This is a genomic window from Pseudomonas sp. NBRC 111139 (assembly GCF_001753955.1).
Classification (GTDB): domain Bacteria; phylum Pseudomonadota; class Gammaproteobacteria; order Pseudomonadales; family Pseudomonadaceae; genus Aquipseudomonas; species Aquipseudomonas alloputida.
Genome location: NZ_BCBP01000020.1, coordinates 1 through 56,114 on the forward strand (window position 1 = coordinate 1; position 56,114 = coordinate 56,114).

General features: G+C 57.0%; 55 protein-coding genes and 2 pseudogenes (1 of these 57 running past the window's edge). 26 read left to right on the forward strand and 31 right to left on the reverse strand.

Annotated elements, in window-relative coordinates; genetic code table 11:
* From BJQ17_RS05235 to BJQ17_RS05250, 4 genes are all read left to right on the forward strand, one after another.
* On the forward strand, positions 1–603 hold a 603-nt coding region (locus BJQ17_RS05235; RefSeq protein WP_139139752.1), incomplete at its 5' end, for a cytochrome c.
* A gap of 13 nt (positions 604–616) precedes the next feature.
* Positions 617–1,825: an XdhC family protein gene (locus BJQ17_RS05240; RefSeq protein ID WP_031689751.1), complete on the forward strand. Its 1,209-nt coding sequence runs from the start codon at positions 617–619 to the stop codon at positions 1,823–1,825.
* Between the two features lie 28 nt (positions 1,826–1,853).
* A complete protein-coding gene (locus tag BJQ17_RS05245; RefSeq protein WP_004574290.1) occupies positions 1,854–2,192 on the forward strand; it encodes a putative quinol monooxygenase in 339 nt (112 codons plus the stop codon).
* Positions 2,189–3,157, forward strand: a complete 969-nt coding sequence (locus BJQ17_RS05250) for a GTP 3',8-cyclase MoaA (protein WP_070095675.1) — start codon at positions 2,189–2,191, stop codon at positions 3,155–3,157. Before BJQ17_RS05245 ends, BJQ17_RS05250 begins: the two co-directional genes overlap by 4 nt.
* Here the strand turns inward: BJQ17_RS05250 and BJQ17_RS05255 are convergent.
* From BJQ17_RS05255 to BJQ17_RS05295, 10 genes are all read right to left on the reverse strand, one after another.
* The gene (locus BJQ17_RS05255; protein WP_070095676.1) at positions 3,135–3,734 is read right to left on the reverse strand and encodes an NTP transferase domain-containing protein; all 600 of its coding nucleotides are present in this window, start codon (positions 3,732–3,734) and stop codon (positions 3,135–3,137) included. The two genes, BJQ17_RS05250 and BJQ17_RS05255, sit on opposite strands and share 23 nt — an antisense overlap.
* 172 nt (positions 3,735–3,906) lie before the next feature.
* Positions 3,907–4,887 (reverse strand): IS5 family transposase, encoded by a 981-nt coding sequence (locus BJQ17_RS05260; RefSeq protein ID WP_070095677.1) that lies wholly within the window; start codon positions 4,885–4,887, stop codon positions 3,907–3,909.
* A gap of 326 nt (positions 4,888–5,213) precedes the next feature.
* Complete coding sequence (locus tag BJQ17_RS05265; RefSeq protein WP_010953420.1) at positions 5,214–5,519, reverse strand: helix-turn-helix transcriptional regulator; 306 nt, start codon at positions 5,517–5,519, stop codon at positions 5,214–5,216.
* A gap of 138 nt (positions 5,520–5,657) precedes the next feature.
* On the reverse strand, positions 5,658–6,641 hold the full coding sequence (locus BJQ17_RS05270) for an LLM class oxidoreductase (RefSeq protein ID WP_070095678.1): 984 nt from the start codon (positions 6,639–6,641) through the stop codon (positions 5,658–5,660).
* A gap of 66 nt (positions 6,642–6,707) precedes the next feature.
* On the reverse strand, positions 6,708–7,832 hold the full coding sequence (locus BJQ17_RS05275) for an alkene reductase (RefSeq protein ID WP_070095679.1): 1,125 nt from the start codon (positions 7,830–7,832) through the stop codon (positions 6,708–6,710).
* A 63-nt stretch (positions 7,833–7,895) separates the two neighbouring features.
* Complete coding sequence (locus BJQ17_RS05280; protein ID WP_070095680.1) at positions 7,896–9,395, reverse strand: aldehyde dehydrogenase family protein; 1,500 nt, start codon at positions 9,393–9,395, stop codon at positions 7,896–7,898.
* Between the two features lie 259 nt (positions 9,396–9,654).
* Positions 9,655–11,046 carry an NAD-dependent succinate-semialdehyde dehydrogenase gene (locus BJQ17_RS05285; protein ID WP_070095681.1) on the reverse strand — a complete coding sequence of 464 codons (1,392 nt, stop codon included), beginning with the start codon at positions 11,044–11,046 and terminating at the stop codon, positions 9,655–9,657.
* Positions 11,047–11,138: 92 nt separating this feature from the next.
* Entirely contained in the window at positions 11,139–11,432 is a 294-nt protein-coding gene (locus tag BJQ17_RS29690) for a DUF1330 domain-containing protein (RefSeq protein WP_083285012.1), read from the reverse strand.
* Entirely contained in the window at positions 11,404–12,120 is a 717-nt protein-coding gene (locus BJQ17_RS05290; protein WP_070095682.1) for a type 1 glutamine amidotransferase domain-containing protein, read from the reverse strand. The genes BJQ17_RS29690 and BJQ17_RS05290 overlap by 29 nt, the downstream gene beginning before the upstream one ends.
* 81 nt (positions 12,121–12,201) lie before the next feature.
* Complete coding sequence (locus tag BJQ17_RS05295) at positions 12,202–13,359, reverse strand: iron-containing alcohol dehydrogenase (protein ID WP_070095683.1); 1,158 nt, start codon at positions 13,357–13,359, stop codon at positions 12,202–12,204.
* A 326-nt stretch (positions 13,360–13,685) separates the two neighbouring features.
* On the opposite strand from BJQ17_RS05295, the gene BJQ17_RS31580 reads away from it, so the two are divergent.
* Positions 13,686–13,979: a hypothetical protein gene (locus tag BJQ17_RS31580; RefSeq protein WP_175442710.1), complete on the forward strand. Its 294-nt coding sequence runs from the start codon at positions 13,686–13,688 to the stop codon at positions 13,977–13,979.
* 154 nt (positions 13,980–14,133) lie between these two features.
* Here BJQ17_RS31580 and BJQ17_RS05300 read toward each other — a convergent pair.
* From BJQ17_RS05300 to BJQ17_RS32020, 5 genes and pseudogenes are all read right to left on the reverse strand, one after another.
* Positions 14,134–14,979 (reverse strand): annotated as a pseudogene (locus BJQ17_RS05300) (ABC transporter permease); the annotation flags it as partial.
* Positions 14,979–16,181, reverse strand: a complete 1,203-nt coding sequence (locus tag BJQ17_RS05305) for an ABC transporter permease (RefSeq protein WP_070095748.1) — start codon at positions 16,179–16,181, stop codon at positions 14,979–14,981. The gene BJQ17_RS05305 and the pseudogene BJQ17_RS05300, both read right to left, overlap by 1 nt.
* Positions 16,181–16,867 (reverse strand): ABC transporter ATP-binding protein, encoded by a 687-nt coding sequence (locus BJQ17_RS05310; protein WP_070095684.1) that lies wholly within the window; start codon positions 16,865–16,867, stop codon positions 16,181–16,183. The genes BJQ17_RS05305 and BJQ17_RS05310 overlap by 1 nt, the downstream gene beginning before the upstream one ends.
* Positions 16,864–17,493, reverse strand: a complete 630-nt coding sequence (locus tag BJQ17_RS32015; protein ID WP_307571157.1) for an efflux RND transporter periplasmic adaptor subunit — start codon at positions 17,491–17,493, stop codon at positions 16,864–16,866. The genes BJQ17_RS05310 and BJQ17_RS32015 overlap by 4 nt, the downstream gene beginning before the upstream one ends.
* Before the next feature lie 6 nt (positions 17,494–17,499).
* Positions 17,500–17,808 carry a biotin/lipoyl-binding protein gene (locus tag BJQ17_RS32020; RefSeq protein WP_230064405.1) on the reverse strand — a complete coding sequence of 103 codons (309 nt, stop codon included), beginning with the start codon at positions 17,806–17,808 and terminating at the stop codon, positions 17,500–17,502.
* Positions 17,809–18,554: 746 nt separating this feature from the next.
* On the opposite strand from BJQ17_RS32020, the gene BJQ17_RS05320 reads away from it, so the two are divergent.
* The 5 genes from BJQ17_RS05320 (at position 18,555) to BJQ17_RS05340 (ending at position 29,017) form a co-directional block, all read left to right on the forward strand.
* A complete protein-coding gene (locus BJQ17_RS05320) occupies positions 18,555–20,135 on the forward strand; it encodes a sensor domain-containing diguanylate cyclase (protein WP_070095685.1) in 1,581 nt (526 codons plus the stop codon).
* 131 nt (positions 20,136–20,266) lie between these two features.
* Positions 20,267–21,397, forward strand: a complete 1,131-nt coding sequence (locus BJQ17_RS05325) for a response regulator (RefSeq protein ID WP_139139753.1) — start codon at positions 20,267–20,269, stop codon at positions 21,395–21,397.
* A gap of 62 nt (positions 21,398–21,459) precedes the next feature.
* Entirely contained in the window at positions 21,460–23,157 is a 1,698-nt protein-coding gene (locus BJQ17_RS05330) for a bifunctional diguanylate cyclase/phosphodiesterase (RefSeq protein WP_070095686.1), read from the forward strand.
* Between the two features lie 39 nt (positions 23,158–23,196).
* The gene (locus BJQ17_RS05335; protein ID WP_175442711.1) at positions 23,197–28,086 is read left to right on the forward strand and encodes a PAS domain S-box protein; all 4,890 of its coding nucleotides are present in this window, start codon (positions 23,197–23,199) and stop codon (positions 28,084–28,086) included.
* Positions 28,076–29,017 (forward strand): diguanylate cyclase domain-containing protein, encoded by a 942-nt coding sequence (locus BJQ17_RS05340; RefSeq protein ID WP_070095688.1) that lies wholly within the window; start codon positions 28,076–28,078, stop codon positions 29,015–29,017. The genes BJQ17_RS05335 and BJQ17_RS05340 overlap by 11 nt, the downstream gene beginning before the upstream one ends.
* 104 nt (positions 29,018–29,121) lie before the next feature.
* Here the strand turns inward: BJQ17_RS05340 and BJQ17_RS05345 are convergent, their stop codons facing one another.
* Positions 29,122–29,514, reverse strand: coding sequence for a hypothetical protein (locus tag BJQ17_RS05345; RefSeq protein ID WP_230064403.1), 393 nt, complete (start codon positions 29,512–29,514; stop codon positions 29,122–29,124).
* 108 nt (positions 29,515–29,622) lie between these two features.
* Here BJQ17_RS05345 and BJQ17_RS05350 point away from each other — a divergent pair, with 108 nt between their 5' ends.
* Both BJQ17_RS05350 and BJQ17_RS05355 read left to right on the forward strand, forming a co-directional pair.
* Positions 29,623–29,964, forward strand: coding sequence for a hypothetical protein (locus tag BJQ17_RS05350; RefSeq protein ID WP_236197553.1), 342 nt, complete (start codon positions 29,623–29,625; stop codon positions 29,962–29,964).
* Positions 29,965–30,108: 144 nt separating this feature from the next.
* Positions 30,109–30,543 (forward strand): annotated as a pseudogene (locus BJQ17_RS05355) (restriction endonuclease); the annotation flags it as partial.
* A 47-nt stretch (positions 30,544–30,590) separates the two neighbouring features.
* Here BJQ17_RS05355 and BJQ17_RS05360 read toward each other — a convergent pair.
* Positions 30,591–30,893, reverse strand: coding sequence for a hypothetical protein (locus tag BJQ17_RS05360; RefSeq protein WP_070095750.1), 303 nt, complete (start codon positions 30,891–30,893; stop codon positions 30,591–30,593).
* 494 nt (positions 30,894–31,387) lie between these two features.
* Between BJQ17_RS05360 and BJQ17_RS29700 the strand changes: the two genes are divergently transcribed.
* The gene (locus BJQ17_RS29700; protein WP_230064401.1) at positions 31,388–32,704 is read left to right on the forward strand and encodes a hypothetical protein; all 1,317 of its coding nucleotides are present in this window, start codon (positions 31,388–31,390) and stop codon (positions 32,702–32,704) included.
* Positions 32,705–32,817: 113 nt separating this feature from the next.
* On the opposite strand, the gene radC is transcribed toward BJQ17_RS29700, so the two are convergent.
* From radC to BJQ17_RS05395, 5 genes are all read right to left on the reverse strand, one after another.
* Positions 32,818–33,315 carry a DNA repair protein RadC gene (radC, locus tag BJQ17_RS05375; RefSeq protein WP_070095693.1) on the reverse strand — a complete coding sequence of 166 codons (498 nt, stop codon included), beginning with the start codon at positions 33,313–33,315 and terminating at the stop codon, positions 32,818–32,820.
* Between the two features lie 49 nt (positions 33,316–33,364).
* Positions 33,365–34,279, reverse strand: coding sequence for a hydrolase or metal-binding protein (locus BJQ17_RS05380; protein ID WP_070095694.1), 915 nt, complete (start codon positions 34,277–34,279; stop codon positions 33,365–33,367).
* Between the two features lie 77 nt (positions 34,280–34,356).
* The gene (locus BJQ17_RS05385) at positions 34,357–35,361 is read right to left on the reverse strand and encodes a YqaJ viral recombinase family protein (RefSeq protein ID WP_070095695.1); all 1,005 of its coding nucleotides are present in this window, start codon (positions 35,359–35,361) and stop codon (positions 34,357–34,359) included.
* 76 nt (positions 35,362–35,437) lie between these two features.
* On the reverse strand, positions 35,438–36,406 hold the full coding sequence (locus BJQ17_RS05390; RefSeq protein WP_070095696.1) for a DUF932 domain-containing protein: 969 nt from the start codon (positions 36,404–36,406) through the stop codon (positions 35,438–35,440).
* Between the two features lie 71 nt (positions 36,407–36,477).
* Complete coding sequence (locus BJQ17_RS05395; protein ID WP_070095697.1) at positions 36,478–36,807, reverse strand: hypothetical protein; 330 nt, start codon at positions 36,805–36,807, stop codon at positions 36,478–36,480.
* Positions 36,808–37,505: 698 nt separating this feature from the next.
* Between BJQ17_RS05395 and BJQ17_RS05400 the strand changes: the two genes are divergently transcribed.
* The 4 genes from BJQ17_RS05400 to BJQ17_RS05405 all read left to right on the forward strand — a co-directional run bounded on the left by BJQ17_RS05400 (position 37,506) and on the right by BJQ17_RS05405 (position 40,779).
* The gene (locus tag BJQ17_RS05400) at positions 37,506–38,198 is read left to right on the forward strand and encodes an inovirus-type Gp2 protein (RefSeq protein WP_070095698.1); all 693 of its coding nucleotides are present in this window, start codon (positions 37,506–37,508) and stop codon (positions 38,196–38,198) included.
* Positions 38,199–38,517: 319 nt separating this feature from the next.
* Complete coding sequence (locus BJQ17_RS29705) at positions 38,518–38,727, forward strand: DNA-binding transcriptional regulator (RefSeq protein WP_083285015.1); 210 nt, start codon at positions 38,518–38,520, stop codon at positions 38,725–38,727.
* Positions 38,728–39,040: 313 nt separating this feature from the next.
* On the forward strand, positions 39,041–39,280 hold the full coding sequence (locus BJQ17_RS29710) for an AlpA family transcriptional regulator (protein WP_083285019.1): 240 nt from the start codon (positions 39,041–39,043) through the stop codon (positions 39,278–39,280).
* A gap of 20 nt (positions 39,281–39,300) precedes the next feature.
* Entirely contained in the window at positions 39,301–40,779 is a 1,479-nt protein-coding gene (locus BJQ17_RS05405; protein ID WP_070095699.1) for a YfjI family protein, read from the forward strand.
* A gap of 193 nt (positions 40,780–40,972) precedes the next feature.
* On the opposite strand, the gene BJQ17_RS05410 is transcribed toward BJQ17_RS05405, so the two are convergent.
* The 3 genes from BJQ17_RS05410 to BJQ17_RS05420 form a co-directional block, all read right to left on the reverse strand.
* Positions 40,973–41,932 (reverse strand): hypothetical protein, encoded by a 960-nt coding sequence (locus tag BJQ17_RS05410; protein WP_070095700.1) that lies wholly within the window; start codon positions 41,930–41,932, stop codon positions 40,973–40,975.
* Between the two features lie 162 nt (positions 41,933–42,094).
* Positions 42,095–43,459, reverse strand: coding sequence for a site-specific integrase (locus tag BJQ17_RS05415; protein ID WP_070095701.1), 1,365 nt, complete (start codon positions 43,457–43,459; stop codon positions 42,095–42,097).
* Positions 43,460–44,082: 623 nt separating this feature from the next.
* The gene (locus BJQ17_RS05420; protein WP_003250683.1) at positions 44,083–45,120 is read right to left on the reverse strand and encodes a sensor domain-containing diguanylate cyclase; all 1,038 of its coding nucleotides are present in this window, start codon (positions 45,118–45,120) and stop codon (positions 44,083–44,085) included.
* Positions 45,121–45,487: 367 nt separating this feature from the next.
* On the opposite strand from BJQ17_RS05420, the gene BJQ17_RS05430 reads away from it, so the two are divergent.
* The 4 genes from BJQ17_RS05430 to BJQ17_RS29715 all read left to right on the forward strand — a co-directional run bounded on the left by BJQ17_RS05430 (position 45,488) and on the right by BJQ17_RS29715 (position 48,563).
* Positions 45,488–45,973, forward strand: coding sequence for a DUF2165 domain-containing protein (locus BJQ17_RS05430; protein WP_003250687.1), 486 nt, complete (start codon positions 45,488–45,490; stop codon positions 45,971–45,973).
* 45 nt (positions 45,974–46,018) lie between these two features.
* Positions 46,019–46,735, forward strand: a complete 717-nt coding sequence (locus BJQ17_RS05435; RefSeq protein WP_070095703.1) for an SDR family oxidoreductase — start codon at positions 46,019–46,021, stop codon at positions 46,733–46,735.
* Between the two features lie 399 nt (positions 46,736–47,134).
* Entirely contained in the window at positions 47,135–47,941 is an 807-nt protein-coding gene (locus BJQ17_RS05440; protein WP_012052874.1) for an HNH endonuclease, read from the forward strand.
* Positions 47,942–48,008: 67 nt separating this feature from the next.
* Complete coding sequence (locus tag BJQ17_RS29715) at positions 48,009–48,563, forward strand: GNAT family N-acetyltransferase (RefSeq protein WP_003250692.1); 555 nt, start codon at positions 48,009–48,011, stop codon at positions 48,561–48,563.
* A gap of 60 nt (positions 48,564–48,623) precedes the next feature.
* Here the strand turns inward: BJQ17_RS29715 and BJQ17_RS05445 are convergent, their stop codons facing one another.
* From BJQ17_RS05445 to BJQ17_RS05455, 3 genes are all read right to left on the reverse strand, one after another.
* Positions 48,624–48,887: a DUF3077 domain-containing protein gene (locus BJQ17_RS05445; RefSeq protein ID WP_003250694.1), complete on the reverse strand. Its 264-nt coding sequence runs from the start codon at positions 48,885–48,887 to the stop codon at positions 48,624–48,626.
* Between the two features lie 151 nt (positions 48,888–49,038).
* Positions 49,039–49,281, reverse strand: a complete 243-nt coding sequence (locus tag BJQ17_RS32025) for a hypothetical protein (RefSeq protein ID WP_041167026.1) — start codon at positions 49,279–49,281, stop codon at positions 49,039–49,041.
* A 475-nt stretch (positions 49,282–49,756) separates the two neighbouring features.
* On the reverse strand, positions 49,757–49,975 hold the full coding sequence (locus tag BJQ17_RS05455; protein ID WP_070095704.1) for a hypothetical protein: 219 nt from the start codon (positions 49,973–49,975) through the stop codon (positions 49,757–49,759).
* 176 nt (positions 49,976–50,151) lie between these two features.
* On the opposite strand from BJQ17_RS05455, the gene BJQ17_RS05460 reads away from it, so the two are divergent.
* From BJQ17_RS05460 to BJQ17_RS05470, 4 genes are all read left to right on the forward strand, one after another.
* Positions 50,152–50,868, forward strand: a complete 717-nt coding sequence (locus tag BJQ17_RS05460; RefSeq protein WP_070095705.1) for a hypothetical protein — start codon at positions 50,152–50,154, stop codon at positions 50,866–50,868.
* A gap of 150 nt (positions 50,869–51,018) precedes the next feature.
* On the forward strand, positions 51,019–51,432 hold the full coding sequence (locus tag BJQ17_RS29720) for a thiol-disulfide oxidoreductase DCC family protein (protein ID WP_081273128.1): 414 nt from the start codon (positions 51,019–51,021) through the stop codon (positions 51,430–51,432).
* A complete protein-coding gene (folE, locus tag BJQ17_RS05465; protein ID WP_070095706.1) occupies positions 51,417–51,977 on the forward strand; it encodes a GTP cyclohydrolase I FolE in 561 nt (186 codons plus the stop codon). The genes BJQ17_RS29720 and folE overlap by 16 nt, the downstream gene beginning before the upstream one ends.
* 35 nt (positions 51,978–52,012) lie before the next feature.
* Positions 52,013–52,471, forward strand: a complete 459-nt coding sequence (locus BJQ17_RS05470) for a DUF3429 domain-containing protein (RefSeq protein WP_070095707.1) — start codon at positions 52,013–52,015, stop codon at positions 52,469–52,471.
* A 23-nt stretch (positions 52,472–52,494) separates the two neighbouring features.
* Here the strand turns inward: BJQ17_RS05470 and BJQ17_RS05475 are convergent, their stop codons facing one another.
* From BJQ17_RS05475 to galB, 3 genes are read right to left on the reverse strand one after another with little or no spacing between them, the layout of a single operon-like run.
* The gene (locus BJQ17_RS05475; RefSeq protein WP_070095708.1) at positions 52,495–53,580 is read right to left on the reverse strand and encodes a 4-oxalomesaconate tautomerase; all 1,086 of its coding nucleotides are present in this window, start codon (positions 53,578–53,580) and stop codon (positions 52,495–52,497) included.
* A gap of 2 nt (positions 53,581–53,582) precedes the next feature.
* Positions 53,583–54,299 (reverse strand): 4-carboxy-4-hydroxy-2-oxoadipate aldolase/oxaloacetate decarboxylase, encoded by a 717-nt coding sequence (locus tag BJQ17_RS05480; RefSeq protein ID WP_070095709.1) that lies wholly within the window; start codon positions 54,297–54,299, stop codon positions 53,583–53,585.
* The gene (gene galB / locus BJQ17_RS05485) at positions 54,296–55,072 is read right to left on the reverse strand and encodes a 4-oxalmesaconate hydratase (RefSeq protein WP_110159605.1); all 777 of its coding nucleotides are present in this window, start codon (positions 55,070–55,072) and stop codon (positions 54,296–54,298) included. Before galB ends, BJQ17_RS05480 begins: the two co-directional genes overlap by 4 nt.
* A gap of 117 nt (positions 55,073–55,189) precedes the next feature.
* Between galB and BJQ17_RS05490 the strand changes: the two genes are divergently transcribed.
* Positions 55,190–56,114: the 5' portion of a LysR family transcriptional regulator gene (locus tag BJQ17_RS05490; protein ID WP_070095710.1), read on the forward strand. It continues 269 nt past the right edge of the window; only the first 925 of its 1,194 coding nucleotides appear in the window; the start codon lies at positions 55,190–55,192; its stop codon lies off the right edge, out of view.

The following is a 56,114-nucleotide window of genomic DNA, read 5'->3' on the forward strand; positions in this document are numbered from 1 at the left end:
AATCTGATCCAGGGTTGGAACGCCTACAACATCAGTGCCGACCCCGTGCACGGCATTGGTGCCTGGCCCACGGACGTGCTAGCTGGCTATTTGAAGGATGGCGCAGCGCCAGGCCTGGGTTTGTCTTCAGGGCCCATGGCGGAGGTGGTGGAAAACAGCTTGCGCCACCTGACTGACGCTGACCGTCAGGCGATTGCAGTGTTCCTCAAGGACTCGCCACCGCGCAGTGAAGGCGTGCCTCGCCCGCAGCAGGTCACGCTTGCAGAACCGGGCAGCGGCAGTGCACTCGGCAACAAGCTGTTCGCCGAAGCCTGCGCCAGTTGCCACCGCTGGGACGGCACGGGCAACCAGAGCCAGACGGCCATGCTGCTGGGCTTGAAGACGGTCAACGATCCGGCCGCCAGCAACTTGCTCGGCATTCTGTTGAGTGGCCACGGCGCCGCCGACGCCCCAGTGAATCGGCGAATGCCATCGTTCGGCAACATTTATACCGATCAAGAGTTGGCCGCGTTGAGCAGCTTTATGTTGCAGCGTTTCGGCGAGAGTGGTGCGCAGGTTTCGGTGCCGGCTGTGGCTAAGCGCCGGACCGAGTCCCTGCATTGAGCGGAGGTTCTGCATGTCGGGCCTGAACACATTGCTGGATGCGCTCCTGGCCGAGCGCGAGGCTGGCCGCGAAGCGGTGCTTGCGACTGTAGTCAAGGTCGAAGGTTCGGCGTATCGGCGGCCCGGTGCGCGCATGCTGGTGTCGCGCTTCGGCCGGCCCGAGGGCACCATCAGTGGCGGCTGCCTGGAGGCGGAAGTGGCGAAAAAGGCTTGGTGGCTGACCGAAGCCGGGCCGGCGCTGCGCAGCTACAGCACCGCAGAGGCGGATGACGCCAGCGAGGAAGCGCTGAGCTTCGGCCTGGGCTGTAACGGCAAGGTTCACGTGCTGTTCGAGCGCCTGCCGGCCGGCCCTTGCGCCTTGGTCGATGCTTTGCTCAGCGTGCGCGACCGCCAGCAGCCTGCGGCCATCGCCACGGTAATCGCCAGCTCGGGCGCGGCTGCGCCACGCTTAGGCGAGCGTTTGTGCTTGATGCCTGGGCAGGAGGCCGCGGGCGAGTTGCTGCGCTCGGTGCTGGTTGAGCAAATCAGCGCCGACCTGCAGCAGACCTTGCTGCGCGGCAAGTCATCCCGTGGTCTCTACCCGAATGGTCTCGGCGAAGTGGAAGTGCTTCTGGAGTACCTGCCGCCGGTCCGGCGTCTGGTGATCTTCGGCGCGGGCCATGATGCCCAGCCGCTGGTGCGCATGGCCAAGCTGTTGGGTTGGCATGTGACGGTGATCGACGGCCGGGCGCACTTTGCCCGGGCCGAGCGTTTTGCCGAGGCTGACCAGGTGCTGGTCGGCGATGTTGAGCAGCCTTTCGATTACCACGAGCTGGTGCGCGGGGCTGCGGTGGCGGTGATGACCCACAGCCTGGTGCAAGACGCGCATTGGCTACAGGGTGTGTTGCACAGTGAACCCTGCTATGTCGGTCAGTTGGGGCCGCGTGAGCGCACCGAGCGCTTGTTGGCCGGCATCCACGAACAATTGGCTAAACCGCAGGACGAGCTGCCGGGGCTGGAATGTTTGCATTATCCGATCGGCCTGGACCTTGGTGGCGACACCCCGGAAAGCGTGGCCATGGCGGTGCTGGCGGAAATTCAGGCAGTGCTCAACGGCCGCAATGGCGGCAGCCTGCGCTTCAGATCTGCGAGCATCCATGACAGCGACCCTGTGCTGATGGCTGGCCGGGATCAAACGGATGTTGCGGCAGAAGGTTGTCGGCTGGTGGCCGTGCAGCGTTAACAATTTATCAACCGAGGAACCCATCAGTATGAGTCAAGCCATACGCGTTGTAGCGATACTGACAGCCAAGGCAGGCAAAGAGTCGCAGGTCGAGCAGATTCTGCGCGCCTGTGTGCAGCCATCGCGCGCCGAAGACGGCTGCCTGTCTTACGTCCTGAATCGCTGTATTGAACAGGCCGGGCGTTTTGTCTTCGTCGAGCGCTGGGCCAGCCATGAGGCGATAGCGCGCCATCGGCAGATGCCACATTACACGGCCATGGCCAATGCCTTGGGCGAGCTGCTAAGCGATCGTCAGGTTTATGTGCTTGAAGCGCTGGCGGAGGACATCGAACCCGCCATTGATCCACGTACGGGCGTTGTCGGGTGATAGTTGATCGACATGGTCGGCGTTTTCGCAAACTTCGTCTGAGCCTGACTGCCGCATGCAATTACGCCTGCACCTACTGTGTGGCCGATGGCCGTCGCTTGGTGGCCGCACGCGATGAGCTGACGGCCGCGTCGCTGCTGCGTGCCGTCGAGTTGCTCAGGGATGTTGCAGGGGTTGAGGAACTGCGCATTACCGGCGGCGAGCCGCTGCTGAGTGACCGGCTGGAGCCCTTTCTGCAGGGCATAGGTAAGCTGGCGTTGCAGGACATTAGCCTGACCACCAATGGCCAGTTGCTGGCCGGCAAACTGCCGTTATTGCGCAGCGCCGGCATCCAGCGGCTCAATGTGTCCCTCGATACGCTCGACCCGAGTGCCTTCCGCACGATCGCCAAGGGCGGCGACCTGCAGACGGTGCTCAACGGCATTGAGCAGGCGCGCCGAGCCGGCATGAGCATCAAGATCAACATGGTGCCGATGCGTGGTAGCAACCTCGATCAAGTTTTGCCCATGTTGGCGTTCTGCCTTCAGCAGGGCTACGAATTGCGTTTTATCGAACTTATGCGCATGGGCCATCTGGCCCAGCATGCAGAGGCTTTTCGTACCCAGTTCGTCGGCCAGCGCGAGCTGCTGGAGCTTATCGGCGAGCGTTATGCCTTCACCCAGGCTGAGGCGCCGGTAGACTCCACCGCGCTGCGTTATAGCGTTGGCGAGCGCGGGGCGTTCGGCATCATTGCCAACGAAAGCGCGCCCTTTTGCCGGAGCTGCAGCCGTCTGCGCCTGTCGTCTACCGGCAGGTTATACGGATGCCTGTCATCCAATCGCGGGCACTTTATGGGCACGCTGTTGGATCTGCCGACTGAGCAGGCACAGCCGCAGCTGACCGCGTTGCTCGGCCGTGCGCTGGCGGACAAGCAGGACGCTACGTTTACCGGCAGCGCGCTGATTATGAAATCGGTGGGTGGCTGAGGTCGTCCGGCCTGTCGACGTCCCGCAGAATGCCGTGGTCATCGAGCGTCACGGCAATCACCTGTTGCGCATGGCTGGCGATCAAGCCCTTGGCCCCATTCTCGCCTTGCAGTTGCATCAGCTCCGGCCAGAAGCGCCGGCCGAACAACACCGGGTGGCCGCGCTGGCCCTCGCAGTAAGCCACGACGATATGTTCAGCGTCTGCCTGCGCTCGCAGTTGCCGCAGGGTGGCGGCAGAAATCCACGGCATATCTCCAAGCAGCACCGCCACCGCAGTGGCCTGCGAGTGTGCCAGGCTCTGGATGCCGGCAGCCAGGCTTGAGCCAATGCCCTGTTTGGCGTGGGCCGCACGTACCAGCTGAACGCCAGGCGGAATAGCCAGGGCCTGGGCATCGTCCTCGGCTTTTAGCACGACTCGAACATCGCTGAAGGCTTCTTGCGTGCGCAGCACTGTTGCGCGTAGCAGGCTGTTGCCGTCGGCCAGCTTGGCGCAGCGTTTGTCGCTGCCGAAGCGCTGCCCGGTGCCGGCGGCGAGTACCAGGCCGATACACTCAGGGTTGTGGCGCGGTTCTGTCATGTTGAAATTCTATGCTGCCCCCTAAGGATGGTCTGAAGTAGCCCTGCATTTCCGGTCGACTTCAGCCTCCGCCGATTTTGAAGCGCGGCAAACTGATCAAAAACGATCAGATCACCCGCTTATTCCTGTGTTTTTAGCCGCCGCGGGCACCGCGTTGCGGCCATTTCCCACATTACAGGTGCACCTCTCCTGCATTCGTCAGCAAATGCCGGCGCGCCATCCACAGGTTCGACAGCGCAAACAATGTCACCAGCTGCGCCGTGTTCTTCGCCAGGCCACGGAAGCGTGTCTTCACATAACCGAACTGGCGCTTGATCACCCGGAACGGGTGCTCAACCTTGGCGCGCACCTGGGCCTTGGCCTTCTCGATCTTGCGCTTGGCTTTGTACAGCGCGCTGCGCTTACTCAGCTTCTTGTACGTACTGCGGCGGGCCGCGATCTGCCAGATCACCTCCCGGCCTTCATGTTCCGGGCGCTTCTCGACGCCGGTGTAACCCGCGTCGGCACCCACCATGTTTTCCTCTCCGTGCAGCAGTTTGTCGACCAGGGTAACGTCTGCAACGTTGGCTGCCGTCCCCACCACGCTGTGCACCAGGCCGGACTCGGCATCGGCGCCGATGTGCGCCTTCATGCCGAAGTAATACTGGTTTCCCTTCTTCGTCTGGTGCATTTCCGGGTCGCGCTTGCCGTCCTGATTCTTGGTCGAACTCGGCGCATGGATCAGCGTGGCATCGACGATGGTGCCCTGGCGCAGCGACAGCCCCCGGTCGCCCAGGTAACCATTGATCACCGCCAAAATCCCAGCCGCCAACTCTTGCTTCTCCAGCAGGCGACGGAAATTGAGGATGGTGGTTTCATCGGGAATGCGCTCCAGGCTCAGCTCGGCAAACTGGCGCAGGATGGTGGTCTCGTAGAGCGCTTCTTCCATCGCCGGATCGCTGTAGCCGAACCAGTTCTGCATCAGATGTACGCGCAGCATCGCCATCAGCGGATACGCCGGACGGCCACCTTCACCCTTGGGGTAGTGCGGCTCGATCAGGGCAATCAAACCCTTCCACGGCACCACCTGATCCATCTCGATCAGGAACAACTCCTTGCGGGTCTGCTTGCGCTTGCCGGCGTACTCGGCGTCGGCGAAGGTCATTTGCTTCATCGGGAAACTCGGGCAACGGGATCGGCGTATTTCACCAGATTCAGGAAGTCTTTTTCAGACCATCCCTAAAGAAGGTTGGCCGTAGAAGAGCACTTGAAGGGCTTCGCGTCCCTCTCTGGAGTGTGCTCTCTTTTGCGTATACAGCCCCTGGTTTCAGCGTTGTCAAGTGGCAGTTTTGCTATAGGAGCGTTTTTTCCGCGCACCGCATCACTGGTAATGCTGTTCGATCACTCGAAGCTTCGGATGATCTGATCGTTATTTGGTCAGATTGCTGTTTTTGACATCGGCAAAGACTGAAATCAGTCAGAAATACAAGGGTTGCAGCCCTAGATTCTTTCTTGCAGCGCCTTGAAGAAGGCATCGATATTCCCATCGTGGCGTTTGTAGTAGGTCCAGGGGCCGATCCGCTGCGATGTCACCAATTGCGCGCGCTGTAGAGCTGCGAGATAAAGCGATGTCGTTGACTGCGAGAGGCCCGTGCGCTCTTGGATGATACTGACGCACACACCTACCGTTTCTGGGTCGACCTCCTGCTCAGGAAAGACTGTCCTGGGATCCTTGAGCCAATTGAGGATGGCAAGGCGCATCGGGTTCGCCAATGCTTTCAGGGCTTCGTTGACGTCAATAGTCATGAATTTTTTAATACCTGTTTTTTACGATATCTAGATATCTTCCTGGTTCGCGCATCAAATTGGAAGGCTTCGCCGTGATCTCTGCGCGCCTGCCCGTGGCAATGACTGGCTGGTCTGGACTGGAATCCTATTGTCCTGTCAGGTAGAACTATCGGGCACCTGTGCGCCGAATTGCGGGACGATATGCTTGCCAATTTCCTCGATAACCTCGGCTGCGGGGCGTTTACCATACTTGAGGTTCAGGATGACGTGATCTACACCGATTTCCTGAAGTGTATCCAGCAAGGTCCGAAGGTGGTTACGTCCTAGTCGGAATCCTAGATGGATATGCGAGGGCGGCGTGGATGGGTGTTCGTCCAGGTTGATATAAAGCGATTGCAAGAACGGCTTGTAGATAGTGCCACACTGTTTAACTATTTCCTGTCTCCAATCCTCCACGATCAGTCGCTGTATTTTTGGCGGACGTGGATAGTTGATCCATCCATGGCTTTCACGTGCGATCCAATCGAGCGGCTGGCGGCTGTGTCCGGTTACGAATAGCGGTATTTCCCGAGTCGTAGGTTTGGGAACGAGGTCGGCCCCCAGTAACTCGCCGTGACTCCAGCGAATGGGCTCGAAGTGTGTTCGATGGGCTTGGCGTATCACATTGAAGTTTTCTTGAAAGGTCTCGCCACGCTTTTCTGGATCAATGCTGAATGCGGGAAACTCCACGGGACGATCGCCAGAGGCTACTCCCAGGAGCAAGCGACCTCCGCTCAACTGATCAATGCTCGCTGCGGCCTTTGCCGTGTGCAAGGGATTACGCAAAGTAAGGGCGATGGAGGCGGTACCTAGTGCGATTTTTGTTGTATGGGCTGCCATGTAGCCCAGATACACCCAAGGGTCGAAAACCTGGCCGACATCGCCGAAGCTTGGGTCCCTGAGTGGGACGTCGCGAAACCAGAGCGCCGAAAAACCAAGTGCCTCTGCACGTTTGGCCAGCGCGACCTGATCTAGCATGCTCGGTGTATCACCTTCGAAAGCCTCTAGGGGAAAGAACAGCCCAAGGCTTAGATGACCCTGCCTGAAGGTTCGTTTGAATCCCCTATGCTCTTGGTAGGGGATCGTGCTCGGTTGGTACATGTTTAACTTCCTCGGTCAGCAAACGCTGAGCCACGCCCCTGAGTTATGGGGCGTGGCATTGAGCGTTTAGGATTTGTAAATCGGGTAGTCGGTGTAGCCCTTATCGGTACCGCCGTACATGCTGCTTGGATCAAGTGGGTTAAGCGGCCAGTTGTTGGCGATACGAGCGGGCAGGTCGGGGTTCGCAATGAAGGGGCGACCAAAAGCGATCAGGTCGCCCCAGCCAGCTTTTATCACGCGATTTCCTCGTTCAGCGGTGTACTTGCCGGCATAGAGAATCTTGCCGCTGAAGGTCTTACGAACATCTTCCCGGAACGTCTCAGGCAGCTCGGGTGCGTTTTCCCAATCGGCTTCGGCGAGCGACAGGTAGGCAATGCCCACTTCCTCGAGGATCTTCACTGCCTCGATGTAGGTTTGGTGAGGATCTTCTTCGACCAGGCCAAGGTATACGCGGTCTTCGTCTGTGGTCGCGAACAGCGGGGCGAAGCGAACGCCCATGCGCTCCTTGCCGACGACACCAGCAACGGCGAGGGTGATTTCGCGCAGGAAGCGAAGACGGTTCTGCAGCGAACCGCCATATTCATCATCACGCTGGTTGGCATGGGCCGAAATGAACTGGTTTACCAGGTACCCGTTCGCGCAGTGAAGCTCCACCCCGTCAAAACCTGCGTCTAAAGCATTTCGGGCTGCTTGGGCGTAGAGCTCAACCAGTTCCTTTACCTCCTTGGTGGACAGGGCTCGTGGGGTCGATGGGTCGGCCAGTGCACCCGTGCCGGGGCCAGTTTCGATGAACACCTTGACGTTGTCCGCGCGGATGGATGATGGCGCGACGGGCGCTTCACCACCGGGTTGCAGCGATGTGTGCGACACGCGGCCTACATGCCAAAGTTGAGCAAAGATCACCCCCCCTTCGGCGTGAACAGCGTCGGTGACCTTACGCCAGCCTTGTATCTGTTCTGGGCTATGAATGCCGGGTGTCCAGGCATAACCCTGTCCTCGGGGTTCGATCTGTGTGCCCTCGGTCACCATGAAGCCAGCACCGCTGCGCTGACGGTAATATGTGGCCATTAGGTCGTTCGCAATATTGCCGGGTTGGGAGCTGCGCGAACGCGTCAGTGGCGGCAGAACGATACGGTTCTTGAGGGTGTACGGGCCCAGCTGAGTGGTTTTGAAAAGTTCTGATTGTGTCATTTCGTTTACCTGCATATCTAAAATATTCGATGCTATAAGTCAAAAAAACATGGATTAACGAGGTCAGAAGAGCCCGAGCGGTGCTTCGTTGAGGCTGACGTAGATATTCTTCTTCTGGCTGTAGGCTTCCAGCATTGACTTGTGAGTTTCCCGTCCTAGGCCAGATTTCTTATAGCCACCAAAGGGGGCATGGGCAGGGATCTCATGGTAGGTATTTACCCACATACGTCCGGTTTCCACCGCGCGTGCCACACGTAACGCCCGGTTGATGTCTTGGGTCCAGACTGCACCCGCTAGGCCGTACTCGGAGTCGTTGGCCATGGCGATGACCTCCGCTTCATCCTTGAAAGGAATGACGCACAGAACAGGGCCGAAAATTTCCTCGTAGGCGACGCGCATATCGTTGCGAACACCGACCAGAATCGTTGGCTGGATGAAGAAGCCGGCATCGTAATCGGCACCTGTAAGACGACCGCCGCCGATCAGTACCTCGGCACCTTCCTGTTTGGCGATATCAACGTAGCCGAGGATCCGTTCCATCTGGGTCTTGCTGACCTGTGCGCCCATCATGGTGTCTGGGTTCAATGGGTCGCCCACACGCACAGCTTCGAACTTATGCTTGAGCTCAGCCAGGAATCGCTCGTAGATGGACTCGTGAACGAACAGCCGTGCGCCGGATTCGCAGACTTGGCCTTGGTTCCACAGGATGGCGAGGGCTGCGCCTTCCACGGCCTTATCCCAGTTCGCATCGGGGAAAACGATGTTGGCCGACTTGCCGCCCAGTTCAAGGGTGGCAGGAATGATTTTCTTCGCTGCCGCATTGGCGACGAGTTCGCCGACACGCGTCGAGCCAGTGAAGGCAAGCTTGCGCAGGTCTGGATGATCCAGTAACGCCTGGCCAACTGAGGTGCCTAAGCCTGTGACGATGTTGACCACGCCGGCCGGAAGTACCTTGGCGAAGATCTTCGCCAGTTCAAGGATGGTTACCGGGGTCAGCTCAGAAGGTTTGATGACTACGGTGTTACCCGCCGCGATGGCTGGAGCGATCTTCCAGGCGGCCATAAGAAGCGGGAAGTTCCACGGAATCACTTGGCCCACGACGCCGAGGGGTTCACTGAGAGCGATGCTGAGTGTTTGCTCATCCAGCATGACCGCCTCATCCGACTGGCTGCGGATTGCGCCGGCGAAGTAGCGGAAGTGATCAATCGCCAGTGGGATGTCGACGGAGCGACTTTCACGAATGGGTTTGCCTACATCAAGGGTTTCCAGAACGGCGAACCGATCGGCATCGGCTTCCAGCAGGTCGGCGATCTTCAGCAACGCATTGGCGCGTTCCGCTGGCGAGGTGGTATGCCAGGTCACGAAGGCGCGTTTTGCGGCCTGCACCGCGCGGTCGACGTCGGCAGCTGTGGCGTTTGGGATGTTGGTGAGAATTTTTCCGTTGGCGGGGTTGATAATGTTGAGGGTTTCACCGTTTTCGGCGGCCACCCACTGGTTGTCGATAAACAGGCCGTAGCTGTGGTCGGGAAGGTAGCTCGGATGGGTATCACTGGAATTTTGCATGGGTTACCTCCTGAGGTGAGTGCGATGGGTTTGGTTGAGATTATTTTAGATATTGGCATATGTCAATATGTAGTTGTGTATTCGTGCAGACATTCCTATCGTCGTATCTTTTCAGCCTGCTTCTGGATCGGCGTGGAGCGCGCTGTGCTGCGCGCCAGGCTTGGCTACGTAGTCCAGCCCCCCCCGATCTCTTCATCAACGAGGGGGGGCTGCTGCATAAAAGCACTGAGGCCTGTTTGCGTTTAGGTGAAGATGTAAGTCAGAACGGCGCGTCGATATCCATGACGTTAATCAGCTTGTGGTTGACGAATTCCTTGATTCCCAAACCAATCAGCTCGCGACCGTAACCAGATCTTTTGATTCCGCCGAAAGGTAGGTCGGCTTTCGATGACGTTGGGTGATTGACGAACACCATGCCTGTCTCGATGCGCTTAGCAACCTCAACACCATGCTGGGCGTCTGCGGTGAATACCGAACCACCGAGCCCGAACGGAGAGTCGTTGGCGATAGCTATCGCGTCTTCTTCGTCTTTAGCTCGTAGGATCATCGAGACTGGACCGAAGAACTCCCAGTAGTAGGCAGGGTTATCAGGCGTCAGGTTGGTCAGAATGGTCGGTTGAACAAATGCACCCTTGCTTGGTACCTTGGGCCCAACCTCGGTGGCCGTAGCGCCGTAGTTGACTGCTTCACGAATCTTCGCGCGGATTTCGTCGGCGGCAGTTTGAGATGACAGGGGAGCTAGATTTGTTTCCGGATCGAACGGGTCGCCGGCCTTCAGTTGTGCTACACCTTCGGCATAAAGGCGCAGGAACTCGTCGTAGACTTCTTCCACTACAATCATGCGTTTGGATGATATGCACACCTGTCCAGCATTCCAGTGACGGCCTACAACAGCCCACTTCACGGTCTTTTTCAGTTCAGCGTCGCGCAGAACTATGAAGGCATCTGCCCCCCCCAGTTCCAATGTAGATTTCTTCAGTGCCTTGCCAGCCTGGGAGGCGATGATGGCACCTGCGCCTTCGGAACCGGTCAGTGCCACCCCGTGTACTCGAGAGTCGTTGAGGATTGTCTCGATTTGCTGGCGAGTTGCGTACATGTTGCTGAATGCGCCAGCAGGTAGACCAGCATCAAGCAGTAGTTGTTCGAAAGCTTCGGCACATTGCGGTACGTTTGAAGCATGTTTGAGCAGCACGGTATTACCCGCTGCCAATTGCGGTGCGAGAATTCGAGCAATTTGATAGTAAGGAAAGTTCCATGGTTCAATGGCCAGGATAGTGCCCAACGGCTCATGGACCAAGATTGCTTGACCCTCGGCTGGGTCGGCTACCGGCAGCTTCTGCGGAGTTAACAAAGCTTCTGCATGTTTAACGTAATACTCAAAGATACTTGCTGAAATTTCTACTTCACCTAATGCTTCGGCAGTGATCTTGCCCATTTCCAGTGTTAGCAACCGGGCATAGTCGTTTGCTCGCGCGCGCAGCAGGTCGGCAGCTCGCTGAAGGACGGCCCCACGCTCTGCGATTGAGCAATTCTTCCAGACAAGAAATGCGTTGTGAGACGCCTCAAGAGCCTGTTCAATCTGAATATCTGTTGCATCTGGAAAACTTTTTAGAACTTCACCTGTATAGGGATTAACGGATGCGTATGCCATGCTGTTTCTCCAGTAATTTTAAGTAAATTTGATTTGTTAATGAGGCTGGTAAGTAGACAGAGCCTAAACTGCGGGAATTTCTGGTGCATTTACTAATAATTGATGCCATCAGTCAGGAATACTCGGTAAACCGCACCTTTAAGACGATGTTGCAGTGCCACTTGGTAGGCGGGGCTGGAGTACCACTCTCGAGCTGCTGCTATGTCCGGAAATTGAAGAATGACTGCGCCTTCAATCGGTCCGCCTTCGAGCACCTCCAGTTGGCCGTAGAAGGCCAATGGTGTGAGGTTCCGACCCTGGCGTGCTGCCGGTGCTTTACGGGCATAGAGTTTCAACTCAGCCTCGTCTGTGGTGTGTTCACGTGTGAAGACTACGTAGGCGGACATTGACGTAGTCTTGGGCCAACAGTTTGAGCAGCGAGTGAGCCGTAGCTTCAGAGGAAGCTGGGTTCTGGCCAGTTACGAGCAACCCATCGACTTCGACATGAACGCTCCAGTCAGCACCCTTGGTATAGCGCCCACCATTTGCCTTGAGCATATCCTCTACCAGGAAAGGTACGATTTGAGTTAGACCCACCGCAGCCTCCTCGCTATTGCTGAAACCGGTTACTGTCTTGCCTGCAACCAGAGGTTTGCCATCTACACTCTTGACATGGCGCAAAACTGCTGGTGCGTGACAAACCGCTCCGACAGGTTTGCCGGATTGGATTGATTGCTCGATCAGAGAGATAGAAAAGGTGTTCTCCGCAAGATCCCACAGTGGACCATGGCCGCCAGGGTAGAACACAGCATCAAACTCGGAACTGATCACGTCGCTCAGTTTCTCGGTGTTGGCCAGCACGTGAGTGGCGACTGAATCGGTCTGAAAGCGACGGGTGGCGTCTGTCTGGAAGTCGGGCTCATTGCTCTTTGGGTCGATGGGGGGTTGACCGCCTTTCGGCGATGCTAGGGTCACTTGCACGCCAGCGTCGATGAAGGCGTAGTAAGGCGCGGCAAGCTCTTCGAGCCAGAAACCGGTCTTCTCGCCAGTGTCACCAAGCTGGTCGTGGGAAGTCAGAACGAGGAGAATCTTCATGTCGTATACCTTGCAGTTGTGCGTGCTTGTGTATGTTTTGTAATGCGCTGCCTGTGTGGATAAGCAGTGCTGGAAGTTGGCTTATAGGCTCGCTTCAAGCACACGGCGGCTGACGTCTAAGCTGACGTTGTTGTGTTCGCCGAGCGCGGTGAGGTGGTGTGTGTCGAGCTGGTTTATTAGCGCATCTATAGCGTCAGTGCCGAGCTTGTAGGCGGATAAGTGCGTCGGTAAGCCCAGGCTCTCGAAGAACATGCGGGTCTGTTGTATGGCCATGTCAATCCGTTGTTCTTCGTCCCCTTGGCTGATCTGCCAAACCCGCTCGGCGTACTGCAGCAGCTTCGCGCGCTTGGCTTCACGACGAATCTCTAGGTTCGCAGGAAGTACGATGGCCAGGGTCCGTGCGTGATCGATGCCGTACAGCGCGGTGAGCTCATGGCCGATCATGTGGGTGGACCAGTCCTGTGGTACGCCCGCTCCGATCAGGCCATTGAGCGCCAAAGTGGCCGTCCACATGAGGTTGGCACGCGTGCTGTAGTCCGCGGACTCTTTCAGTACAAGGGGGCCAATTTCGATCAGCGTTTGTAAAAGACCTTCGGCAAAACGATCTTGCACGCGGGCATCGATTGGGTAGGTAAGGTACTGCTCCATGACATGCACGAACGCATCTACCACGCCGTTTGCGAGTTGGCGGGCAGGGAGGGTCTGGGTCTTAGTAGGATCAAGAATCGAGAATTGCGGGAACACGTGAGGGCTGCGAAACGGCAACTTGTCTTGTGTCGCTCGGCGAGTTACCACTCCGCCGTTGTTCATTTCTGAGCCAGTTGCGGGCAGAGTTAGTACGGTACCGAATGGCAAGGCTTGCCGAATACTTGCGCCCCGCGTTTCAAGGATGTCCCAAGCATCACCGTCGTAGCCAACAGCGGCGGAAACGAACTTAGTGCCATCGATGACCGAGCCTCCACCAACGGCTAGTAGAAAGTCCAAGCGATGGAGGCGAACCGTATCAACGGCCCTGATTAGCGTTTCGTAGCTGGGGTTCGGCTCTATACCCCCGAACTCCTGCACCTCCCGGAAACCTAATGCCTCTCGGACTTCGTGGAGCGTCCCGCTCGCACGAGCGCTTTGGCCACCATAGAGCAGCAGAATGCGGGCTTCAGTCGGAATCAGCTCATCCAGCCGGGCAATAGTTTGGTTACCGAAGATAATTCGCGTGGGGTTGTAGAGGTCAAAATTGAGCATAGATTTCTCTACTCCTTAAAAGTAGACCAGTCGTATAGTTTTCGGTGGAATTTTTATGGCAGAAGCTCGTCGGCGTGCATTACGAACCAAATAGCTGGAGATTGGTTAGAGCTTGCTTCTAAAGGCAACCAAGTTGGTGTGGCATTCGCCTGTAGTCCTGGCCCCGAGCCAAAGGCGTTGCCGCCAAGCAGCGTAAGCTCCGCGCGATGTCGAGGGTTGTTGCTAGGCACTGATGATAGGGCATCGGGAGTCATAGGTTTACCGTATCAAAAAAATAGACCGGTCGTCTACTTTCGGTTGTGGATAATCTATACAAGGCTGTTTCGATGGTTGCTAATGAAGCAGCAACAGAAGCTTCATTGGCAGCGCATCGACTGATGCAGCCAAGCGTTACCACGCGGACTTCGCTTTGTAGCAGAAGGATCTGCCTGAGACACAGAGCCTCAAGGTTGCTCTTATCTGCAGCTTTGCCCGAGGGTAACAAAGACGGACTGTTTGGCGAGGATGAGTTCGAGGCGGAAGGTCTGGCTCAAAGTGCGCGGAATTTTCTGGACGCCGCGATCATGGATTACAATTCACTTTTATCGAAGAACAACGGGCTTGCGGTCACGACGCAATGAGCACTGGGCAAGCTGGCGGTGTGTTTTTCAAGCGTTATCTCAGGCCGGCTTGATGTTGGAGAAGCCTAGGAAAGAAAAAAGCAGCCCACCAGCCTGAGACAGCACTCGGCTGTTTCAGGCTGATTTTCTCGGTTTGCGGAAATTGTTTGCTCTGCGAAATGCCCCCCAAGGCACCGATGGCCGGTCTCAGTGTGCGGAGAACGCGGTTGAAGCTGCGCAGCATGTCGTCCTGGGTAGTCAGGCTGAAGTCCTCCACGCTGTGTCGTTCGCGGAGCACCTCGCGAATCTGCCGGCTCAATGCCCGTGAAGTAGTGCCTGCGCCGAATACCACATGGGCCTTGACCACCCCGGTGCGGTTGAACAGGCTTTGCGCCCAGTCCACCGGGATGTAGGCGATATCGTCGAGGTTGAAACCGAGCAGCTGGCCTTTCTCCGCCATCACGCCGATCACCCGGAAACGCACGCCGCCGACACGGATCAGCTCACCCAGCGGGTTGCGCGTCCCGAACAGTTCGGTACGCAACTGATGGCCGAGCACCACATAGAGCGGCGAACGGCCGTCACGCGCCGGCGGCAGGAACTCGCCCAGGCTCAGTTTCATGCGCCAGGCCTGCGCCATCTGATGGCCGCCACCGAGAATGTCGCTGCGCCGGCTCAGTTGACCGAACTGGATATTCCTGCTGCCCTGAATGATCGGCACCGCCGCCTCGACATGCGACAAGCGCCGCAGAGCGTCGGTGTCACGGATGGTCAGTGGCCGCACGCTGCCGAGCAGGCCGCCGAGGCCGCTGGTCTGGGGCTTGCCCGGGCGCACGGTGATGATCCGCGTACCAAACTGCGAGAAGTTCTCCAGCGCATAGCCGCGTACGCCTTCGCCTATGGCTGTGAGCAGCGCCACGGCGGCTATGCCGATCGCTACCCCGAGCAGGGTCAGCAGGCTGCGCAGCGGGGGGCAGGTCAGCGCCGAGCTGGTCAGCCGGAATCCATCTTGCCAGCGCATCAGTGCGCCCCCGGCGGGCGTAGCGCCGCCACCGGCTCCAGCGCCGAAGCTCGAGCGGCCGGCAGCCAGGCGAACAGCAGCGCCGTGCCGAGTGCCAGCAGCACTGCGCCAGCACGCGCCCACCAGGGGGCATAGAGCGGTAGATCGAACGCCAGGCGCCCCAGCCAGAGCAAGGTTTCGGCCAGCAGCAGCCCTGCCAGCGCCCCTGTCAGGGCCAACAGCGCCGCCTCGCCGAGGAACAGCAGTCGCAGCTGCGCCGCCGTCACGCCTATGGCTTTGAGCAGGCCGATCTCGGCGCTGCGCTGGCTGACTGCAATCCAGGTCACGTTCATGATCAGGATGCCAAGGCTGATCGCGGCTATGCCGGCTACCGCCAGGGTCAGCACCGCGAGTATCTGGTCGAAGGCGCTGAGCAGGCTGTCCTGGCTGACCAGGGTGACGTCCCCCTCACCTTCGTGGCGCTCCTTGAGCGCGGCGAGTATCAGCTGCTGGCTACGGTTGAGAAAGCTGGGACTATGTACCTCGACAAACACCCGCGACAACACCTCGCTATTGAACAAGGCCTGGGCACTGGCCACCGGGATGATCAACATCTCGGCGAAATCCACTCCCAGCGACTCGCCCCGCTCATCGAGGATACCGACCACCCGGAAGCGCCGGTCGCCGGCGCGCAACCATTCACCCAGGGCCGGGCGAGCCCCGAACAGCTCGCGCCGGAGTTTGCCGCCTATCACGCAGACGGCTTCGGCCTTCCCAGGGTCCAGCGTCGGCAGGGGCTGGCCCTGGACGATCGTCAGTTGGCGAATGGTGAAGAAGTCCCGAGTTGTGCCAAGGGGCAGCACCTCACGATTGCGGTTGCCGACTATCACCTCCATCTGCCCGGCCTGCTGCGGCGCGACCCGGCGGATGCCCAGTAACTGGGTGATGGCCTGAACATCCTGCAAGGTCAACTCGTGCGGCGTCAGCCCGGTGAGCGGTGGCATTCGCCCGGTGGTTTCCTTGCGCCCCGGGAAAACGATCAGGATGTCACGCCCAAGCAGCGAGAACTCGTTCAGGACGAAGGCCCGCGCCCCTGCGCCAAGACCGGTGAACAGATTGACCGCGACAACCCCGATAGCGATGGCCAGCAGTAGCATCAGGCTGCGCGAGCGATGCCCGCGCAAGGCACCTAGCCAGAAGCCCAGGGCATCGGCAGCGTGCATCAGGTCGGCGCCCACTGCGGCGCAATACTGTGGATCCGCCCATCACGCATGTGTCGCTGGCGCTGTGCGCGGGCGCCCAGGTTGGAATCGTGGGGCACCACTATCAGGGTCAGGCCCTCGCCGTTGAGCTCCTCCAGCAGGCTGAGGACTTCTGCACCGGCCTGGCTATCGAGATTGCCGGTGGGCTCATCGGCCAATAGCAGCGCCGGTTGCATGACCATCGCTCGGGCTATCGCGACGCGTTGGCGCTGGCCACCGGACAGCTCGGCCGGGCGGTGGGCAATGCGCTCGCCCAGCCCCAGGCGTGCCACCAACTGGCTGCTGCGCTTGCGCCGTTGTGCGGCACCGATGCCAGCGAGGACCATCGGCAGCTCGATGTTTTCCAGCACCGTCAGCCGCGCGATCAGGTGGTAGGGCTGGAACACGAAACCTATCAGTCGGCTGCGCAACTGGGCGCGGCGCGCCTCGCTCAGCGCCGCCGAGGCCTCGCCCTGCAGCCAGTATTCGCCGGCGCTCGGCGCATCGAGCAAGCCGAGGATGTTGAGCAGGGTCGACTTGCCCGAGCCCGACGGTCCCATTACTGCCATGTAGTCGCCGGCGGCGATGTCCAGATCCAGACCATCCAGCCCCATCACCTGCTGTTCGCCCAGCTGGAAGCTGCGGCTACTGCCGCGCAGGCGGATCATTTCTCGGCCTCCTCGGCATCCACCGGAATCACCGCCACGGTATCTTTGAGACCTTCTTGCTCGTGGCTGGCGACAATACGTGCGTCCTCGTCCAGCCCCGCCAGCACCTCGGTCCAGCCCCAGTTGCTCAGCCCGGTTTGCACCTGCACCTCGCGCAATACCCGGGCGCTCGGGTCATATCGCAGCACGCGCTGCCCCTCCAGCAGGGTATCGGTGGGGATGCGCAAGGCTGCCGCGTGCTGCTCCAGTAGGATATCGACATCGGCGCTATAGCCGGTGAGCAGGGCCAGGTCTGCTGGCGGTTGGTCGAAGCGCACCTCGACATCGACGGTGCGCGCCTGCTTCTCCAGTTCGCGAACATAGGGCGCGATGCGGCTGACGCGCCCGGTGAAATGCTGATCACGGAAGGCATCCAGGCTGATCCGTACGGCGGTGTCGGGGTGAACCCGGGCACCGTCCACCTCATCGATTGGTGCCTCTACATACGGGCAGCTGTCGTCTATCAGGTCGACTGCCGGCGGCGTGGGAATACCTGGCGGCGAAGGGGTGACGAACTCGCCGAGTTCGCCGTTGATTTCTGCGACGATGCCCGCGAATGGCGCACGCAGTGGCGTCTGTTCCAGCAGTGAACGCTACAACTGCAGGCTGGCGTCGGCCTCGCGGATCAGCACGGCACTGGCACTGCACATCAACTTCGCCAGTTTGGCCTTGGTCGCGGCCTGATCGAGGCGATCGGCGGCAATCAACTTGCGGTCGGCCAACTGGCCCAGGCGATCAAGGTCACGCCGGTAGAGGAGAGCTTGCTGGCAGCGCTGTTCGCGGGTGTTGCGCTGGGCTTCCAGCCGCGCCTCTGCCTCCTGCAGCCTGGCCTGTTGCTTGGTTTGCCGCAGGCGCATGAGCACCTCACCCGGCTGGACCCGCTGGCCCTCGCTGACAAGCAACTCGGCAACCTGGCCGCCGACACTGAAGGACAGGTGCGAGCGTCGACAGGACTTCAGCGTACCGCGCGCGTATTGGCCACCACCGTCTCCACCGGTCCCCGCTCGACCTCCAGCCGCCCAACACCACGAGACAAGCCAGGATCGACGAGCCAACCAATAATTTGCGCATGGACTACACCTCCTCCCATATGGCTTGAGCCTAGATCAGGAGGGTGAAAGGTCCATGCGAACGTCATTTATCCGTCGATTCTCGGATTAGCGTCAGATAAATGGTGTTCAAGGTTTTTGCGAGAATGGCTTTGGTTCGGGCATTAAAAAGCCGGCTTTTGGTTAGCTTTTTATTCACATAACTTTATGAAAATAAACATTTTTCAGATTCTGTTAGGTGCTGAAATCCCCCAGTTGATCCCCCATTTTTTCATCTTTTTTGCCCGGCATTTGCGCGGCTTTTTCGGTCGGCGGGCATTAGAAAATTTCGCCTGGGGCTGCCTGCGCGGATTTTTGCGCTCAGTGCAGTGACGTCATCTATTGGTGTGCTCACTCCCGTAGGGTCAGCCACCGAGATTTTTTGTTCCGCAGTAAACCCGCCGAGGGTTATCCCTTGGTCACGGGCGCTCAAGCATGAGAAAATCGTTGAAATCCTGGTGTTGCAGGATTGCCAAGGGGCTAGAGACGCTTGGGGTCATCTTCCTCTTTTGATTGCTGCGATTTCGCCAAAGTTGAATTTCATACCTCCGGAACGCCAAATGCCTTCCCAGCCAAAACCTAGATTGAACTTGCGCATCGTTTTGCTTGTGTTTGCGATGTTCAGTGCCGTTGCCACGCTCGCCAACACATTTTGGGTAATGTTCAACATTCAAAAGCAAGAGCTTGTTGAACGCGCGCTGGATGGCAACCGTGCTTACGCTACGCGTATCGCCGACGCTCTAGAGGGGGTGTTGAGTTCTGACCTTGACCGCCTGAAATATAGTTCGACGGTTGTTTCGACGACGTTCTCCAATCGACAACTACTGGCTGTCGAGGCCCGGCGGCTGCTGGAACAAGACAACAGTTTCAATTCCGTGCTAGTCACCGACGCTGCAGGAATCATCGTGGCATCCGCACCAGAAGGGTTGCAGTTGAACGGCAAGTCTTTGCAAGGCCGTGAGCCCCTCGAACGACGAAGTGCAATGATCAGTAACGCATTTCAATCGATCACTGGCAATTTGGTGGTTTTTGTATCGCATCCGGTCTTCGATGCCAATGGGCAGTATCTTGGCCTGGTAGGGGGAACCATCAGACTGGAACAGCAGAATAGGCTTCGAGCACTGATGGATCTCAACCGTCGACAAAACGGAGCCTATGTCTTTCTCGTGGACAATCAGCGGCGCGTGCTTTATCACCCTGATGCTCAGCAAATAGGTCGGGTGCTAGGTCCTGATCGGATTGTTGATGCTGCACTGGGCCAGGCGACTGGCTCTCTCAAGGCGCTCGACGGGGATGGAAAAGAGATGCTTGCAGGTTACGCAGGTATACCGAGTAGTCATTGGGGCATTATTTCGCAGCAGCCAATGGCCGTTGTCCAGGATGCATTGAGTGTTAGCGCGTTGAAGGTGGCTAAAGGGATCGTGCCACTGGGCATGCTGGGTTTGTTACTGATCTGGTGGTCTGGGACGAGAATCTCCAGGCCGCTGTCCCGGCTGGCGGACAGTGCCAAGCACCTGGACGTACCTGAAAGCTACGAACGCATCAGTACAATCCCTGTCGACTATGTGGAAAGCTGGCAGTTACGTCGGGCACTTTTATTGAGCACCACGCTATTGCAGGAAAAGATCGGAAAACTCAATCGCCAGGCTCAGTGTGACCCACTCACGGGATTGGCCAATCGTCGGGCCATGCAGGAAACGCTCACGGTTTGGTTGTCCACAAAGATGACCATCGCTGTGATTTCCTTGGACATTGATCATTTCAAGCGTGTTAACGACACCTTTGGTCATGGCGTCGGTGACGAGACGCTGCGTGCTGTGGCTGGGCTGATGAAGCAGAACTCCCGGCCAACCGACCTGCTTTGCCGGGTTGGTGGGGAAGAATTCGTATTGCTGCTACCCGAAAGCTCCGTTGCTACTGCGGCAGAGATCGCAGAGCGTTTGCGCTTGTTGATCGCATCGACCGCTCTGGAGACTGTCGGGCACATTACTGTTTCGCTGGGGGTAGCGCTTTGGCGATCCGGCGGTTCGATGGACGAAGTGTTCGAGAGGGCGGATCAACTGCTTTATCGTGCAAAGCAACTAGGGCGTAACCAGGTGGTGGCAGAGCGACCAGGCACGGTTATCAAAGCCGTGAGCTGAGACATCCTTCACCAAGGCGTGCTATACCCTATGCATCCGCAGCCTGGGTGCCGTCGCGTATCAACGTTAGCGGATTATGATCGGGGGCATCAGTGCAACCGGCTCAGCCTTCGTCAATGGAGTGATCAGTATTGTCGATACGCATCATGGTGGTGGACGATGATCCGTGGATGTCTGAGCTTATTCGCCAGATGATCCAGTCATCTCGACCTGCGGCCGAGGTCGAGTGTTTTTCCTGCGTTGAAACTGCGCTGGCTGCTTGGCGCAGTGGGCTTTATCAGCTGGTGCTGTCGGACTGGAATCTTCCCGACGGCGCAGGCGTAGATTTGCTTCGTACTATTCGCATGTCTGATTCAGAAATACCTTTGGTGGTCATAACTGGGCGCTCTGACCGGCAGAGCGTTTTGGAAGTAAGGCAGTTGGGTATCAGTGCCTACATCACCAAACCTTTTGATATTCCAGCCGTCATGGCAAAGATCAATGGACTATTGCCAGAGGACGAGCCGGCTCCTGCGGCGCCTGCCCTCAGTGATAGCCTGGAGACTTATCTGGGGCAGTTGTCTGCCTCTGATCTGGACCTGCCACTGTTTTCCAGTGTGAAGGAAAGCCTTCAGCAGGCGTTCAGTGGCGTTGCGACGGATTTTCGCGAGCTTGCTATTCACTGGCAAAACGAACCGGCGCTGTGCGCTTACCTCATTTCGGCCGCGAACAGCGCCACTTATGGGGGAGGGTTGCACCCCTGTGAGGGCTTGGCGCAAGCATTGACGCGCCTTGGCGGGCGAACCGCACTTAACTTGGCGATAGCAATGGCATTGCGTCAGTCATCGGTGATTGAAGATCCGCTTGTTGGATTATGGTTACACGAGCAGTTTGTGGCCTCGGAGCGTTTGGCTGAGCGAGTTGTATCACTCGCCAGGCAATGCGCCTTGGATCCGGGGCCACTGCACGCCGCTGCTTTGTTGCACCGGATCGGCGAATTGTGTGTCTTGTATCAGGTGGATCTTTGGGCTGGGCGCGGACATGCGGTTGATGACGGGATGTTATCGGTGGCACTTGCCAGGTACGGGCGGGCCTTTGCGCTTGCGCTGAAGGCGCGTTGGGCGCTGCCGATGTCGATGCGTGAATTGATTGGCGCTGTTTACGCGTTGCCGAAGTCTCACGTGCACCGTGATCAGGTCATCATGCGCTTGGGGGCGGCGATCGAACACGATGAGTCCGTGGAAACGGTCGCACGTCTGAAAGCTTTGGCGGGGCTTGCCTGACTGCGCATTTCGCAGTTGATCGTCTAGGGTGACGCTGAGAAATGGACTTCCAGGAGTCAGAAATGTTTGATCTGGCAGAGCAGATGAACCCCGTAATCCTGATCGTTGATGATCAATCAAGCGATCTTGAAATTCTTCAAGATTCTATCAGCAGCCTCGGTGAGGTCCATGTTGCCCATGACGGCCGTGAAGCGCTGCAGGTGGCGGGGCAATGTCGCCCAGATCTAATTCTGATCGACATCGAGTTACCCGACATGAATGGCTTTGAACTGTGCCGGGCGATCAAGACCGACCCGAAGCTCTGTGATGCTGCCATTTTGTTCGTCAGCTCCCATACCCATTGTGACAACCAAGTGCGCGCCTTGGAGTTCGGAGGCGTAGGTTTTATTCAAAAGCCCATCAATGTCCCTGTGGTAAAGGCCCATGTGCGTGCACACCTGAATCTGCGCAGCGAAGCCAAGCGATTGGCCTATTACGATGCGCTTACGGGTTTGCCTAACCGTCAACTGTTCACCAACCGCTCGTACCAAGCGATCCAGCAGGCCAAGAGCAACGGCGGTAAGGTCGCGTTGTTACTGTTGGATCTGGATCATTTCAAGAGCATCAATGACTCACAGGGGCATTCAGTTGGAGATGCCATTCTCAAGTGCGTCGCCGAGCGCTTGAGCAGCAGCTTCCGTCCCATGGACACGGTGAGCCGGCAGGGAGGCGACGAGTTCGTGATTTTGCTGCCGCAGGTCACTCGGCTAGAAGCTATCGGTGATTTGAGCGAACAGTTCTTGAAGACGCTTGCGTCCCCCATGCAAATTGGCGAAAGGCGTTACAGCATCACGGCAAGCATTGGCGTCAGCATTTACCCCGAGGACAGTACCGATCTGGAGGCGCTATACAGCCATGCAGATGCGGCTATGTACCAGGCAAAGCGTGAGGGTAGGAACCGTTCCCGTTTTTTTTCCAGGACATTGGAAACCATCGCACGTGCTAGGCATATCCTCGAACAACATATGCGCAGCGCTTTGGAAGAGGGGTTCTTCGAGGTTTTCTACCAGCCCAAGATGGATGCACAGACCGGATGCATGCGCGGCATGGAGGCGTTGATTCGCTGTCGGCAGTCCGACGGTACATTGGTCTCACCTGCTGAGTTCATTCCAGTCGCAGAGGAAACTGGGTTAATTGTTCCGTTGGGGCGTCAAGTGTTGGCGCAGTCGTGTGCAGACGCATGCACACTGTTGCATTCAGGTTTTCAAGTTCCTGTCAGCGTTAATATTTCCGCTGTTCAATTCCGTGAAGATAATTTCTTCGACATGGTACGTGGGGAGCTCGAGGATTCAGATCTTCCTGCACACATGCTTGAGTTGGAAATCACCGAGGGAGTATTGGCAGACAATGTTTCCAAAGCACGGGAGGTGCTTGAGGCACTGAAAAACTTGGGTGTGCGGGTCGCGATCGATGATTTTGGCACTGGGTACTCCAGTCTTAGTTATCTCAAGCAACTGCCTATCGATGTGCTGAAAATCGACAAGAGTTTCGTGCAACACATGCTCGACGACCACAGTGATGCCGCCATCATTGAGGCCATCGTGCGCATGGGCCAGGCATTGGAGTTGGAGTTGATTGCCGAAGGAGTGGAAAACCAAGAGCAGGCAAACAAACTCATGGCATTAGGTTGCAGGTTCATGCAAGGGTATCACTACGCCCGACCAGTGCCCTTTGTGCAGCTGCGACAGATGTTGAAGTGCGGCAAGCTGAAACTCGTTTAGGGCAATCGATTTTTCTCGTTCGGCCAGCCGCGATGTGGGGTGAAATTGAAAGATCGCATTCTGAAATTCGGATCTGTTACAGCGCTGAGCGCTGTTCTTGCGTCAGGATTGGTAATTACGGTTCTGGCCACCTACGGTATGATGGAGCACAACAGTGCGCAGGCCAAGGCCGCATTAACCCGTGCAGTCCAACGCACGAGCGAGGCGGTTGCTGCACGCATTTATCTCTATCAATTTGGCTTGCGGGGCGCGCGTGGCGCTATTCAGGTCATGGGCGAGCAGCAGGCCAGTCGTGATGGCTTTTTAACCTACAGCAAGACTCGAGACTTTGATGCCGAGTTTCCTGGGGCTCGCGGGTTTGGTTTCATCCGTCGTATCCCAGCCAGTGTAGAAACCACCTTTCTTCAAAAGGCCCGGCTCGACGGGAAACCTGACTTCACGCTACACCAGCTCTCCCCGCATGATGGCGAGCGCTTCATCATTCAGTATGTCGAGCCGCAGGCGAGGAACCAGGCAGCGATTGGCCTGGATATCGCGTCCGAGAAAAACAGGCGAGAGGCCGCTGAGGCAGCGCTACAGAGCGGCGAAGCGCGGCTTACAGGCCCGATTACGCTCGTCCAGGCGACGGGCAGGCCACTGCAGTCGTTTCTTTTCCTGTTGCCGATTTACCGAACGGTCACCACGCCGGACACCGTTTCCGAACGCGTGGCACAAGGATTTGGTTGGAGCTATGCGCCGCTGCTGACCGAGGATGTCCTGACGGGGCTTCCATTGCCCTCCGATGGTGTGCGGTTGCAGTTGCGTGATGCGACTGATCCGGCTGCTCCGGTGCAGTTCTATGAGCGTAAACAAAGCAGCGAGGACGAGCAGGAGGTCATGCGTACCCAATTGACCCAGGTGGTTTTTGGTCGTCGCTGGGAGATCGAGTTGGTTGCATATCCCTCTTTCGTAAAGGAGTTGCGTCAGTTTTCTCTGCGTAGCACCTTCGCCATTGGGCTGGGCAGCACCTTTTTGGTCATGGCATTGTTGGGCATCTTCAGGGTCAGCCGTAGGCGTCGACGCGACATTCTCGCTGAACAGGCCAAGCTCGCGGCCATTGTGGAAAATTCCAACGACGGAATCATTGGCCTGACCTTGGATGGCATCGTTACGGCGTGGAACCACGGGGCCGAGAAGATTTTTGGCTATAGCAGCGACGAGGCGCTGGGTCGTACCTTGGTAGGCTTGGTATTGCCCGTCGAGTTGGCGGATGAGGAATTTCATTTGCTGGGCAAGATCGCGCGGAGCGAGCGCATCGAGCATTTCGAGACGCGTCGCGTGCGCAAAGACGGCCAGTCTTTGGACGTTTCGGTAACAGTATCTCCTATTTGTGATGCTGCCGGGCGGGTCGTCGGAGCCTCCACGACAGTTCGCGACATCACCCCGCAGAAGCGGGCAGAGGCACGCATTCTCGAGCTGAATGTCGGCCTGGAGCATCAGGTGGCCGAGCGCACTACAGAGCTCCGCGAGCTGAATGCCCTGCTGACCAACGTTCTGCACTCGGCATCACAGGTCTCGATCATCGCCACCGACCTCACGGGCATAATCACGGTTTTCAACACCGGGGCTGAGCAATTGCTTGGCTATACAGCCGAGGAAGTTGTTGGCATTCACACCCCTGGTATTTTCCACCTGGCTGAGGAGATGGCGACGCGTGGCGAGGCGTTGAGTCGGGCGTATGGCGAAACGATAAAAGGTTTCCGCGTCTTTGTGCAGAAGGCTTCATTGGGCGAGGCGGAGGTTCGGGAATGGACATACGTGCGCAAGGACGGCACGCGGTTCAGTGTGACCTTGCTGGTCACCGGTATGCACAATGCTGATGGCATGTTGAGTGGTTACCTGGGCATCGCCATCGATATCAGCCAGCGCAAGCAGGTAGAACAGCGTTTGGCCGACAGCCTGACGCTGACAGAGACCATTCTCGATACTGCAGTCAACCCTGTCATCAGGATCGACCAAGCGGGGGTGATTCAATCCTGTAACCGTGCCACCCAGACCGTTTTCGGCTACCTGCCTGACGAGCTTGTTGGCAGCAATGTGCGAGCTTTGTTGCCCGCATTCTCCGAGGATTTCTTATCGCCCTCGAAGGATGCGCATGGTGATCCAGCCAGCAGCGATACGGCAGGGGTTTCCCGAGAAGTGCAGGCTCGACGAAAAGATGGACACATCTTCCCCTCACAAATCACACTGGGCGGCATGCAGATTGGCGGTAAGCCCATGCTTGTTGCCGTACTCTTCGATCTATCTGAGCAACGCCGTCAGCATGATGCCATCACTTCGGCCCGCGACCAGCTGGCCTTGGCTTCAGACGTGGCGAAGCTGGGAGTATGGACGTGGTCGCCTGAAGAAAATGATCTGCAGTGGAATGATCGGATGTTCGAAATTTACCAACAGCCGCTCGCCTTGAAAGTATCAGGCCTTGGTTATGAGCACTGGCGGGAGCGGTTGCACCCCGACGATGCGGAAACCGCCAGCAGGTGGCTCCAGGGCTTGCTGGAAGGGAACGGCGTGTTCGAGACATTGTTCCGTCTTCAATTACCCAGTGGCGATATCCGTTATGTTCAGGCCGCTGCCAGGATAGAGCATGTTGCTGAAACCGGCTGCCAGAAAGTCACGGGGATCAATCGGGATGTCACAGCAGAGCACGAATTGCAGGCAAGTTTGTATTTCGCCAAGGAGCAGGCGGACGCAGCCAGTGCCGCCAAGAGTGCTTTCCTGGCGAACATGAGCCATGAGATCCGCACTCCCATGAATGCTGTACTGGGCATGCTGCATTTGGTTCAGGCCACCCAGCTTGATTCGAGGCAACTTGACTATATCCGCAAAGCGCACGGTGCGGCCAAGTCTCTCTTGGGGCTGCTCAATGACATTCTTGATTACTCCAAGATCGAGGCCGGTAAGTTGCAGCTCGATCCACATCCTTTCGAGCTCAATCGGTTAATGATGGACCTCGCAGTGGTGCTGTCGGGCAATCAGGCGGATAAAGACGTCGAAGTGCTGTTCGATCTCGATACCTCCTTACCTGAGTGCCTGGTTGGCGACAGCCTGCGCCTTCAACAGATTCTCATCAACTTGGCTGGTAATGCGCTGAAGTTCACCGAGTGTGGTGAAATTACCGTGAGCCTGCGTGAGTGTGTTCGTCATGCCGATGCTGTCCGGTTGCGAATTGCTGTGACCGACACTGGAATCGGTATCAGCGAGGAGCAGATCGAGCGAATTTTCGACGGGTTCAGTCAAGCCGAGGCATCCATCAGTCGTCGCTATGGTGGAACAGGCCTTGGGCTGGTGATCTGCAAGCGGTTGATTGAACTGATGGGCGGCACGCTGCAGGTGGAGAGTCAGCAGGGTAAGGGCAGCTGCTTCTGGTTTGAGCTGCAGTTTGCCTTGGCGAATACCACGGAGACTGAGGAGCCGGCAGCAACAGCTAGCGCTGACCTGAGGGTGTTGGTAGTCGACGATAACGACACCGCCCGTGAAGTACTCGCAAGAACGGCTGTCGCGTTAGGCTGGCGGGTAGATCAGGCCAGTAGAGGGCGTGAGGCTGTGGAGCGCGTGGTAAGGGCTGCGGATGTGGCCCCTTACGATGTCGTGCTGATGGACTGGCGTATGCCGGACATCGATGGCTCGACTGCAGCACGCCTGATGCAGGATGCGATGGTTGGTACTGCGCCGGTGGTGGTAATGGTTACTGCGCACAGTCACGAAGTGTTCGCGGATTTACCGCAGGGAACTCATGCGCCTTATGCCGCTGTCCTGAGTAAGCCCATCACCCCGAAGCAACTTGTGACTGCTGTGGAACTTGCCGTCTCGGGACCGCAACCTTCTGATACTACTGCGCACGTGAGCCCGGTAGCCAGGCTTGAGGGCATCAAGTTGTTGGTGGTTGAGGATAACCCGCTCAATCGCCAAGTGGCTCAGGAACTGCTAGAGCTCGAGGGGGCCAAAGTGACGCTGGCCGAGGGGGGGCGGCTGGGCGTTGAGGCTGTGATGCAAGGCACACAAACCTTCGACGCCGTACTGATGGATGTCCAGATGCCTGATATGGACGGGCTGGAGGCGACTCGCCGGATTCGTCAAAACAAGTTGCATGCCGGCTTGCCCATTGTCGCCATGACGGCCAACGCCTCACTCTCCGAGCGACAGGCGTGCTTGGCTGCGGGAATGAATGAACATGTGGGCAAACCTGTCGACCTGGAGAGACTGGTCGTTGTGCTCACGCAGCTTCTGGGCCGTGAAGAGCCTGTCCGGTCCTCTCCTCAGGCAGATGATCCGCCGGATGATGAACCCACCGAGAGTGTATTGCGGCGATTTGGTGGCAACTTGACGCTGTTGCGTAACGTGCTGCAGCGTTTCCCGGATGAGATGCGACAGAATCTTGATCAGTTGGAGCGACACTGCAGGAGTGCTGACAAATCCGGTGCGCTGATGCAATTGCACACCATCAAGGGCAGTGCAGGTACCATGGGGGCCAGTGGTCTGGCCGCGCTGGCTGCTGAGCTGGAGCAGCGCCTGCTGTGGGCGTCGGCAGAGGACGGGCAATCGTTCATGGCCAGCCCTCGCTGGCTATCGCACCTGCACATGCAACTGGCGTCCGACCGCGCTCGGCTCAATCTTGCCTTTGCCGCGCCTATGGCGTCCGTTATTGAACGCCAATCTGCAATGACGGAACGGGACTGGGAGAGTGACTTGGGTTACTTACGTGAGCTGTTGGTCAACAGCAATCTCCTCGCCCTCCAGCGGGCTGAAGCCTTGCAGGAGGGGGTTCCGCTGCAGAGTAAAGCGCTTTACGAGGCGCTCAAGCAGGCCGTTGACGACCTCGATTTCCATTCAGCGACCGTCTGGTGCGATAAGTTGGCTCATTCAATCAAAAGGAATGTTGATGGACGATGAATCTAGCCGCGTGCGGGGTAAGCCACGTTTACTGATCGTGGATGATCAGCCGCTCAACATCCATGCACTGAATGAGCTGTTCCGTGCAGACCATGAGATTTACATGGCCATGGATGGTAATAAGGCCGTGGATATCGCCCTGACGCAGTTCCCGGATCTGATCTTGCTCGATGTGATGTTGCCTGGCATCGATGGCTACGAAGTGTGTCGTCGTTTGAAGGCCAGTCCGTTGACTGCGGACATACCTGTGATATTCGTGACAGCCAAAGGGCAAGAAGCAGACGAGGCAAAAGGACTTGAGCTTGGAGCCGTCGACTACATAAGCAAGCCATTTCATCCCGGTATTGCCCGTGCTCGGGTGAAAACCCACCTGACTTTGAAGTTACAAAGCGATTACCTCAAGAGCCTAGCGTCGCTCGATGGTTTGACAGGCATAGCCAACCGACGCGCCTTCGAGCAACACCTCAGTGATACGTGGGGTCACGTGTGCCGTGATGGAGGGTGGCTGGCACTGATCCTTATCGACATCGATTACTTCAAACGCTTCAATGACCACTATGGGCATTTACAAGGCGACCAGTGCCTTTGCCGTGTGGCGCAGGCACTAGTCGATGTGATCAAGCGCCCATTCGATATGGTCGCGCGCTTTGGCGGAGAAGAGTTCGTCTGCATTCTGCCTGGCACCCACCTCAATGGCGCCGCCACCGTTGCCGAGCAGCTATCCACTGCTGTACAGCGTCTGCAGATCCCTCACGTGAAGTCACTCGTTGCTGACAAGGTGACGATCTCACAGGGGGTCGGCTGCCTCCAGCCTAAACCCGGGCAGGACGCCCATCAGCTGGTGGCGCTGGCAGACCAAGCCTTGTATCAGGCCAAGGAGAATGGTCGAGCAAGGTTCAACCTGTCGGAGATTTGCAGGGGCTTGCGGTAATCAACGTGCAGTGGGGCATCGATACACGTCCCAATCATCAGCCAGCAGCACGGACTTGATGGGGGCGCATCGCTTAGCCAGAGCCACGGCAAAATTTGCAGGCGTCACCCCAGCGAAGGCGCAACCATCTCGCGGGCTTTGATCTCAACTTCGGCAAGGTCCTTGAGGCGCTGGCTGGCATCTGCATTTACGCGCCCATCCCAACCGTACAGATACAAGTCATCCCGCCAGGCCAGCAACGCAGCGGCCACACCCAGTTCATCTGCGGAAAAACTGGCGTGATAGAAGCGCAGGGCGTTATTGCAGTGTGCCAGGCAATCTCGATACGTAGCTGTGCGTTGCGCCGCGCAAGGCTGGCATGCCACCAGACCCAGTTGAGTTTCCAGAATATCCAGCAAGCCCTGTGGCCCGACTGTCAAAACCCCCAGCCGATTGCTCGCCAGGGTTGCACGCTGGCCGTCTAATTGCATTCCGAACGTGATGCGCATTTCAGACACGTTGACGCTCCTTGTGAATGATCTTGAGGTTGATTGGGTGGCGGCGAAATGTGATGAAAGCTTAAGGAGTTTCTCACGACGGCCGCCAGTTGGGTCGGTGGTACTGCCGTGGCAGCGACGCCACTTGGCTGGGCTTTAGGTACTGCGGCAGCCGGTGGCGTTCTGGCCTACGGGGTCTCCCGCTGGATTCGTGGCGGCGCAATGTCAGAGGGGCGCAAGCGGGAGTTGTTGCTGGTGTATCAGGAACGATTGGCCGAGGTGGAGGCCAAGGAGCGCATGGGGACGGTCACGTTGTTGGACAAGTCCGGATTTATTTCGTCACTGCGAGAGGTGATCGAAAAAGATGTCCTCAGTGCCGATAAGGCGCTGCGACTGATCGAGGCGGTGGAAGGCGGGAAAATGGCGTTGCCTGAGGCTTATCGATTGGTCAATGGGCTCTTGCTGGAGTAGTGCGAAAAGGGTGCAGTCGTAAGCAAAACGTCGATGGATCATCCGATCACGACACGTCTTGTCGCGCTACTCCCTCATGCTCGCCTCATTAGCAGAACGTATGTTTTACATCGATCCGAACCGCTTGAGTCAGGCCACCATACCGGGAGCACGTTGTACGTGGACTTCCATACCACCAAGCCCGTGCGTGCTGTGACCAAGTGCCATCTGAACTTGATGGTTGCCGATACGGCAAAATGGGAGCAAAGCGTAGGGTTCTTGCTGGATATCCATCCCGGCGTAACCAAGTGGGTCAAGAACGATCGACTGGGCTTTACCGTCGGCTATCGCAAGCAAAACATCAAGCACAGCTACATCCCTGACTTCATCGCCGAGTTGGACATCGGCATGAAGCTGATCATCGAGGTGAAGGGGCAGTACAACGACGATGCAGATCTTAAAGCCAAGGCTGCCCAGCGTTGGGTGGACGCAGTGAACCGCGGGGGCGAGTTCGGGCTTTGGCACTACTTGGTTGTGCAGGATCCTACGAAGCTCGGAGCAGAGATCGATCAGCTGAGTTTGGAGAAGCTACAGGGTTAGCTCGCGAAGTGGGGGGGCGCTCGTTGGAGCGTCCCTGTTATGTCGGATTACAACCAATGCTCCGGTACTTCGATCTCGTAGTTCTTCGCCACGGTCTTGAGAGTGGCGAGAATCTCGGCATGGCGTGCCTGGTCAGTCGCTTGCCAAGTAGATCTGCGCTCCAGAAGACCTTTGAGTTCGCCCAGGTTGTACATGCGCAGGCGGTGGAAATTGCTCCAACTGGGGATGCCGAACAAGTTGTAGATGACCACGGTGGCGTCGCGTTCGCTGGCCAGGCGCTTGTTCCCGCTGAGCTTTTCGGCAGCGGCTTCGGCTTCGTCCCGGTCGTCATAGGTGTTGAGCAGTTTCATCAGTGTTTGGCTGTAGTTCAATTGGGCAGTGGATTCTGCCTGAGTGGGGAAAAAAGAGCATTCAAGGATCTGTTTAAGGGAGGGGGAAGGTGAGTGAAGTTGTACATCCTATCCCCACTCTGACGTATTTCAGAACCTGTCGGGCCGCGTTCGCCAGCCGCCTCCTGCCGGGCGCCACTACAGAGAGCCTTCAAATGCAGTCACCACCACCGAATTACTGCAATGTCGGCAAACCTGCCAGCAGCGTCTGAGGCAAGCGCTGGGGCTGACTGCGTTGGGACTGCTGATGTGCGTCGCCATGCAGGGGCTGTTGCGCTACCCCTCCTGTCAGTTGGCCAGCAGATTGAGCCGCGCTGGCTGCTTGCGTCGCTACCGGCTTGTTGCTGCTGCTCGGGCTACTCGCATGGGGCGTCTGCTTATTCCATTGGATGCATCTGCAGCGTTATGCCAAGGTGGTCGATTGACTCCACTGAGTCCTCGCCATTCGTGAGTTGTTGGCGGCTCGCCAGGCACTGGCCGTCGCCCGGGAGCAGGCCGGGCAGAGCCCCCTGAACACAAGCGCGCTGCATGCACTTCAACCACAGTTGGAACAGCACCTGGACGGGCTCACCCGGCAGTACCTGCAGCTGCGTCTGGCGGCCGATGTGACAACCGTTCGCAACCATTGCCGGCAGCGCCTGCAGGCTATCCGTAGCCGGACACCTCTGATCCAGGCGGAAACTATTGTGCGCGAAACACTGCAGCGCCTGCAGCAGCGGTGCGATCAGCTCAGCGACCAGTGGGAAGAGACCTACGAGAAGTTCTCCTGGTTGAACAAGATAAAGTACTCCGACGGCCCAGATTTCAGAAAAATAGATCAAGTCATCAGGCAACTCAAGAAGATGCATGACAGGTTGCTGGCTCAGCACGCTGAAGACTTCACCTGCCTCGATAAGCACTTTTCCGAACTCAAATATCGTGCTGAAGCACGCATCACCACCAGCCAAAAGCAGATTGAGCAGTTCATCGCCGATGAAGTGACTCGTGGGCAGGAAAATGAGTTGCCGCTCAGGGCCGGGTTCATGCTGTCAGCCCTGTCGGTGCCACTTTCCCTGTGGGATGACTTCACCACGGCAGGCAACATTTACGACGCCCTGCGGAGCGTCAACGGCAACTATGCTGGTATGAGTGATGGTGAAATCTGGCTGGAAACCCTGTTCATGTCCTCAGATAGCCTGGTTGGGCTGACCTCCCTGGCCAAAGGCGCCTATTTTGAGAAACTGGTGGCGAGCGATACCGGGGGGGGCCTTTTCGAATACTTCAACAACCCCGGCACCGATATCGTCATCGACGGTGTGGCCTACCAGATCAAGGCCACTTCCAGTACCACCTACATCAACAGCGTAGATGCTGACATCCCGGTTATTGCAACCTCGGAAGTGGCCGAGCGGACTCGCGCCATCGACTCAGGCTTCAGCAATATCGAGTTGGAGCATTCGGTAGACCTTGCACTTGGCGGCTCGGTGGTCGACTCCGAGGACACTGTCCTCGATGCATTGCTCTCCGGGGTTGGCGGGCTCGGGTTGTTTGCCACCATTCAGGGCATCAACCATGCCGCAGAGTACTACGAAAACGGCGGCGATGGCGTAGAGGCTCTGTTTGCAGGAGCAGGCGTGGCCATTGAAGGCACCGCACGGGCGCTGGTGGGTACTGCAGAGCTGGGTTACAAGGTGCTCGCTTCCGCCCCTAGCCGCTATATCGGCCGGACACTGCTGGCTGGGCTGAAAAAGTTCGATGACAAAATGACGGACGCGGGCTCTAGGCCCAAATGAGTAGCTCCAGCTGGGGCACCGACGCAAAAAAATAAGACCTCGAATCAGCTGCCTCCATGGTGATCTTTAGGGCTCAGCCCTAAAGATCACCATGGAGGCATTATGATGTCGTTTTACAAAAGACCTCGTTCAGCCAACGAGACGCAACCTTCATGGCCAACCACCACATGATCTAAGATGCGGGTGCCGACCATGTTCAAAGCGTTCTTGAGGGTGGTGGTTAAGGTACGATCAGCTTGACTGGGCTCTGGGTCACCGGAGGGATGATTGTGAACCATAATGACGGCCGCAGCATTGTGCTCCAAGGCGATCTTGACCACCTCTCTCGGGTACACGCTCGCGCCATCCAGAGTGCCTCTGAACAGTTCTCTAAAGCCTATGACCCGATGTTTGGAGTCGAGCAGCAGAAGGGCAAAGACTTCATACTCGTGGTACTGCAGCAGTGTTTGCAGGTGACTGAACACCTGCTTCGGCTCAGTCAGTGCCCGGCCTTTAGACAGACGACTCATGGCCAGTTGTTGCGCCATCTGCAGGATGTCGGCCTCGGTGACGGGGGACTCCATGACGTAGGTGCCACTCGCTTCACCGGCTTTGAGCTTGTGATATTTCATGACGGTATTCCTGTAAGAATGGGGAAAGCTGGGGAGGTTGAGCAGAGCTTTACTGAACGGAAGGCCTAGTGCTGTGCTCGATAGCCTGAGCCTCCAGCTTCTGAGCCAGTGAGGGCTTTGACGGTGCTGTCGGTTTGGCCTCTGCGTTGCTGGGTGGGGTTTCAGCAGCGGGAAAAAACTCCTCGACAATGGCGCCACTGTCCTCCTCGTTGTCTTCAAAAGCGCCATTGTTAAAACCTTGTCGGGCTGCGTGATCCAAGGCGCTCTGGTCAAAGCCCGAGGCTTGCCGGGTTTCCTCCAGTTGCTTGGCGGCGAGCAAGGCATCTTCTAGGGGAAGTCCACTGCGCACCGTGATATCGACGTAGAATATCGGCGTGCCGTGGCTCTGACGGGTGGATTTGCCACGCAGACGCAGCTCCAATGGCAACCAGGCCAGGCGATTGCCAGAGATGGCTTGCAGGTAATGCAGGCGCGCTGCCAAGGTGCGGATGCTGTTGAATCCAGTGGTCCGGAAGACAAAACTGCCCAGTGGGTCGTCATCGCCAATCACCACGTTCAGCCGACCGTAAGGCTTGCAGGCATTGCCTTGGGCCAGTGGGCAGCCATCGGGTGAAGGGCAGGGCAGCGATTGGATGCCATCCTTGGTCAAACGCTTGCACGTTTCACCGTTGCCGACGCATAACGGTCTGCCGGTGGTACGGTCGAACAGGCTGTAGTCCGCGCGAAAGTTGAGGTCCGGTTCGTTGAACAGCAATCGGATCGGAATGCTGCGCAGCTTGCCATCCAGGCCATTGCGCAGTTCCTCATTGAGTGGATGCAGTAACCAGCCGTCACGGCTCTGGACTTGCGAGGTGATGGTGAACTGATCATCTTTCTCGGGCAGGCGCTTGCCGTTTTTCTCGACGATCTTACCGATGGAAATGCGCCCGAGTACCGGCGGAGTGATGGCTAAACCTTTGAGCATGGTGGTGCTCCTTGATCTGAAAATAAAAAAGCCACCGGGACGTGAACGGTCCGGGTGGCTAGGGTGAGCAGGTTGTTTCAGGCGAGCAGGAAGCGACGAGTGCCTGCTTTGGCCTTGGGGTAGCGAGCCTGCAGGTAGGGCTTGTCTTTGAGTATCTGTTCGACATCCAGACCAATGCTGTCCTTGGATTTCTTCCAGCTGATGTAGCCCTCAGCAAACTCTGCACGGGTGGCTTCCCCCATGGCCTGCTGCAGAATTTGCTTGAGCTGCGCCTCACGCGTTTCCTGCTGAGCAATGTTCTGACGAACTGACTTGAGCTCCAGGAAGGTGCTGGTCAGCGCCGTGTGCTGGCTGAAGTCCAGCGTCTGTCCGTTATCCTCGGGGTAGAGGCAGCGCAATGCCGCTTCCGCAGACGCTGTGCCATCGGCCGGTGGAGGGGTGTCGCTGACGACGTAATCCCAGAACAGCCGTTCTAGGTCAATCAGTCGAGCAATCAGCGCCTCGTCGCGTGTGATGCGATGGATTTCCAGATGCTGGCCACCGAGCAGCACGGCCACATCAGCGGCCTGCTTGCCAGTGACTGCGAGCTGGTGCATGACTTGTAATTGCACATATTCGGGCACGCCCTCTTTCCAGAGGCGTGCCCCGTTTATGCCGGCAGTCTTGCATTCAAGGATCTGAACATCGTCGGCACCGATCACCTCGCGGTCGATATTGGCGAGCATCCAGGGGAGCGCCGGATCGGGATGCTGTAGTACAGCGTTGATCCGTCGAACCTTGTGTTGGCTGCGCTTGCTGTAGTGCCAAGCCACGATGGGCTCCAGCACATTGCCCCAGTACAGCGGGCTTTGCTCATCGTGAGGATCGACCTTGGGCATGCTGGCATCGCGACCGGTCTTCTCCAGCCACAGCTCCAGCTGCGACTTGTAGGGATTCAGACCCACCGCAGCGGCAGCATCCGAACTGCCGATGCCTTGCTTGCGGATCTGCAACCAGTCCTCGCGGGGCAGCTCCTTGGTGCTGACCAGGCGCAGGGCGGGGCGTTTCTGGCGGGTGCTGCTATTCAATGACGTTGCTTTCATCGTCTTTACCTGCTGGTATAAAAAACGCCCGACCAGCACATGGCTGACCGGGCGCAAGGGGTGAGGTAAGTAAGGGTTAGGCGGCGAGTTGCAGAGCGGCATCCAGGGCGCGTTGCTTGATCTGCGCCCCCTGACCGAACCATGCCGAGTCCAGGCGGTACTCGTTACTGCGGGCACGGCGTTCGTGGTCGACGTACTCGGTCACGGCATTGAGCAGGCCCCAAGCAGTGCCGCGTGCTGAGTCCAGTTGGCTGCCACGACCACGGCCCTCGTACAGTTCCTGGACCTTGCGTAGGGCGCGCTCGTTGGGCAGTTGCTCCGGCAGAGCGCCGGTCGGGCTGGTCTCACACACCACGTTCATGAAATAGCCTAGCGCTTCATGCCACTGCACCTTACGCTCGGCCAAAGCTCTCATGCGATACATAAACTCGTCCCATTGCGAGACGGCGATACCGAGTTGCTTCTTCACCGCCTTGGGATCGAAGCGGGTGTTGTGTGGCACCTTGATTGCCCGGCTGCTGCCGTCGAGGGCGATGGTCAGGGTGTTATTGCAGACTACGCGCACGGTGGTCGGCGTGGCGGTGGTGGCCAGGGTGCCGTCGCAGGAGGTTGCCAGCAGCAGATAGCCATTCACTTGGTCGTTACCTTTGAGCTCTGTGCCTTGGCCGGTACGTGCCAGCGCCCAGAACTTGCGCCCACCCTTGAGCACGCCAGCCGTTTCCAACTCGTAACCGGAGGCGTCGGTGAGGTCGCGATAAAACTCCAACACTTCACGCGGCTGCACCGTGTGGTAGCGCTGCGAGACCACCGACAGCGGAGCTTTGGTGTCTGAACGGTAGAGCACTTTCTGTTCGGGGAAGGAGTGGATAGTGCCAAGGTGACCGACAGTATCCGACTTGAAGTGCACTGGGCTTTCCTGGATCTGCCAGTCCATGCCGGCTTCACGTTGCCAGACCTCGATAGGCTGGTTACGGGGAAGTTGATTGCCCAGGCCATGCCAGGGAGTAGCGCCAGCGTAGGCCATGGTTTCAACGAGATGAGCCATGAGAATGATTCCTTACGAATGAAGGGGAAAGAGCGTCGTTTCATCAACGAGCGACGCCTGTTCACAACGGCTTAACGGTTGACGCTAAAGCTGTAACCGCACTTCAGACATTGGTAATTGGCCAGCACCTTGTCGTCGATCTGCTCGCCCAGCGTGGCCCCGGCAATGCCACCCGCGACCCCGCCAAACAGACCACCCAAAATCGCCCCGGCGATGCTGCCGATCGCAATGCCCACCGGCCCACCGACTACACCCAGTACCGCGCCAGCTTCCGCACCTGACAGGGCACCGGCGGCACCACTGGCTGCACCGCCTGCAGCGCCAATTAATCCGCCCGTTTGTTTCCCGAGATTTTTCGTGATGACACGTCCTGAATTACAGCTTGGGCAAGGTGTATACATACGCAGATCCTCTCCAGTGATGAGCGTGCTGAGCCAAAGCCTGGCACGCAAAATCCCCAGCGGCAGTTGATACTGTGGGGCGTTCACAGAGGTGATATAGGTCTGAGTTTTTTTTGATTCAGCTCGTACCGGATCACCTATGTACGGCACAGCCGTTAATAACTGGCCATTTGAAGTCCTCGTGGTGACATGAATACGGTAGTGCCGTAAGTTTTTACAAGTTTTCGGTATGAAGTGTCTACATGACTCAAGTTTGCAAGCGGCGCACGCCTGTCGGCTCATACGGCTTTGGCTTTCAATGAAAATGGAATCTTTTTTGATTTTATTGATTGAGATTTCTTGCTTTTTTCCTGGGGTATATTTCTGCTGGGGGTATTTCTTGGGGGAGGGCTGCATGTGCGGCATAGCTACTGTTACGGTTAAAGTAGTATGCGTCTAATAAGCATCGATGCAGTAATTAATAATTGATGTGGTTGCTATGTATTCTGCCGTGATAGATAGCGCTCACCAATAGGGCGCTATCATGTTATTGGTTTGCAATGCAGAGTCGCCATAAATCGCAGAAGCAATGTGCAGCGTTGACTGCAGGTCAAAGCGTTGATAGATCAAGCGTATAAGTCGAAGCAAGGTGCTTGAATACACCTAGTCCCGTGTACCTGCCGGTGAGTCTTCCATACACGACTGACAGGAAATTAACTATGTTTCATCATCAACCGAAGCGTCACCCAATCAATACTAAACTCAAGCTACACTACGGCAACGAGTATCGTGGTTTCGCTGTGCAGCAGCAGTTGAAACTTGGCCCTTTGATTGAAAGCTACTTGGAACGTGGGCTCGAAACCTTGCAGCACTGTCTCTCGGTACAGGCCCGTACCTTGGTCTGTAGGGTAGACTTGCGTTACCCCGTCGGCCTGATGCCGTCGGATGCGCTCGTCAGCAATGAGGTGATGAGTCGCTTCTTCTACCATCTAAGTAAAGAGCTGATCTGGGCGAGTACAAAGTACACGACTGATATCCGCTACATCTGGTGTCGAGAGCGTAACAGCAGTCAAGCACCGCATTACCACGTCATGTTGCTGCTCAACTACGACGCCATCGGGGGCCTAGGTAACTACGGGCCTAGCGACGACGGTACTTACAGTAGGAACAACTTATTTCATCGCGTCGTGCGTGCTTGGGCCTGGGCAATTGGTTGTTCTGAATACGAGATGTCAGGGCTAGTACATGCCTGCCAAGACAAACTCAGTGGGCAGGTTTACCAGTGCTTGGATCGACGCTTTCCTGACTCGCTCAGGCCGGTTGTCTACGCTATGAGCTACTTGTGCAAGACGTACAGCAAGGCGCAAGAGTTAGGGCAAGGCTTTGCTGTGTTCACTACCAGCCGAATCTGAGTGCTGCGGCATACATGTTCAATTTACCTATTGTATGGTCCGGCATTGCCGCACTATAACTCACCAGATAGGAGTCTTTCGCATGAGCTACAGTGATTATTGGCGTCGTAAATTTCTTACCGAACATCCTGAGTATGAACAACAGTGCCAGGAGCTTCGGTATGAACCGGAGAAGTCATCTCCATCTGTCCGGGCTGCTCCGCTCCCATGGCATGCGAGGGTAAATACAGCGCCGGAGTCAAATTACAGATTACCTTTACCTGGAGCTGCTTCGTCTAATTTCGAGGTCTCGGAGATCTTCCCGCAGAAACGGCCAAAGATGTGTTACGGAGTCACGCCAGACTCAAGCATCATCAGGCTTGCATGTTCCTTGCGCCAACGCTTGAAGCTAACCCAGCAAGAGCTCGCTGCGCATTTGGGGGTCAGCGCTCGCACGCTGCAGGACTGGGAGCAGGGGCGACGTCATCCCACTGGGCCTGGAAAAGCCTTACTGCAGTTGTGGATCGACCGGCAATCAGTGGCCCCCTGAGTCGTTCTGACTGAGAGTCAACGTTTTTCCTGGCTATGGGGCGACTGGGTTCCGAAGGACGGAAGGGATCTGAACGGCAAGCAAGACTGCTATTCCTGCTATTAGTAGCAGGAATAGCAGCTGCAGTGGTCCCGGCTAAATCCGGTGGGGCGGGGACAAGCTGCTAGGATGACAATTTCTAGATCGCAGTGTTTCTAAAATGTCAATACATCTGCTTAGCGTTGGAAAACCCATTTAGCACCCCTGACGACTCTGAGTGGCACGGGCTGTAGAGTCCTTCCCTATTGAGTTCGCAATTGAAGAGGGCGTGGTGATGGGCAATGAAAGTAGTGGTAAATCAACATTAAGAATTTTACGCATTCGGCAGTTGCGAGAGTGCATTGGGCTGAGTAGATCGACAATTTATGATCGGCTAAATCCAATGTCGCCTAGATACGACAGTACATTCCCAAGGCCAATTAAACTAGGAAAGTTTGCCGTGGGTTGGGTTGAGGAAGATATACATCGGTGGATTGGATCTAGGATCGAAGAGGCCGGGAAGATTTTGTCGTGATCTCTGAAGGTGTATGATTTATGAGTTTCTCTAGCTTTGGGTCTTGGGGGGTCTCTGCTTTGGAAGGGGGCTTTCCAAGGTATATGTCTTTACCGGTGATAGTGAGTGCGGTGGATGAGGCGGAAGGGCATATAAAGGCCCCGAGGGCACTCGTTTTTTCATCTGCTCTGACGGCGATCGCTATAGCTTCTCAAGGTTTGATTGATGTTTGTAAGCCGAATGGACAAATAGTTCCAGCATCACTTATGCTGCTGACGATTGCGAACTCTGGAGAGAGGAAGTCTACGGCGGAAAATATATTTCTTAGAGGAGTTCGCCATTTTCAGGATGAAAAGGACTTGATTTATCTTAAGGAGCTTTCTGATTGGAATGCGAAGTGGTCAGTCTGGGAGGCTCGCCGGAAGGCCATGTTGAAGGAAATACTTCGTTCAGGTGATGAAGGAGAGAGTGAGGAATATCGGATATTTATGGCGCATATGGGTAATGAACCGGTCAAGCCTAGACGTTTTAAGTTGATTTACGAAGATGCTACTTCAGAGGCTTTGTTTTTGGGATTATACCAGAACATTCCTGCAGCAGGGCTCATTTCTAGTGAGGGTGGGGGAGTTTTGACTGGCAAGGCATTTAATGATTTGTCGAAGCAGAATGCCTTGTGGAGTGGGGATGCAATAACTGTTGATCGAGTATCGTCTGAAAGCTACGAGCTAAGAGCTCGTCTGACGGTATCGATAATGGTTCAAGAAAAAACTTTCTTGAGTTATATGGCAAAGAATGGAGAGATATCACGGGGATCTGGTTTGTGGGCTAGGTTTTTGGTTTGCAATCCAAGATCGACCCAGGGAACTAGATTGATTGGTGGAGGGGTGGCCACTTGGAATTGTTGCGAGAAATTCTCTGAGCGCATTGGGGAGATACTTAAAGAAAGTGTTGGATTCCTGATGGGTCCGGCTAGGTCAAGATTAGTGATTAAGTTTTCTCAGGCGGCGGCTCAAAAGTGGATAGAAATTTTCAATACGGTTGAGTCGGCTATTGGGCCGGGAGGAAGGTTTTTTGGCATGGGTGATCATGCGTCAAAGTTGGCAGACAATATTGCAAGGGTGGCGGCCTTGTTTCATTTCTTTGAGAGAAGAAGTGGTGATATAGCTCTGGAGACTTTGGATGCTGCTATTGATGTGTGTTTTTGGTACTCTGGCGAGTTTCTCCGTTTGTTTTCATCGCCGCCTCAGGAAGAGATCGACGCACAAGAATTGGATGACTGGCTACAAGTAAGACGTGAGGCGGGTGAGAGATTTGTACCAAAGAATATCATACTGCAAAAGGGGCCCGGGAAGTTACGAAAAGTAAAGCGTTTAGATTCTGCTATTGAAGTGCTCTCTGCGCAGGGTAAGGTTTCTCGGTCAAAATTTGAAAATGTCACATATCTCGATATTCTTCCTGAGTATTCGATGAGTAACTTTTCTTCTAGGACTATTATCTCTCCTTACAAGTCTTCAATTTAGGGGGCATTTGTCCTGCGTGATGTTGTGTCGAGATCAAGATAGGTATCAATGTATAAATTTGTTTTGATGGTCTCGATTGTGATAAATAGCCAGAAGGTCTCAGTTTCTTGCTGGTGTGTTGTAAGTTTTGCCGTTTCTTGTAAGTCGAGAGCGCCACCCGTTAGGATGGCGTTTCATTATAGGTGAATATCGTTCACTGGAGGTTCTGGATGACGTCATTCAGCGATCTGACCTCTGCAAGCTGCTCTACGTAAGTTTGCAGTTGATCCATGTCGTTTGTAGCCTCCAGCTTTTCAATTGCTGATTTCGGCAAATCCCCAAAGCGCTGCTTAAGTTGCAGAATTAATGTTGCTCGTACGCCTTCAATACGTCCCAGGGTGCGTGCGGCGTCTAGGTCCATCTGGCGTGACTCCTCTGTATCCTGCTTGGGAAACGAATGGCGCAGGGAGTATCCTAATTGTTCTCGATCCGCTTTTCGCTGACTGCCTCGTGTGACAGTGCGAGCAATATCAAACAGGACATTGCGAACCTGGAATTTTAAGTCTTCGAGGTTGGTGATGTCTAACATTTGGTATTCTTTGTTGGCTTTGAAAATGCGTGTTGCCATTTCGTCGGCTGCTACGGTTTTATCCAAATTTTTACATTTAGGGTCGTTATATATCATGCCTCGGATCATGGATTCAAGAAGCAGTGATTTCATGCTCTTAGAGGGCTGCTGATTCTTGCCCCGTCCCCCGGCGCTTGCGCGATTGCTGTAGTGCTTGTTTTCCAAGTTTTTTAGTACTTCGAGCATCGCCAAGTGGCGATTGGATAGCATCAGGGCATTGATCATATTCTGCAGGATATGATCAGTTGCAGCGGCTCCTAGGGAACTCATTGGGATGAAATGATTTTTATAGATATGTTTCACATAGACTGCTTGGCGTAGAGCTATCTCGGCATGCTTGGATAGTTGCTCATCAATCGCATGTTTACCTTGTCGGATAGTCAGCTCGATTTGTTGATCTTGCGAAGGTTGGATCTCTAGACTTTCCATCCTTTCATACAACCACTGCACGCGTTGTTGGTGTGCAGGCAAAGCGATCTTTTGCAAATCACGTACCTGCTTTTCGACGTTTTCAGCTTGTGCGAGTAATATCGTCGCTGTACGCATATCTGGCCTTGATCCACGCTCACTCCGGAAAGACAAGTTTATACTCCTCATTGTTCGAATGGCGCCTCAGTGTAGTGGGGCCAGCATGAGAGGTGAGATCGAGCGTCTGTTGCTAGAGTCGTCTCTCGTGGTTTCTGTGGGCTATACAGGTGCAACAGTATCTTATGAAGATGGGGTGGCGAGAGTCTCTGAGGTCATTTGGTCCAAATGTAATCCAAGCTTGTGCCAAGCGTCAGCCATCTCTTTTGTATAGCTATGACGCTGATAGGTGCGTTTAACCTTGTTTTCTTCAGTGTGATTCAGACACCGTTCTGCTACTTCAGGAAGTACTCCCAAGGCGGTCATGATAGTGGCACCGGTGCGCCTAAGATCATGCGGGGTCCATTTCCCTCCGCTCAACAATAGGGCTTGTGCTTTGGCGCTACGATTACTCATCACTCCCTGATCAGGCTGGCGCTGCCTGTCGCCAAGTTGCTTGGTTACGGTTTTGGAACAGACCGGGCCGCTGTCTTCCGTGTTGGGGTAGCACCAAGCGGAGTGACTGTTAAGCACTCTGATTTTTTCGAACTGTCGGATGGCAAATGAAGAGAGCGTGATACTGTGGGCTTTTCCGTTTTTGCTGTTCTCTGCCGGTATGAGCCAAAGGCCTTTGGCGAGGTCAAGGTGCTCCCAGCGTGCGTTGAGCAGTTCACCAATGCGGCAGCAGGTGGAGAGGGCAATCCAGATTGCAGCTTCGGTGGATGGGAGTAGGCCGGCTTCAGGAGTGAGCAGGGCGAGGGCGCGGATCTCATCATCGCTCAGCACTCGGTCGCGTTCGACATCCTTGCCGCCAATCTTGGCCTTGCGGATGCTGGCGGTCGGATCGTGCTCAATCAGATCTCGATCCACTGCGAACCGAAACATTTGTCGCATCAGGCTAAGGATGAGCTTGGCCATACGGTTGACGCCGCGAGCGAGAAGGGCATCGGTCACTTCGGTGACGTGTCCTTTTTTTACGTCTGCCACGGCTATTTTGCCTAACAATGGCAAAACGTCCTTTTCAAACATGCGGCGAACCTCTGCTCCACCATCCTTGCGGTTGATCAGGTCGACTGTGGCCCAGTGTTCGAATAGCTCGGAGACGCTTTTTCTTGCGGCCTGTCGGGCTTGCTCCGCTTCTGCGGCTGCTTTTTCTGCTGCTAGGCGAGCGAGCTCGGCGTCCCGGGTGGCCACGCGCGCCGCCTCTTCAGCTTCAAAATGCTCCCGGATATCCCTAATTCCTGCCTTGTGCAGGCCAGCAAGTTCCTTCGCACGTTGGCCAGCTTCGGCCAGGGTCATGGTTCCCTCAAGCCCATCACGGCTGTAGGTGCCGATGGGATAGGTGATACGTTCACCGATGCTGTTCGCGTAACGGAAATAAAAGAGGCGTTCTCCGCTGGTGGTGATGCGAGCGACCAGGCTGCCATGCCCCCAGATGGCAACTTCACTGAGCCACTTGTCACTGACCCCGGGTTTGGCGGTCATTTGTCGGTCTGTAATCTTGGCCATCTGGTTAGTTTTCCCGTTGCCAATTGGTTGCCAATTGAGATTCTCTGGTTGCCAATTCGTTGCCAATTGAGATCGGCTTTCCTCGAACCGCTGTGGGCTATTTTGGACGGTAGAATGGATAAAATCCAGTAAAACCAGGGGTTTGAGCATTGTGTTTCGGATGAGGTTGAATCAGATAAGATGGGTATTTACCTTTATGGGGTGCAAGGGGTAGAGTGTTCGAATCACTCCGTCCCGACCATATATTTCAATGACTTAGGCCATTTCCGAAAGGGATGGCCTTTTTCATGTGCGTGACTTTTGCGTGACGTCTCAGGATTTTACGCCTGCCTCCTCTTCAAAATTGTCAGCAACGGCCCACGCGAGTCCGTCGCTGAAACGTTGTTTGCCGCCTTTATCAACACTCCCTCACCGAAGCGGCATCAGTGAATCTCGTGGCTCGCCGGGACCCGCTGAGTTTCAGCGCCCCCTCAATGCCGAAGCTCAGGGCGCTAACTCAATTCGTTTCATGAAGCGCACGATTGCGGCTTTCGAACATCGAACGTTCGCTTAGCGAGCGCCTGTCCAGATGAGGCGCTCTCGTATAGGGGAGTATCGCTCCATGTTACCGAGTCTTAACTTCCTCAGGATAACGCTGGCACATAGACAACCTGGTCACGCCCCCCATGTTTGGCCGCATAGAGACCGCCGTCAGCGCGCTTTATTGCATCATCAATCTGCTCACCCTGGGTGAGCAGGGTGCATCCAATGCTCATGGTCATCTTCCGAGGGCCGCCGGGCATCAAAAACGGCGCGCTGCCGATTGACTGACGCAAGCGCTCCGCAATCTGCGTTAATTCTTGGCTATCTTTAACCCGTAGCAAGGCCACGAACTCCTCTCCTCCCTGGCGTACCAGCAGGTCATCTGGCCGAAGCGTAGCCCGCAGTCGGCGGGCACACTCGCAGAGCACTTTATCGCCGGCATCGTGGCCATGCTCGTCATTGACGGATTTGAAACGGTCGAGGTCTGCGTATACGGCACCTAGCTGTAAACCTCGCTCCTCAGCCAAACGAAGCTCTCGGTTCTGAAATGCTGCCAACGCCCCGCGGTTCCATAGTTGTGTCAAAGGATCAAGCAAAGCCCTGCGCTGCCCGCGATCCATTTCAACACGCAGAGCGCGATTGACCTGCGCTAGGCTCCGCAGTTGCAAATAACCCTCGGTGAGCGTGGCTAAGTCCCGAAAATGAGCCTGTTGTGCCTCGCTGAGCTTCCGCGGCCGAGGATCGAACATGCACAGGGTGCCAATGGCTTTGCCATTTGAGGCACGTAACGGGTGGCCCGCATAGAACCGGATATAGGGTGGGTTCAGCACGAGGGGATTGTCCTCGAAGCGTGAATCGCACCTGGCGTCGGAAACCATCAAGGTATCTTCACCGAGAATCGCGTAGCCGCAAAAGGACACATTGCGCTTCGTCTCGCTTACCTCGATGCCGATTCGAGCCTTGAACCACTGCCGATCCTGATCGATTAGGCTGATCAGAACGGTCTCCACCTGGGCTAGTTCTTGGGTGAGTCGTACCAAGGTATCAAGATAATGCTCGGCCGGCGTATCGACCAAGTCCATGTCATCAAGTGTGCGCTGACGAAGTGCTTCATCAGCGGGTAGGGGACAAGCTGGCATGTCTGTTACTCCACTCCTTGGTTCGTTTTTTCACAAACGCGGATAGAAAAATCTCAAGCATCTTGGCCAATGCCGCACACGCTCGGCGCCTTCAGGCCAGCCGAAGTAGAGAGCATAGCAAACCGGTTGGCTCTATCCCGGATCCTCCAGTGGGTCATACCTGTGGCGTTGATCGGCGCGGCTCGGTCGGTCGCCCAAGACCTCGACAAACTTCTCAGACCTACAGACGGCTTGAACAAACGGTTGAGGTTGTCGCCCCTGCCTGCCTTATTGGAAATCCGGTATTGACCTCGAGTTAAGTCAAGGTTTTAGAGTGGCGTCCGGACGCTCTCGCTGCTTTCGGAAACGAACTCACAAAGGACCCGGAATGGACACTCCGACTTCACTGCTGATTTTCCAGATCACCTGCTGCATTGGCTTGAGCCTGTGGCTGAGTATCAGCCTGATCAACAACCTGCAGGCCTTTGCCAGCTCAGCCGGGGCGATCGGGGAGACCATGTCGATGGCGCCGCTGACCCAACCTCCCGGAATCAGCCTCCCTTTGCTGGTGCGAGCGATGACCTCTCACGCCATCCATCGCTTGGCCTTGTCGATCATCGTGCTGACACAGGCAGCCGCCGTTCTCGCGGCTTGGGTTGGCTGCTATGAACTGCTGCTTGGCGCCGGCTTGGAGGTGGCGCGGCCCTGGTTGAACCTGGCCTTGAGCGCAACGCTCGGGTTCCTGTTCGCGATGCTGCTGGGCGGGATATGGTTCGGCTACTGGATCCGCCAGGAAGGGTTGCAACTGACCCATCTGCTGTTGATGGTCTGGATCCTGCTGCACTTCGTCGTACTGAATGTCCGCTGGAGTTGAGCGGCCTAGGGAAGCTTGGAGCATTTCAGTTAAAAGGAGCAACAGATGAAGATGATGATCGTAGGCGCCGGAAGAGGGTTGGGCCGGGCTTTGCTCGAAGGGCTCGGCAAGCCAGGGGACACGCTGATCGGCGTATCACGCAAACAGCCGTCAGACTTGGCCCTTGCCCCGGGCATCGATCTGCAGTGGGTCGATGCCGACCTTGCCAAGCCAACGGCGGCTGTGGCACAGATCGCGGATCGGGCACCTGCCGATCTGGATGTCCTGATCTACAACGTTGGCATCTGGGAAGAACACGCCTTCAGCGAGCACTATGCCTTCCTTGACGACAGCGACGAATCGATCACCAGGCTGGTCGAGGTGAACATCACGGCCACGCTGCTTTTGCTCAAGCGCCTGGTGCCCAAGTTGCTTGGTGCGCCCCGGCCGCAGTTGATCCTCACCGGTTCGACCTCAGCTCTTCGCCAGAGTGGGCGCCCGGAGGTAGCGTTCGGCGCCTCAAAGTTCGCCCTCAACGGCATGGCTGATGCGCTGCGCGAAGGTTTCAGGGATGACAACCTGGCGGTGACCGTGCTTCAACTGGGTTATCTGAATACCGACGACTCCCTGAACACGCCATTGGCGCAAGCCGCAGCACGTGGCGAGCGGCGCCAGGTACCGGTGCATGATGTGGTCACTATGGTCGACGCGCTGTTGCGCTTGTCCGGGGCTTCGTTTGTACGGGAGCTGATCTTGCCGGCTATCGGTGATGAGCGCTTCTGAGGCCAAAGCTGCCATCAGCCCTCAAGTTTAGTGGCTGTGCTGCCGTCGACACTCGCCCGGTGTCATCCCTCTTCAGGCTTGAAGGCGCGCAAGAAAGAATTGGCATTCATAAAGCCAACCAGAAACGCAATTTCCCCTGGGGACAGGTTTGAGCGAAACGGCCTGTAGCCGTGCCGTATCGTCTTTTTTTAAACGATTACGTCACTGAGGCTGCATGGATTGGACGCTTGTACCACTGTTTTGAAAACCGTTGAGCTACGCAAAACCACCCCTGCAGAGAATTCGCTTGAGCGGTTAGGGCGACTGTGATTACGCCGGAATGTTGTCCTTTTTCCGCTGCGCTGTAGGAAAATTCCTCTTTTTTGATAGGCTTCTGCCGTCAGTCGAGAGGAAAATGGAATGCCCGTCGTCATCGTTGAAAACGATACATCACAGTGGGAAGACCAGACAGGCGCTGTCTATCACTTCCCCAAGCGTTACCAAGCCTTGCTCGCTCAGGGAACCGAGGTTGTTTACTACAAAGGGCGTATCAAAGATAAAGCCTTTGCCTCGGTCCGTCTTTGTGCCAATCCGCACTATTTTGGCAAGGCACGTATAGGCAAGGTCTACGCAGATAGCAGTAGTAATAAGGGTGATCTTTTTGCTTTGATTGAAAATTTCATTCCATTTGAAAGCGCTGTTCCCGCCAAAATCGACGGCGCGTACAGGGAGACTATCCCCGGCAGCCGCGCGAGTAACTACTGGCGTGACGGGGTTCGGCTCATTTCTCAGTCTGATTACGACGCTATCTTAAGCCACGCGAAGCTTTTAGATCCGCGGTTGGATACTGCTCTACCGCAGTCAGAAGACGATCCGATTACATTTGAATCGGCTAATGAAGGCAGCAAGACAAGCTACTTTGGAACCCGATACGAACGCCGGAAAGATCTTAGGATGAAGGCCATCGCTATTCACGGGCTTGACTGCAAAGCGTGCGGTTTTGATTTCGAGCAGGCTTACGGCGAACATGCAAAGGGCTTCATTCACGTTCATCACGTAGTACCTATTTCGAAATTTGGTGGAGAACAGGCTGTGAATCCTGAGACAGACCTCGTAACGTTATGTGCCAACTGTCATGCGGTAGTCCACCGCAAGCGCGACATGACCCTCAGTGTCGATGAGCTGAAAGGCATGTTACGCGGACGATGGGTCGTCGAACCTCAGTAGCCTAGCTACAGCGTTCAATCCAATAATATGAGTATCTTCTAACACGCCAATAGCGCTCGCTGAAGCAATGCACAATGGAGGTGGTATGCTCTTTGTTCGCCCTGTAGCAGCATCTGATTGGCGATCTTATCGGGATCTACGTCTGCGGGCCCTACGTGACTCTCATGAGGCGTTCGCGAGTACTCACGAGCGTGAATCAGTCCGGGACGACGATGATTGGCTAGCCCGCGTATCAGCGGTCGCTAGCTCCAGCACTGCTCAAGCTTTCTTCGCTCATTGGAATAATGAGGCGTGTGGCTTGGTGTGGTGCAAGGCATCCGACGTTGAGTCAAGCGTTGTCGAGATTTTCCAGATGTGGGTTGCGCCTGATGCACGTGGGCTCGGAGCCGGGAGTGCCTTGCTTGAGAGGGCTATCACATGGGCTGAAGATCGCGGTGCGGCATGTGTCCGTCTTGGTGTGACGATTGCAGATAGCCCGGCGATGCACTTGTACAAAGCGAGCGGATTTCATGCAGTCGGCGCACCGGAGCCTTTGCGTGAGGGTTCGGCTTTGATGTCGCAATCGATGGAACTGAATCTTGGATCACGCCTAGCAAGAAAGGGGCAGGGGTTAGGTCGCTGAGTCGCCTTCAAAACCGGGAGTCGCATAGGTCTTGAAGGCACCCAGTCAATGATGAGTCATTCAGCGCATCATGCCCAGTTCAGCATCATCCATCAGTGCCTTGGCCAACGCGCAAAGGTAGTGCGAAGCCCAGATCAACTGAGGTTTATCTTCCATCAATCCATCCAGAGTCATGTCCCGTGCATAGCCCATCAGCTCGGACGCCTGTTCACGGGCGCTTTGGCAGGGGATGCCGGCTTCGATGCGGAAGAGGGGATGGGTCTGGTTTTCACCTTGGTAGAAGGTGGTTTTGCCGACGGTGAATTTGGTTTCTTCTGTGGACATTGTTCAGTTTCCCCAAGATTGCTTCAGCCTGTACGGGCCTATTCGCGGGTGAACCCGCTCCTACGGGAGCACGGCAGTCTTCAAGGCTGAGGGAGTGCCTGGGAGGGGGTATCCGCGAAGAGGCCGGCCCAGGCAGTACATCAGCGACACGTCAATGCATAGTCCGAGGCTCACTGGGCATCTGCACTTGGGCTATTGCGGACTCGAGCAAAGCTCTCAAGGTCTCCAGTTCATGCATCGAGGTCATCATCAAAATCGACGCGGGGGACTTGGGCTGCAGCAGCATTGCCTGATGCACGACGGTCGCCGCGCATAACGCGTAGTCCGTAGCCTGAATCAGGGTGTCTTCCAAGGAAAGAACGTTGTGGGGTGGATCAGGTACTATTTTCAGCATAAACCCTCTCAGTGCCTTACAGGGCTGCCGCAGTACCGCTGTCAAACGGAAGGGTGGCAGCTGTTTGTGGGTTGACAGACCGGGGGCACTGAGAATCCCGGCGCACACGAAGGTGCCCCACGCACAGCTGCCATAACTGGCATTGCACATGCTCTCAGTGAACCACGGTCTGTCAAAACCGTGCCGCCAATGGGTGGCGACAGGCCGAGACTAGGGCTGACTATTTCCATGTGCAACGAAAATCAGGCGCGAGGAGTATCTTTGGGAAATGGCCTACAAGGAAGGGGTAATTTCTGATTTTTCGACCCGCTCCCGTTCCTCAAAACGTCGATAGGAAACATGCGGGCAAAAGAAAGCCCGCCGAGGCGGGCTAAGTACTATCACGTAGGGATAGCTTCATCCTGCCCAAGCCACTGTGAAAATTGGGTGAAAGAAAGGTCCCCATAACGTGATCATCCAGAGGGCCCCGCGCCCTTTAAAGCTCGGCTTTGTGCCGCTGGTGGCGCTGAAAGCGGGTAACCGCGATCTGGACGGCAGCTGCAACGAGGCACAGCAGGCCGACTTTCCAGCTGCCCTCCAGGCCGTAATGCTCGGCGATCTTCCCTGTGATGATGACGCTAACGAAGATGGCGAAAGGCAGGATCAGTTTGTTCATCGGGTCTTCCAGCAGGCTGCAAATGGCTCGGGTGAACATGCAGTTCACCCAGCGGAAAGGCCGCGATCTTAGCAAATCCGGTTGCGGCGTGGTGGTCACATCCAGAGCGGTTGCAAGGTGTGCTGTCTTTATCGCGATAATGGCAATGGGTCAGTATGGACTTGCGCGACCCAGCCCTCGAAACTGATCCATTCGCATCTGGACCAGGGCCGGTCATGAATAACCTGCAACGCACACTCTCTCTCATGCTGCTGCTGGCCGCAGCTTCGTTGACCGCCTGCGTCCCCTGGAAACGCGAACGCGCCGCCTACGCGGACCTTTGCGAATCCGAGTTCCAGTTCAAAGTGCCAGGCCCGCAGGGGGAGGCCACCCTCTACCTGGAAACCTACCTCTACGACCACGCCGCCCTATGGGGCGAAAAGCGCCATGAGCAAAGCCTGTACGTGCAGTACCCGGGCGAGAAGTACTCGCGGCAGGAATTCTTTGTGCAAATGATCGCCTACAACAAAGACCGCCAACGCCCGTCGACCGATTCCAAGCGTGGCGAGCCGCCGATACCGGTGCTGTACGACAGCCGTCAGGCTTACATCACCTTTGAAGACGGCTCGCGCCTGAATGCGCGGCCCGAGGTGTACTTGGGCATCAACGAGACCTACGACTTTCCGTTGGTGAATGAGAAGACCGCCCGGCCATCGCCATACGACATCAACAGCGATGAAGTGCACCGGATGATTCCCAGGATGACCAACAACAAGCGCTATGGCTCGGCTTATGTGATCTTTCAGACGGACAAGTTCGAGGCGGACTCCAAGTGGACGATTCATCTGGGGGCACTGGATGTGCAGGGCCGCAAGGTGCAGATTCCGCCGCTGAAGCTCTGCTATCACCCCGTTAAGAAATGGATCGGGATCGAGCCGCTCATGCGGCCTTGAGTGGAAGGTGTCCGCCATGGGAGGTTTGGCGGCGCTCGATCTCACCGGCAACACAAACCCACCGGCGAACACCTCCCAGCCCCCCCCATTGCGAATTTCCTGGTTTCAGCTAACTTATACAAAAATCTGTACAAGCATGAGAGGTTGTACATGTATTGTAAGTGGCCCTTCACCCTGTACTTTGACGGCGCCTGCCCGTTGTGCGCTCGGGAGATAGCCTTCCTGCGCAGGCAATCGACCGGGGGAAAGCTCATCCTGGTTGACATCAGTGCTGATGATTTCGATGCAGGGGCGTTGGGCTTGACGGTTGAGCAACTGAGGTCATGCCTGCATGGAAGGTTCGCGAGCGGGCAGTGGGTTACAGGCTTGGACGCCACCTTGTGGAGTTGGCGTGCTGCCGATGTGGGCCTGTGGGTCGCGCCACTGGCTTGGCGTCCGTTACGTCCCCTGTTTTCGGTGCTTTACAGGCTGTTCTGTCGATTGAGGCCACACTTGGCCTGGCTACCACATCCCGATGGCGGGCACCGTTGTAGCGGTGAGGAGTCCAAATGTCACATTCGTTAGCCGAGCACTACCATGAAATCCTGGTCGGTATTGGTGAAAACCCGCAGCGCGAAGGGCTTCTGGACACCCCCCAGCGTGCGGCCAAAGCGATGCAGTACTTGTGCAACGGGTATGCACAGAATCTTCACGAGGTCGTGAACGGTGCTCTGTTCGAGAGTGAAAACGATGAAATGATTGTGGTGCGGGACATCGAACTCTACTCATTGTGCGAACACCACATGTTGCCATTCATTGGCAAGGCGCATGTCGCGTACCTGCCAACAGGGCGCGTGCTAGGGCTTTCCAAGGTTGCACGCGTGGTGGATATGTTCGCCCGTCGTTTACAGATACAGGAAAACCTCACGCGGCAAATTGCGTATGCCGTGCAGGAAGTCACGGATGCCGCAGGGGTAGCGGTCGTGATCGAAGCCAAGCATATGTGCATGATGATGCGCGGTGTAGAGAAGCAGAACTCGGTGATGATGACATCCGTGATGTTAGGTGAATTTCGCGACGACCCCTCTACGCGGCACGAATTCCTTAACCTCATTGGACGACACAGTTGACGTCCGGTCCTGAACCGTCGCGAAGGGGCGCCCAGATGAATACCGATGCTACTGCGTTATCTCCAAGCCGCTTCGCTGTCCTGGGTTACGGCGGTCTGCTGCCGTTTATTGGTTTGACGCTGCTCATCCTTTTTTGGGCTGAGTATCGAGCGTTTTTCTCGATGATGATGGTTGGCTATGGCGCGGTGATATTGAGCTTCGTCGGTGCCCTGCACTGGGGGTTTGCCATGACGTTGCAGGGTTTGCCCGCAAAGCAGCGTCAAGAGCGACTGGTGTGGAGCGTTGTACCGGCCCTGATCGCTTGGGTTGGCACGTTGCTGCCTGTGCCATTGGGGTGTCTGGTGTTGACCTTTGGTTTTGTCGGCCATCTTTGGCAGGATCGCAAACTGGCGCAAGCGATGCCGGGGTGGTATCTGCCGATGCGCGTGCATCTGACTGCTGTAGCGAGCCTCTGTTTGCTGGTCAGTGCACTTGCGGTGTCCATTCATTTTTGAAACCCCAAGCGACCATTGATGAGTCACTTCTGCGGCCCACCCCAAATATCTCGCCCGATGCACACAACCCCGTCAAACAGCAAACGCGCCGTCCTCACCAACCCGCACCCCTTGATCACGCCATGTTCCAGGCTGATTTCCACCGTAAATTCCCCACTCGGATGCTCCACCGCCAAACGCTGACGATCACCGCCGGACGCGCTGGCAAGGCCCTGTGCAACCGACCCCTCAATCAAGCAGGCCGTGGCAACACTCACCGCACCAAACACCCCGATGGACGCATGGCAGCGGTGAGGGATGAATGAGCGCGTATTGACCGTGCCGCCGTTGCGCGGTGCTGACAGCAGGCACATTTTTGGCACATTGCGCTGGCTGACATCACCCAGGTTCATGCGTGGGCCCAGTTGCAGGCGGATGGCTTCCAGGCGTGTTTTCAGGGCGCTGTCGGCCTCCAGCGTGTCGCACGGCTCGTAGCCGGTCACGCCAAGGTCCTCGGCACGCAGCAGTACCACCGGCATGCCGTTGTCGATGCAGGTCACTTCCAGGCCATCGACACAGTCGCGGCTGTTGCCGGTGGGCAACAGGGCTCCGCAGCTGGCGCCGGCCACGTCGGCAAACGTGACCACCAGCGCCGCCGCACGACCCGGCACCCCATCAATACGGGTATCGCCGGCATACTCCACCTGGCCATCGGCGGTCGGCACCTGGGCGACGGCGATCTGCCCGGTGTTTTCCATGAAGATGCGCACCGGTGTGCTCGCGCCGCTGGCGGCCACCAGGCCGCGCTCGAGGGCGAACGGCCCTACGCCGGCCAGAATGTTGCCGCAGTTTTGCCCATAGTCCACCCGCGCCTCGTCCACGACCACCTGAGCGAACAGGTAGTCCACGTCGGCGTCATCGCGCGGCGAAGCGCGGATGATGGCGACTTTGCTGGTGAGCGAGTCGGCGCCGCCGATGCCGTCAATCTGCCGGGCATCGGGCGAGCCCATCACCGCCAGCAGCACCCGGTCACGTAGCGGGCCAGGGGCGGGCAGGTCGTCATGCAGAAAATAGGCGCCCTTGGAGGTGCCGCCGCGCATCAGCAGGCAGGGTATGCGGGTCTGGCCCATGTTCAGCCTTCCAGGTCGGTGAGGTGGTCGACATAACGCAGGCCCTTAGCCGCCAGGCGCGGGCGCATCTCGTAGATGTCCAGGCCAAGCTCGCCGGCGGCCAGGCGCAGGCGTTTGCGTTCTTCCAGGTCGGCGCGCTGGGTGGCGGCTTCGAGTACCGCCTGGGCTTCGCCATGGCGCACCACCACAACGCCGTCGTCATCGGCCACCACGATGTCACCGGCATGGACGAGCTGCCCGGCACACAGCAGCGGCAGGTTCACCGAACCCAGCACTTCCTTCACTGTGCCTTGGGCATTGATGGCGCGGGACCACACGGCAAAGCCCATGTCGCGCAGTGTCTGGCTGTCGCGCACGCCCGCATCGATCACCAGGCCGCGCACGCCGCGGGCCTGGAGCGAGGTTGCCAGCAGGTCGCCGAAATAGCCATCGCTGCACGGCGAGCTGGGCGCCACCACCAGTACGTCGCCTGGGCGGCACTGCTCCACGGCAACATGGAACATCCAGTTGTCGCCTGGGGCCACCAGCACGGTTACCGCGCTGCCGGCCACCGCCACACCTTGCTGGAGGGGGCGCACGGCAGTATTGAGCAGCCCCTTGCGACCTTGGGCCTCATGCACCGTGGCGACACCCAGCCGGCCCAGGGCATCGATGATGTGTGGCTCAATGCGTGGGATATTACGCACGACGATGCCGGTCTTGCCGATCAGCCCGCTCATGCCAGGTTCTCCGTCACGCGTGGGAACACGCTCTGCAGGCCTTCGGCGTAGACGATGTTGCGTGCACTGGTGATGCCCACGTTACGCTTGGCTTGCACGCCGCGCTGCAGCGCCACGCGGGTGTAGTACTCCCAGAGGTGTTCCTGGCCGGCCATGCACTGGATGGCGGCATACTTTTTGTCCCACACCGGGGTGATGTCCAGGAACGTGTCCGGGCGCCATTCGCACTGCTCGGGCTGGTGCGGCTCAAAGGCGTACACCGGCGGTGCGCCAACGATCTTCTCGCCCGGCTTGTAGCCTTCAGCCTGCGCGATAATGCGGGCTTCCTGGGCCAGGTGCATGGCCAGCGGGTGGTCGTAGTTGTAAGGGTCTTTGAGGGAGTGGCTAAGTACGAACTCCGGTTGTACCCGGCGATACACATCGGCCAGGCGGAACAGGGTGTCCTTGTCGGCGCGCATCGGGTAGTCGCCGATGTCGAAGAACTCCACGCTGGCACCGAGGATTTCGGCCGCCGCCATGGCCTCTTCACGGCGAGCGTCCTTGACCTTGGCTTCGGTCATCTCACCCTTGCGCCACAGCTTGGCAGACTCACCACGCTCACCGAAAGACAGGCAGACCACGTGCATGGCATAGCCTTGCTCAGCGTGCAGCGCAATGGCGCCACCGGCACGCCAGACAAAGTCGGCCGAATGTGCGCTGACCACCAGGGCGGATTTTTGTGGGGTATTCATGGTTCGTTGGCTCCTGCAGTGGGGGTGGGCGCAGGATGTCATTGGCCTGTGCAGGGCACTAATGCGTTCATTTGCAGCGGCTATGCGTTTTATTTATTGCCGGGCAAGCGGGGTAGAGGCATAGTCGCCGCAATCACGAGCCGAGCGCCGGGAGCCCTTATGATCGATGTCGAACTGCCCAACCTGATGCAAGTGCGCGCGTTCATCCGGGTAGCCGAGCTGGGCAGCGTTTCGCGTGCGACGGAGGTACTGTTCCGTGCTCAGTCCGTGGTCACCCGCGCCATCGCCGAGCTGGAGGCGCGCTTTGCCGTGCCCCTGTTCGAGCGCCATGCCAATGGCATGCGCCTGACCGACTATGGCGAGTGCCTGCTGCCGCGTGCACAGCGCGTGCTGGCGGAACTGGACGGCGTGCCGAGTTTGCTGGGCACCGCGCAGGGCGAGCCCCTCTACCTGTTTCAGGCGCGGCGCCTGCAGGTGTTCGTGAAGCTCTGTGAAACACGGCACATGCAAACCGTGGCGCGGCACTTCGGCCTTAGCCAGCCGGCGGTCAGTGCGGCCTTGAAAGTGCTCGAAGGCGGCTGCGGACAGCCCTTGTTCGTGCGCACGTCGCGCGGCCTGCAGCCCACTGTGGCCAGCCGGGACATTCTGTTCCCCATCCGCCGGGCGCTGAACGAGTTGCGCCTGCTGGACAGTGACCTGAGCGCGATGCAAGGCACCCTGCGCGGGGTGGTGCATGTCGGCGCGTTGCCGTTGGGCCGCTCGCGCATTCTGCCGGATGCCATTTTACGCTTCACGGCCCAGCACCCACAGGTTCGGGTGGTGACCAACGAAAGCCCGTTCGACCTGCTGGCAACCGAGCTGCGGGTAGGGGATGTGGATTTCGTCTTGGGCGCGTTGCGGCCTCACGACTATGCCAGCGACCTGGTGGGCGAGCCGCTCATCAACGAGGAAATGGTGGTGCTGGCCCGTCGGGGGCACCCGCTGTTGCGCACTCACCTGACGCTCAAGGGCGTGCACCAGGCGCGCTGGGTGTTGCCGCGGGCCGGTTCGCCGGCCCGCCAGCTGCTCGACAACTGCTTCGCCG

What these genes read in the sequence shown, in the direction of transcription:
- BJQ17_RS05420 (WP_003250683.1), bottom strand. Translation starts at nt 45,120, where the DNA reads ATGCCAGCTTGTCCCCTACCCGCTGATGAAGCACTTCGTCAGCGCACA.
- BJQ17_RS29705 (WP_083285015.1), top strand. Translation starts at nt 38,518, where the DNA reads ATGTGTTACGGAGTCACGCCAGACTCAAGCATCATCAGGCTTGCATGT.
- BJQ17_RS05285 (WP_070095681.1), bottom strand. Translation starts at nt 11,046, where the DNA reads ATGGCATACGCATCCGTTAATCCCTATACAGGTGAAGTTCTAAAAAGT.
- BJQ17_RS05440 (WP_012052874.1), top strand. Translation starts at nt 47,135, where the DNA reads ATGCCCGTCGTCATCGTTGAAAACGATACATCACAGTGGGAAGACCAG.
- radC (WP_070095693.1), bottom strand. Translation starts at nt 33,315, where the DNA reads ATGAAATATCACAAGCTCAAAGCCGGTGAAGCGAGTGGCACCTACGTC.
- BJQ17_RS05320 (WP_070095685.1), top strand. Translation starts at nt 18,555, where the DNA reads ATGCCTTCCCAGCCAAAACCTAGATTGAACTTGCGCATCGTTTTGCTT.
- BJQ17_RS05430 (WP_003250687.1), top strand. Translation starts at nt 45,488, where the DNA reads ATGGACACTCCGACTTCACTGCTGATTTTCCAGATCACCTGCTGCATT.
- BJQ17_RS05460 (WP_070095705.1), top strand. Translation starts at nt 50,152, where the DNA reads ATGAATAACCTGCAACGCACACTCTCTCTCATGCTGCTGCTGGCCGCA.
- BJQ17_RS05245 (WP_004574290.1), top strand. Translation starts at nt 1,854, where the DNA reads ATGAGTCAAGCCATACGCGTTGTAGCGATACTGACAGCCAAGGCAGGC.
- BJQ17_RS05240 (WP_031689751.1), top strand. Translation starts at nt 617, where the DNA reads ATGTCGGGCCTGAACACATTGCTGGATGCGCTCCTGGCCGAGCGCGAG.
- folE (WP_070095706.1), top strand. Translation starts at nt 51,417, where the DNA reads ATGTCACATTCGTTAGCCGAGCACTACCATGAAATCCTGGTCGGTATT.
- BJQ17_RS05445 (WP_003250694.1), bottom strand. Translation starts at nt 48,887, where the DNA reads ATGTCCACAGAAGAAACCAAATTCACCGTCGGCAAAACCACCTTCTAC.
- BJQ17_RS05265 (WP_010953420.1), bottom strand. Translation starts at nt 5,519, where the DNA reads ATGACTATTGACGTCAACGAAGCCCTGAAAGCATTGGCGAACCCGATG.
- BJQ17_RS05305 (WP_070095748.1), bottom strand. Translation starts at nt 16,181, where the DNA reads ATGCACGCTGCCGATGCCCTGGGCTTCTGGCTAGGTGCCTTGCGCGGG.
- BJQ17_RS32025 (WP_041167026.1), bottom strand. Translation starts at nt 49,281, where the DNA reads ATGCTGAAAATAGTACCTGATCCACCCCACAACGTTCTTTCCTTGGAA.
- BJQ17_RS31580 (WP_175442710.1), top strand. Translation starts at nt 13,686, where the DNA reads ATGGTTGCTAATGAAGCAGCAACAGAAGCTTCATTGGCAGCGCATCGA.
- BJQ17_RS05400 (WP_070095698.1), top strand. Translation starts at nt 37,506, where the DNA reads ATGTTTCATCATCAACCGAAGCGTCACCCAATCAATACTAAACTCAAG.
- BJQ17_RS05480 (WP_070095709.1), bottom strand. Translation starts at nt 54,299, where the DNA reads ATGAGCGGGCTGATCGGCAAGACCGGCATCGTCGTGCGTAATATCCCA.
- BJQ17_RS05470 (WP_070095707.1), top strand. Translation starts at nt 52,013, where the DNA reads ATGAATACCGATGCTACTGCGTTATCTCCAAGCCGCTTCGCTGTCCTG.
- galB (WP_110159605.1), bottom strand. Translation starts at nt 55,072, where the DNA reads ATGACATCCTGCGCCCACCCCCACTGCAGGAGCCAACGAACCATGAAT.
- BJQ17_RS05295 (WP_070095683.1), bottom strand. Translation starts at nt 13,359, where the DNA reads ATGCTCAATTTTGACCTCTACAACCCCACGCGAATTATCTTCGGTAAC.
- BJQ17_RS29715 (WP_003250692.1), top strand. Translation starts at nt 48,009, where the DNA reads ATGCACAATGGAGGTGGTATGCTCTTTGTTCGCCCTGTAGCAGCATCT.
- BJQ17_RS05435 (WP_070095703.1), top strand. Translation starts at nt 46,019, where the DNA reads ATGAAGATGATGATCGTAGGCGCCGGAAGAGGGTTGGGCCGGGCTTTG.
- BJQ17_RS05405 (WP_070095699.1), top strand. Translation starts at nt 39,301, where the DNA reads ATGAGTTTCTCTAGCTTTGGGTCTTGGGGGGTCTCTGCTTTGGAAGGG.
- BJQ17_RS05410 (WP_070095700.1), bottom strand. Translation starts at nt 41,932, where the DNA reads ATGCGTACAGCGACGATATTACTCGCACAAGCTGAAAACGTCGAAAAG.
- BJQ17_RS05275 (WP_070095679.1), bottom strand. Translation starts at nt 7,832, where the DNA reads ATGACACAATCAGAACTTTTCAAAACCACTCAGCTGGGCCCGTACACC.
- BJQ17_RS29710 (WP_083285019.1), top strand. Translation starts at nt 39,041, where the DNA reads ATGGGCAATGAAAGTAGTGGTAAATCAACATTAAGAATTTTACGCATT.
- BJQ17_RS05270 (WP_070095678.1), bottom strand. Translation starts at nt 6,641, where the DNA reads ATGTACCAACCGAGCACGATCCCCTACCAAGAGCATAGGGGATTCAAA.
- BJQ17_RS29690 (WP_083285012.1), bottom strand. Translation starts at nt 11,432, where the DNA reads ATGTCCGCCTACGTAGTCTTCACACGTGAACACACCACAGACGAGGCT.
- BJQ17_RS05260 (WP_070095677.1), bottom strand. Translation starts at nt 4,887, where the DNA reads ATGAAGCAAATGACCTTCGCCGACGCCGAGTACGCCGGCAAGCGCAAG.
- BJQ17_RS05415 (WP_070095701.1), bottom strand. Translation starts at nt 43,459, where the DNA reads ATGGCCAAGATTACAGACCGACAAATGACCGCCAAACCCGGGGTCAGT.
- BJQ17_RS05255 (WP_070095676.1), bottom strand. Translation starts at nt 3,734, where the DNA reads ATGACAGAACCGCGCCACAACCCTGAGTGTATCGGCCTGGTACTCGCC.
- BJQ17_RS05360 (WP_070095750.1), bottom strand. Translation starts at nt 30,893, where the DNA reads ATGAAACTGCTCAACACCTATGACGACCGGGACGAAGCCGAAGCCGCT.
- BJQ17_RS05385 (WP_070095695.1), bottom strand. Translation starts at nt 35,361, where the DNA reads ATGAAAGCAACGTCATTGAATAGCAGCACCCGCCAGAAACGCCCCGCC.
- BJQ17_RS05475 (WP_070095708.1), bottom strand. Translation starts at nt 53,580, where the DNA reads ATGGGCCAGACCCGCATACCCTGCCTGCTGATGCGCGGCGGCACCTCC.
- BJQ17_RS05340 (WP_070095688.1), top strand. Translation starts at nt 28,076, where the DNA reads ATGGACGATGAATCTAGCCGCGTGCGGGGTAAGCCACGTTTACTGATC.
- BJQ17_RS29720 (WP_081273128.1), top strand. Translation starts at nt 51,019, where the DNA reads ATGTATTGTAAGTGGCCCTTCACCCTGTACTTTGACGGCGCCTGCCCG.
- BJQ17_RS05395 (WP_070095697.1), bottom strand. Translation starts at nt 36,807, where the DNA reads ATGTATACACCTTGCCCAAGCTGTAATTCAGGACGTGTCATCACGAAA.
- BJQ17_RS05290 (WP_070095682.1), bottom strand. Translation starts at nt 12,120, where the DNA reads ATGAAGATTCTCCTCGTTCTGACTTCCCACGACCAGCTTGGTGACACT.
- BJQ17_RS05390 (WP_070095696.1), bottom strand. Translation starts at nt 36,406, where the DNA reads ATGGCTCATCTCGTTGAAACCATGGCCTACGCTGGCGCTACTCCCTGG.
- BJQ17_RS05330 (WP_070095686.1), top strand. Translation starts at nt 21,460, where the DNA reads ATGTTTGATCTGGCAGAGCAGATGAACCCCGTAATCCTGATCGTTGAT.
- BJQ17_RS05310 (WP_070095684.1), bottom strand. Translation starts at nt 16,867, where the DNA reads ATGATCCGCCTGCGCGGCAGTAGCCGCAGCTTCCAGCTGGGCGAACAG.
- BJQ17_RS05280 (WP_070095680.1), bottom strand. Translation starts at nt 9,395, where the DNA reads ATGCAAAATTCCAGTGATACCCATCCGAGCTACCTTCCCGACCACAGC.
- BJQ17_RS05380 (WP_070095694.1), bottom strand. Translation starts at nt 34,279, where the DNA reads ATGCTCAAAGGTTTAGCCATCACTCCGCCGGTACTCGGGCGCATTTCC.
- BJQ17_RS05455 (WP_070095704.1), bottom strand. Translation starts at nt 49,975, where the DNA reads ATGTTCACCCGAGCCATTTGCAGCCTGCTGGAAGACCCGATGAACAAA.